At 37.7% G+C, this 57,353-nt stretch carries 59 protein-coding genes, 1 tRNA gene, 1 pseudogene and 1 other annotated feature (1 of these 62 only partly in view); of the genes and pseudogenes, 51 read left to right on the top strand and 10 right to left on the bottom strand.

Going from position 1 to position 57,353, the window contains the following annotated elements; translation table 11 throughout:
- Positions 1-9, bottom strand: partial view of a D-alanyl-D-alanine carboxypeptidase PBP3 gene (pbp3, locus tag HMPREF2728_RS08990; protein WP_075227694.1) — the 5' portion only. 1,233 nt of this gene lie to the left of the window's left edge; 9 of the gene's 1,242 nt are visible here — the first part of the coding sequence; it begins with the start codon at positions 7-9; its stop codon lies beyond the left edge, outside the window.
- A gap of 105 nt (positions 10-114) precedes the next feature.
- On the opposite strand from pbp3, the gene HMPREF2728_RS08985 reads away from it, so the two are divergent.
- From HMPREF2728_RS08985 to HMPREF2728_RS08915, 15 genes are all read left to right on the top strand, one after another.
- Positions 115-1,224 (top strand): AI-2E family transporter, encoded by a 1,110-nt coding sequence (locus HMPREF2728_RS08985; RefSeq protein WP_075227693.1) that lies wholly within the window; start codon positions 115-117, stop codon positions 1,222-1,224.
- Positions 1,225-1,636: 412 nt separating this feature from the next.
- The gene (gene tuf / locus HMPREF2728_RS08980; RefSeq protein ID WP_001040718.1) at positions 1,637-2,833 is read left to right on the top strand and encodes an elongation factor Tu; all 1,197 of its coding nucleotides are present in this window, start codon (positions 1,637-1,639) and stop codon (positions 2,831-2,833) included.
- A gap of 157 nt (positions 2,834-2,990) precedes the next feature.
- Positions 2,991-4,100, top strand: coding sequence for a glutamate 5-kinase (gene proB / locus HMPREF2728_RS08975; protein ID WP_075227692.1), 1,110 nt, complete (start codon positions 2,991-2,993; stop codon positions 4,098-4,100).
- 9 nt (positions 4,101-4,109) lie between these two features.
- On the top strand, positions 4,110-5,372 hold the full coding sequence (locus tag HMPREF2728_RS08970) for a glutamate-5-semialdehyde dehydrogenase (protein WP_075227691.1): 1,263 nt from the start codon (positions 4,110-4,112) through the stop codon (positions 5,370-5,372).
- A 4-nt stretch (positions 5,373-5,376) separates the two neighbouring features.
- A complete protein-coding gene (gene proC, locus HMPREF2728_RS08965; RefSeq protein ID WP_075227690.1) occupies positions 5,377-6,174 on the top strand; it encodes a pyrroline-5-carboxylate reductase in 798 nt (265 codons plus the stop codon).
- A 119-nt stretch (positions 6,175-6,293) separates the two neighbouring features.
- Positions 6,294-6,932 carry a dTMP kinase gene (gene tmk / locus HMPREF2728_RS08960; protein ID WP_075227689.1) on the top strand — a complete coding sequence of 213 codons (639 nt, stop codon included), beginning with the start codon at positions 6,294-6,296 and terminating at the stop codon, positions 6,930-6,932.
- Entirely contained in the window at positions 6,929-7,825 is an 897-nt protein-coding gene (locus tag HMPREF2728_RS08955) for a DNA polymerase III subunit delta' (RefSeq protein ID WP_075227688.1), read from the top strand. Before tmk ends, HMPREF2728_RS08955 begins: the two co-directional genes overlap by 4 nt.
- Before the next feature lie 24 nt (positions 7,826-7,849).
- Positions 7,850-8,167, top strand: a complete 318-nt coding sequence (yabA, locus tag HMPREF2728_RS08950) for a DNA replication initiation control protein YabA (RefSeq protein WP_001034369.1) — start codon at positions 7,850-7,852, stop codon at positions 8,165-8,167.
- Positions 8,168-8,169: 2 nt separating this feature from the next.
- Positions 8,170-9,048 (top strand): 16S rRNA (cytidine(1402)-2'-O)-methyltransferase, encoded by an 879-nt coding sequence (rsmI, locus tag HMPREF2728_RS08945; RefSeq protein WP_075227687.1) that lies wholly within the window; start codon positions 8,170-8,172, stop codon positions 9,046-9,048.
- 186 nt (positions 9,049-9,234) lie between these two features.
- Positions 9,235-10,569, top strand: a complete 1,335-nt coding sequence (gene trmFO, locus HMPREF2728_RS08940) for a methylenetetrahydrofolate--tRNA-(uracil(54)-C(5))-methyltransferase (FADH(2)-oxidizing) TrmFO (protein ID WP_075227686.1) — start codon at positions 9,235-9,237, stop codon at positions 10,567-10,569.
- An 86-nt stretch (positions 10,570-10,655) separates the two neighbouring features.
- Positions 10,656-11,390, top strand: coding sequence for a UMP kinase (pyrH, locus tag HMPREF2728_RS08935; RefSeq protein ID WP_075227685.1), 735 nt, complete (start codon positions 10,656-10,658; stop codon positions 11,388-11,390).
- A 9-nt stretch (positions 11,391-11,399) separates the two neighbouring features.
- The gene (gene frr / locus HMPREF2728_RS08930) at positions 11,400-11,957 is read left to right on the top strand and encodes a ribosome recycling factor (protein ID WP_001262232.1); all 558 of its coding nucleotides are present in this window, start codon (positions 11,400-11,402) and stop codon (positions 11,955-11,957) included.
- 60 nt (positions 11,958-12,017) lie between these two features.
- Positions 12,018-12,872, top strand: coding sequence for an RNA-binding virulence regulatory protein CvfB (gene cvfB, locus HMPREF2728_RS08925; protein WP_060955857.1), 855 nt, complete (start codon positions 12,018-12,020; stop codon positions 12,870-12,872).
- 8 nt (positions 12,873-12,880) lie between these two features.
- Positions 12,881-13,096: a YozE family protein gene (locus HMPREF2728_RS08920; RefSeq protein WP_060955856.1), complete on the top strand. Its 216-nt coding sequence runs from the start codon at positions 12,881-12,883 to the stop codon at positions 13,094-13,096.
- 209 nt (positions 13,097-13,305) lie between these two features.
- A complete protein-coding gene (locus HMPREF2728_RS08915) occupies positions 13,306-14,292 on the top strand; it encodes a PhoH family protein (RefSeq protein ID WP_060956387.1) in 987 nt (328 codons plus the stop codon).
- Here the strand turns inward: HMPREF2728_RS08915 and HMPREF2728_RS10450 are convergent.
- Positions 14,191-15,237 (bottom strand): annotated as a pseudogene (locus HMPREF2728_RS10450) (transposase). The gene HMPREF2728_RS08915 and the pseudogene HMPREF2728_RS10450 sit on opposite strands and share 102 nt — an antisense overlap.
- 270 nt (positions 15,238-15,507) lie before the next feature.
- Here HMPREF2728_RS10450 and HMPREF2728_RS08905 point away from each other — a divergent pair.
- Entirely contained in the window at positions 15,508-22,002 is a 6,495-nt protein-coding gene (locus HMPREF2728_RS08905; protein ID WP_075227684.1) for a S8 family peptidase, read from the top strand.
- A 313-nt stretch (positions 22,003-22,315) separates the two neighbouring features.
- Here the strand turns inward: HMPREF2728_RS08905 and ald are convergent, their stop codons facing one another.
- On the bottom strand, positions 22,316-23,428 hold the full coding sequence (gene ald / locus HMPREF2728_RS08900; protein WP_075227683.1) for an alanine dehydrogenase: 1,113 nt from the start codon (positions 23,426-23,428) through the stop codon (positions 22,316-22,318).
- Positions 23,429-23,596: 168 nt separating this feature from the next.
- Between ald and HMPREF2728_RS08895 the strand changes: the two genes are divergently transcribed.
- The 13 genes from HMPREF2728_RS08895 (at position 23,597) to HMPREF2728_RS08840 (ending at position 35,482) form a co-directional block, all read left to right on the top strand.
- Positions 23,597-24,166 (top strand): GNAT family N-acetyltransferase, encoded by a 570-nt coding sequence (locus HMPREF2728_RS08895; protein ID WP_075227682.1) that lies wholly within the window; start codon positions 23,597-23,599, stop codon positions 24,164-24,166.
- Between the two features lie 66 nt (positions 24,167-24,232).
- The gene (locus HMPREF2728_RS08890; protein WP_075227681.1) at positions 24,233-24,874 is read left to right on the top strand and encodes a helix-hairpin-helix domain-containing protein; all 642 of its coding nucleotides are present in this window, start codon (positions 24,233-24,235) and stop codon (positions 24,872-24,874) included.
- Positions 24,858-27,077: a ComEC/Rec2 family competence protein gene (locus HMPREF2728_RS08885; protein WP_075227680.1), complete on the top strand. Its 2,220-nt coding sequence runs from the start codon at positions 24,858-24,860 to the stop codon at positions 27,075-27,077. The genes HMPREF2728_RS08890 and HMPREF2728_RS08885 overlap by 17 nt, the downstream gene beginning before the upstream one ends.
- Before the next feature lie 125 nt (positions 27,078-27,202).
- Positions 27,203-28,489, top strand: a complete 1,287-nt coding sequence (locus HMPREF2728_RS08880) for a peptidase U32 family protein (protein ID WP_075227679.1) — start codon at positions 27,203-27,205, stop codon at positions 28,487-28,489.
- 13 nt (positions 28,490-28,502) lie between these two features.
- On the top strand, positions 28,503-28,814 hold the full coding sequence (locus HMPREF2728_RS10445; RefSeq protein ID WP_083280576.1) for a CHY zinc finger protein: 312 nt from the start codon (positions 28,503-28,505) through the stop codon (positions 28,812-28,814).
- Between the two features lie 229 nt (positions 28,815-29,043).
- Positions 29,044-29,244: a F0F1 ATP synthase subunit C gene (locus HMPREF2728_RS08875; RefSeq protein WP_001054551.1), complete on the top strand. Its 201-nt coding sequence runs from the start codon at positions 29,044-29,046 to the stop codon at positions 29,242-29,244.
- Positions 29,245-29,276: 32 nt separating this feature from the next.
- On the top strand, positions 29,277-29,993 hold the full coding sequence (gene atpB / locus HMPREF2728_RS08870) for a F0F1 ATP synthase subunit A (RefSeq protein WP_075227678.1): 717 nt from the start codon (positions 29,277-29,279) through the stop codon (positions 29,991-29,993).
- A gap of 18 nt (positions 29,994-30,011) precedes the next feature.
- Entirely contained in the window at positions 30,012-30,506 is a 495-nt protein-coding gene (gene atpF / locus HMPREF2728_RS08865; protein WP_070461027.1) for a F0F1 ATP synthase subunit B, read from the top strand.
- A complete protein-coding gene (locus HMPREF2728_RS08860) occupies positions 30,506-31,042 on the top strand; it encodes a F0F1 ATP synthase subunit delta (protein ID WP_060955847.1) in 537 nt (178 codons plus the stop codon). Before atpF ends, HMPREF2728_RS08860 begins: the two co-directional genes overlap by 1 nt.
- 14 nt (positions 31,043-31,056) lie before the next feature.
- Positions 31,057-32,562 (top strand): F0F1 ATP synthase subunit alpha, encoded by a 1,506-nt coding sequence (gene atpA / locus HMPREF2728_RS08855; RefSeq protein WP_016465716.1) that lies wholly within the window; start codon positions 31,057-31,059, stop codon positions 32,560-32,562.
- A 15-nt stretch (positions 32,563-32,577) separates the two neighbouring features.
- A complete protein-coding gene (locus HMPREF2728_RS08850; protein WP_075227677.1) occupies positions 32,578-33,456 on the top strand; it encodes a F0F1 ATP synthase subunit gamma in 879 nt (292 codons plus the stop codon).
- Positions 33,457-33,645: 189 nt separating this feature from the next.
- A complete protein-coding gene (atpD, locus tag HMPREF2728_RS08845; RefSeq protein ID WP_000094353.1) occupies positions 33,646-35,052 on the top strand; it encodes a F0F1 ATP synthase subunit beta in 1,407 nt (468 codons plus the stop codon).
- 10 nt (positions 35,053-35,062) lie between these two features.
- A complete protein-coding gene (locus HMPREF2728_RS08840) occupies positions 35,063-35,482 on the top strand; it encodes a F0F1 ATP synthase subunit epsilon (RefSeq protein ID WP_049503620.1) in 420 nt (139 codons plus the stop codon).
- A 189-nt stretch (positions 35,483-35,671) separates the two neighbouring features.
- Here the strand turns inward: HMPREF2728_RS08840 and HMPREF2728_RS08835 are convergent, their stop codons facing one another.
- Positions 35,672-36,679: a lactonase family protein gene (locus tag HMPREF2728_RS08835; RefSeq protein WP_049528181.1), complete on the bottom strand. Its 1,008-nt coding sequence runs from the start codon at positions 36,677-36,679 to the stop codon at positions 35,672-35,674.
- Between the two features lie 209 nt (positions 36,680-36,888).
- Here HMPREF2728_RS08835 and HMPREF2728_RS08830 point away from each other — a divergent pair, with 209 nt between their 5' ends.
- The 5 genes from HMPREF2728_RS08830 (at position 36,889) to HMPREF2728_RS08810 (ending at position 41,336) form a co-directional block, all read left to right on the top strand.
- Positions 36,889-38,052, top strand: coding sequence for an AI-2E family transporter (locus tag HMPREF2728_RS08830; RefSeq protein WP_049528185.1), 1,164 nt, complete (start codon positions 36,889-36,891; stop codon positions 38,050-38,052).
- Positions 38,042-39,271, top strand: a complete 1,230-nt coding sequence (locus tag HMPREF2728_RS08825; RefSeq protein WP_049528187.1) for a tetratricopeptide repeat protein — start codon at positions 38,042-38,044, stop codon at positions 39,269-39,271. The genes HMPREF2728_RS08830 and HMPREF2728_RS08825 overlap by 11 nt, the downstream gene beginning before the upstream one ends.
- 181 nt (positions 39,272-39,452) lie before the next feature.
- A complete protein-coding gene (locus HMPREF2728_RS08820) occupies positions 39,453-40,289 on the top strand; it encodes a DegV family protein (protein ID WP_049528190.1) in 837 nt (278 codons plus the stop codon).
- A gap of 106 nt (positions 40,290-40,395) precedes the next feature.
- Entirely contained in the window at positions 40,396-40,671 is a 276-nt protein-coding gene (locus HMPREF2728_RS08815) for an HU family DNA-binding protein (RefSeq protein ID WP_001284633.1), read from the top strand.
- Between the two features lie 344 nt (positions 40,672-41,015).
- Positions 41,016-41,336: a heavy metal-binding domain-containing protein gene (locus HMPREF2728_RS08810; protein ID WP_000587311.1), complete on the top strand. Its 321-nt coding sequence runs from the start codon at positions 41,016-41,018 to the stop codon at positions 41,334-41,336.
- A gap of 44 nt (positions 41,337-41,380) precedes the next feature.
- Here the strand turns inward: HMPREF2728_RS08810 and HMPREF2728_RS08805 are convergent, their stop codons facing one another.
- Positions 41,381-41,623: a type B 50S ribosomal protein L31 gene (locus HMPREF2728_RS08805; protein ID WP_000710764.1), complete on the bottom strand. Its 243-nt coding sequence runs from the start codon at positions 41,621-41,623 to the stop codon at positions 41,381-41,383.
- Between the two features lie 96 nt (positions 41,624-41,719).
- On the bottom strand, positions 41,720-42,655 hold the full coding sequence (locus HMPREF2728_RS08800; RefSeq protein WP_075227676.1) for a DHH family phosphoesterase: 936 nt from the start codon (positions 42,653-42,655) through the stop codon (positions 41,720-41,722).
- 103 nt (positions 42,656-42,758) lie between these two features.
- Here HMPREF2728_RS08800 and HMPREF2728_RS08795 point away from each other — a divergent pair, with 103 nt between their 5' ends.
- The 11 genes from HMPREF2728_RS08795 (at position 42,759) to HMPREF2728_RS08745 (ending at position 49,311) form a co-directional block, all read left to right on the top strand.
- Entirely contained in the window at positions 42,759-43,202 is a 444-nt protein-coding gene (locus HMPREF2728_RS08795; protein ID WP_001162134.1) for a flavodoxin, read from the top strand.
- Between the two features lie 115 nt (positions 43,203-43,317).
- A complete protein-coding gene (locus HMPREF2728_RS08790; protein ID WP_075227675.1) occupies positions 43,318-43,584 on the top strand; it encodes a chorismate mutase in 267 nt (88 codons plus the stop codon).
- Positions 43,581-43,955 (top strand): fluoride efflux transporter CrcB, encoded by a 375-nt coding sequence (crcB, locus tag HMPREF2728_RS08785; protein ID WP_060955841.1) that lies wholly within the window; start codon positions 43,581-43,583, stop codon positions 43,953-43,955. Before HMPREF2728_RS08790 ends, crcB (HMPREF2728_RS08785) begins: the two co-directional genes overlap by 4 nt.
- Positions 43,949-44,278: a fluoride efflux transporter CrcB gene (gene crcB / locus HMPREF2728_RS08780; RefSeq protein ID WP_045763448.1), complete on the top strand. Its 330-nt coding sequence runs from the start codon at positions 43,949-43,951 to the stop codon at positions 44,276-44,278. Before crcB (HMPREF2728_RS08785) ends, crcB (HMPREF2728_RS08780) begins: the two co-directional genes overlap by 7 nt.
- A 118-nt stretch (positions 44,279-44,396) precedes the next feature.
- On the top strand, positions 44,397-44,744 hold the full coding sequence (gene rplS, locus HMPREF2728_RS08775) for a 50S ribosomal protein L19 (protein WP_001068670.1): 348 nt from the start codon (positions 44,397-44,399) through the stop codon (positions 44,742-44,744).
- A gap of 42 nt (positions 44,745-44,786) precedes the next feature.
- Positions 44,787-44,858, top strand: a tRNA-Arg gene (locus HMPREF2728_RS08770).
- Positions 44,859-45,060: 202 nt separating this feature from the next.
- Positions 45,061-45,264 carry a DUF443 domain-containing protein gene (locus HMPREF2728_RS08765; RefSeq protein ID WP_075227674.1) on the top strand — a complete coding sequence of 68 codons (204 nt, stop codon included), beginning with the start codon at positions 45,061-45,063 and terminating at the stop codon, positions 45,262-45,264.
- 532 nt (positions 45,265-45,796) lie between these two features.
- Complete coding sequence (locus HMPREF2728_RS08760) at positions 45,797-46,783, top strand: ABC transporter ATP-binding protein (RefSeq protein WP_075227673.1); 987 nt, start codon at positions 45,797-45,799, stop codon at positions 46,781-46,783.
- Complete coding sequence (locus HMPREF2728_RS08755) at positions 46,780-47,574, top strand: ABC transporter permease (RefSeq protein ID WP_003013825.1); 795 nt, start codon at positions 46,780-46,782, stop codon at positions 47,572-47,574. The genes HMPREF2728_RS08760 and HMPREF2728_RS08755 overlap by 4 nt, the downstream gene beginning before the upstream one ends.
- Before the next feature lies 1 nt (position 47,575).
- A complete protein-coding gene (locus tag HMPREF2728_RS08750) occupies positions 47,576-48,361 on the top strand; it encodes an ABC transporter permease (RefSeq protein ID WP_003013947.1) in 786 nt (261 codons plus the stop codon).
- A gap of 347 nt (positions 48,362-48,708) precedes the next feature.
- Entirely contained in the window at positions 48,709-49,311 is a 603-nt protein-coding gene (locus HMPREF2728_RS08745) for an AbiV family abortive infection protein (RefSeq protein WP_075227672.1), read from the top strand.
- Between the two features lie 39 nt (positions 49,312-49,350).
- Here HMPREF2728_RS08745 and yidA read toward each other — a convergent pair whose 3' ends face one another.
- On the bottom strand, positions 49,351-50,157 hold the full coding sequence (gene yidA, locus HMPREF2728_RS08740) for a sugar-phosphatase (protein ID WP_060955827.1): 807 nt from the start codon (positions 50,155-50,157) through the stop codon (positions 49,351-49,353).
- Between the two features lie 12 nt (positions 50,158-50,169).
- Positions 50,170-51,474 (bottom strand): HD domain-containing protein, encoded by a 1,305-nt coding sequence (locus HMPREF2728_RS08735; RefSeq protein ID WP_060955826.1) that lies wholly within the window; start codon positions 51,472-51,474, stop codon positions 50,170-50,172.
- A gap of 71 nt (positions 51,475-51,545) precedes the next feature.
- Between HMPREF2728_RS08735 and HMPREF2728_RS08730 the strand changes: the two genes are divergently transcribed.
- Positions 51,546-51,923, top strand: coding sequence for a YwiB family protein (locus HMPREF2728_RS08730; protein ID WP_148130305.1), 378 nt, complete (start codon positions 51,546-51,548; stop codon positions 51,921-51,923).
- A gap of 111 nt (positions 51,924-52,034) precedes the next feature.
- On the opposite strand, the gene HMPREF2728_RS08725 is transcribed toward HMPREF2728_RS08730, so the two are convergent.
- Positions 52,035-53,117, bottom strand: coding sequence for a DEAD/DEAH box helicase (locus tag HMPREF2728_RS08725; RefSeq protein WP_060955825.1), 1,083 nt, complete (start codon positions 53,115-53,117; stop codon positions 52,035-52,037).
- The gene (locus HMPREF2728_RS08720) at positions 53,114-54,091 is read right to left on the bottom strand and encodes a Gfo/Idh/MocA family protein (RefSeq protein ID WP_045763443.1); all 978 of its coding nucleotides are present in this window, start codon (positions 54,089-54,091) and stop codon (positions 53,114-53,116) included. The genes HMPREF2728_RS08725 and HMPREF2728_RS08720 overlap by 4 nt, the downstream gene beginning before the upstream one ends.
- Positions 54,092-54,236: 145 nt before the next feature.
- Between HMPREF2728_RS08720 and HMPREF2728_RS08715 the strand changes: the two genes are divergently transcribed.
- From HMPREF2728_RS08715 to HMPREF2728_RS10995, 5 genes are all read left to right on the top strand, one after another.
- Positions 54,237-54,923 carry a YoaK family protein gene (locus HMPREF2728_RS08715; RefSeq protein WP_045763442.1) on the top strand — a complete coding sequence of 229 codons (687 nt, stop codon included), beginning with the start codon at positions 54,237-54,239 and terminating at the stop codon, positions 54,921-54,923.
- 64 nt (positions 54,924-54,987) lie between these two features.
- Positions 54,988-55,167: a sequence feature (ribosomal protein L21 leader region), on the top strand.
- 36 nt (positions 55,168-55,203) lie between these two features.
- A complete protein-coding gene (gene rplU, locus HMPREF2728_RS08710; RefSeq protein WP_000109137.1) occupies positions 55,204-55,518 on the top strand; it encodes a 50S ribosomal protein L21 in 315 nt (104 codons plus the stop codon).
- Between the two features lie 15 nt (positions 55,519-55,533).
- On the top strand, positions 55,534-55,878 hold the full coding sequence (locus tag HMPREF2728_RS08705; RefSeq protein ID WP_000613695.1) for a ribosomal-processing cysteine protease Prp: 345 nt from the start codon (positions 55,534-55,536) through the stop codon (positions 55,876-55,878).
- Positions 55,879-55,894: 16 nt separating this feature from the next.
- Positions 55,895-56,188, top strand: a complete 294-nt coding sequence (rpmA, locus tag HMPREF2728_RS08700) for a 50S ribosomal protein L27 (RefSeq protein ID WP_000916509.1) — start codon at positions 55,895-55,897, stop codon at positions 56,186-56,188.
- Positions 56,189-56,444: 256 nt separating this feature from the next.
- The coding region (locus tag HMPREF2728_RS10995; RefSeq protein WP_261674125.1) for a YSIRK-type signal peptide-containing protein at positions 56,445-57,353 on the top strand (909 nt) is incomplete at its 3' end.

Here is a 57,353-nt window from a genome sequence, read left to right as displayed (position 1 = left end):
TTTCTTCATAGTAACTTTATTCTATCACAAAGACAAAAGATATTCTTGTTTTTGTGATGAAAGTTATCAATCTTTTTTGAAATATGGTAAAATAGGGAAAAGAGGAGGTGGCCTATGTTTCGGAGAAACAAACTATTCTTCTGGACAACTGAAATCCTATTAATAACCTTAATTTTTTATCTCTGGAGAGAAATGGGTGCTATTATCACACCCTTTGTAAGCGTGCTGAATACAATTATGATCCCTTTTTTATTGGGAGGATTTTTGTATTACATTACAAATCCAATCGTTATTTTTCTTGAGAAGAAGTGCAAGATTAATCGAATTATTGGGATTTTGTTAACCCTTTGTGCCTTAATTTGTGCAATCGTACTTAGTTTTGTCTATCTGCTGCCGATTTTGATTAATCAGTTGAGTAGCCTAATCTACTCGAGTCAAAACATTTATGGTCGTCTTCAAGATTTAGTCATTGAGTTATCAAAACATCCAGCTCTGCAAAATTTAGATATCCAACAAACTATTCAGCAACTGAATCTCTCTTATGTTGATATTTTGCAAAATATCTTAAACAGTGTGACAAATAGTGTTGGAAGTGTTCTATCTGCACTCGTAAGTACTGTATTGATTATCATCATGACACCAGTTTTCTTGATTTACTTCCTACTTGATGGGCATAAATTTTTACCCATGCTAGAAAGAACTGTATTAAAACGAGATAAATTGAACATATCTGGTTTATTGACAAACCTAAATACAACTATTTCTCGTTACATTAGTGGAGTGTCTATAGATGCAGTTATTATTGGATGTTTAGCTTTTATCGGTTATAGTGTGATTGGCTTAAAATATGCATTAGTATTTGCTATTTTCTCAGGTTTAGCAAATTTGATTCCTTATATTGGACCGAGTATTGGACTAATTCCGATGATTATTTCAAATCTGTTTACGGATCCTCAAAAGATGATTATAGCAGTTATCTATATGCTGATTGTCCAACAAGTAGATGGGAATATCCTATACCCTCGTATTGTTGGTGGAGTCATGAAAGTTCATCCGATTACAATTCTCGTGCTATTATTGTTGTCAAGTAATATCTATGGTGTCGTAGGTATGATTGTTGCTGTTCCTACCTATTCCATTTTAAAAGAGATTGCTAAATTCTTAGCGCGACTGTATGAAAATCATAAGGAAGCACAAGAAGTTAAGAAACATCTATCAGAATAAAGATGTCGGGATAAAAGCTCCCGACCTTTTTTTGATTATAGTATCTTTGGTGCTGTATTTGATCAACTTTTTATTGGTTTTAAAACTTTCTAATCTCTTATGATGAAACTTTAATTTTTTCAATACACAACTCTTTACAAACAACTGAATGATTGAAGTCTTTCGGGGCTGGAAATAGGAATTTCAGACTTGGGTTATCGATTGATGGTCTATCGCCTTTTGCTGAAATAAGCCTATTTATAGATATTTTAAATAAATTGGTAGAGGAAGTAGAGCGAGAATAAGAATAATTCACAAAAACTTTGTAAAACACTTGCAATTTAGCTGAAATTTGATAAAATAGTAAGGAAAGTTAGACTGTATTGCCTACTGTCTATCTATAAAATATATTTTATTGGAGGCTTTTACTCAAATGGCAAAAGAAAAATACGATCGTAGTAAACCACACGTTAACATTGGTACTATCGGACACGTTGACCACGGTAAAACTACCCTAACTGCAGCTATCACAACTGTTTTGGCACGTCGCTTGCCTTCAGCAGTTAACCAACCTAAAGACTATGCGTCTATCGATGCTGCTCCAGAAGAACGCGAACGCGGTATCACAATCAACACTGCGCACGTTGAGTACGAAACTGAAAAACGTCACTACGCTCACATCGACGCTCCAGGACACGCGGACTACGTTAAAAACATGATCACCGGTGCCGCTCAAATGGACGGAGCTATCCTTGTAGTAGCTTCAACTGACGGACCAATGCCACAAACTCGTGAGCACATCCTTCTTTCACGTCAGGTTGGTGTTAAACACCTTATCGTCTTCATGAACAAGATCGACTTGGTTGACGACGAAGAATTGCTTGAATTGGTTGAAATGGAAATCCGTGACCTTCTTTCAGAATACGACTTCCCAGGTGACGATCTTCCAGTTATCCAAGGTTCAGCTCTTAAAGCTCTTGAAGGTGACTCTAAATACGAAGACATCATCATGGAATTGATGAACACTGTTGATGAGTACATTCCAGAACCAGAACGTGACACTGACAAACCATTGCTTCTTCCAGTCGAAGACGTATTCTCAATCACTGGACGTGGTACAGTTGCTTCAGGACGTATCGACCGTGGTACTGTTCGTGTCAACGACGAAATCGAAATCGTTGGTATCAAAGAAGAAACTAAAAAAGCAGTTGTTACTGGTGTTGAAATGTTCCGTAAACAACTTGACGAAGGTCTTGCAGGAGATAACGTAGGTGTCCTTCTTCGTGGTGTTCAACGTGACGAAATCGAACGTGGACAAGTTATCGCTAAACCAGGTTCAATCAACCCACACACTAAATTCAAAGGTGAAGTTTACATCCTTACTAAAGAAGAAGGTGGACGTCACACTCCATTCTTCAACAACTACCGTCCACAATTCTACTTCCGTACTACTGACGTTACAGGTTCAATCGAACTTCCAGCAGGTACTGAAATGGTAATGCCAGGTGATAACGTGACAATCGACGTTGAGTTGATCCACCCAATCGCCGTAGAACAAGGTACTACATTCTCTATCCGTGAGGGTGGACGTACTGTTGGTTCAGGTATGGTTACAGAAATCGAAGCTTAATTCGATTTAGTTCCCAGAAGAACAATTATTTAAGTCAGACACTAAAAGAATCTTGCTATGCAAGGTTCTTTTTTTGCGATCATAAGTGAGTGAGTTCCTTTTTTACAATTTCATAAAATCATGGTAAAATGGTTAAATATTAAATTTGGAGAAAAATATGAAGTACAAGCGTATCGTATTTAAAGTGGGAACTTCATCCCTGACACATAAGGATGGAAGTTTATCTCGCAGTAAAGTAAAAGCAATCACACAACAGCTTGCAATGCTGCATGAAGCAGGTCATGAGCTGATTTTGGTGTCTTCTGGGGCTGTTGCAGCAGGTTTTGGAGCCTTAGGATTTAAAAAACGACCGACCAAGATTGCGGATAAGCAAGCTTCAGCGGCGGTTGGTCAAGGATTGCTTCTGGAAGAATATACAACAAATTTGCTCTTAAGACAGATTGTTTCAGCGCAAATCTTGCTAACTCAGGATGATTTTGTCGATAAGCGACGTTATAAAAATGCCCATCAAGCTTTATCTGTTCTTCTCAATCGTGGCGCGATTCCTATTATCAATGAAAATGACAGTGTCGTTATTGATGAGCTCAAGGTCGGAGATAATGATACACTTAGTGCCCAGGTTGCAGCAATGGTGCAGGCAGATCTTTTGGTCCTCTTAACAGATGTAGACGGTCTTTATACTGGTAATCCTAACTCGGATCCAAGAGCTAAACGTCTGGAGAGAATTGAGACCATCAATCGAGAGATTATAGATATGGCTGGTGGTGCTGGATCTTCAAATGGAACAGGTGGTATGTTGACGAAAATAAAAGCTGCTACCATTGCAACTGAGTCAGGTGTTCCCGTATATATCTGTTCTTCCTTGAAACCTGATGCTCTAATTGAAGCAGCTGAAGAAACTCTTGATGGTTCTTTCTTTGTTGCACAGGAAAAGGGACTTCGTACCCAGAAACAATGGCTAGCCTTTTATGCCAAAAGTCAGGGAGCAATTTGGGTTGATAAAGGGGCGGCAGAAGCCCTCTCTCAACATGGAAAGAGTCTCCTTTTATCAGGGGTTGTAGATGTTGAGAGCAATTTTTCTTATGGTGATATTGTAGCGGTATTTGATAAGGAAACTGGAAAATCACTTGGAAAAGGTAGAGTGCAACTAGGTGCATCGGGGCTCAAAGATGTCCTTCGTTCTCAAAAAGCCAAGGGAGTCCTGATTCATCGTGATGACTGGATTTCTATCACTCCTGAAATCCAACTACTCTTTACAGAATTTTAGAGGTAAACTATGGTAAGTACACAAGAACAATTTGAACAGGTACAGGCAGTTAAAAAAACCATCAATACTGCTAGTGAGACAGTAAAAAATCAAGCCTTGCTAGCCATGGCTGATCACTTATTGGCAGCTACTGAGGAGATTTTAGCGGCTAATGTCCTTGATATGGTAGCGGCTAAGGGGAAAATCTCAGATGTTATGCTCGATCGTCTATATTTGGATGCAAGTCGTATCCAAGCGATGGCAACAGGCATTCGTGATGTGGTTGCTTTACCAGATCCAATCGGTGAAGTCCTAGAAACAAGTCAGCTTGAAAATGGTTTGGTCATTACTAAGAAGCGTGTGGCTATGGGTGTTATCGGTATTATCTATGAAAGTCGTCCAAATGTGACTTCTGATGTAGCTGCCCTTGCTCTCAAGAGTGGAAATGCGGTTGTTCTTCGGAGCGGTAAGGATGCCTACCAAACAGCTCATGCCATTGTCACAGCCCTGAAGAAGGGCTTGGAGACTACTACCATTCATCCAGACGTCATTCAATTAGTAGAAGATACCAGTCGTGAAAGTAGTTATGCCATGATGAAGGCTAAGGGTTATCTAGATCTTCTCATTCCTCGTGGGGGTGCTGGCTTGATCAATGCTGTCGTTGAGAATGCTATTGTGCCAGTTATCGAAACAGGTACAGGGATTGTTCATGTCTACGTTGACAAAGATGCGGATGAAGACAAGGCACTGTCTATTATCAATAACGCTAAAACTAGTCGTCCTTCAGTCTGCAATGCCATGGAAGTTCTGCTTGTTCATGAAGACAAGGCGGCAAGCTTTCTTCCTCGCTTGGAGCAGATGCTGGTTGCAGAGCGAAAAGAAGCTGGACTGGAACCGATTCAATTGCGTCTAGATGAGAAAGCTAGTCAATATATTTCTGGACAAGCAGCAGTGGCTCAAGACTTTGACACTGAGTTTTTAGACTATGTCTTAGCTGTTAAAGTAGTTTCTAGTCTTGAGGAAGCTGTAGAGCATATCGAAGTTCACAGCACCCATCATTCGGATGCGATTGTGACTGAAAATGCTGATGCTATAGCTTACTTTACAAATCAAGTGGACTCGGCAGTGGTTTATGTCAATGCTTCGACTCGTTTCACAGATGGTGGCCAATTCGGTCTAGGATGTGAAATGGGGATTTCTACTCAGAAATTACATGCGCGTGGTCCAATGGGCTTGAAGGAATTGACCAGCTACAAATATGTGGTTACTGGTGATGGACAGATAAGGGAGTAAAGAGATGAAGATTGGATTTATCGGCTTGGGGAATATGGGAGCTAGTTTGGCTAAGGCTGTTTTGCAGGCAAAAACGAGTCATCAGATTCTCCTTGCTAATCGTAGTCAAGCTAAGGTGGATGCTTTTATTGCCAATTATGGTGGTCTGGCTTCTAGTAATGACGAAATCTTTGCAGAAGCAGATGTGATTTTTCTAGGAGTAAAGCCAGCTCAATTCTCAGAACTGCTTACTCAATATCAGTCAATCCTTGAGAAACGAGAAAGTATTCTTTTGATTTCCATGGCAGCTGGTTTGACCTTGGAAAAACTCGCTAGTCTTCTTCCAAGTCACCATAGGATTATTCGCATCATGCCTAATACACCTGTTGCTATTGGGCAAGGAGTGATTAGCTATGCCTTGTCTGCAAATTGTCATCCCGAAGACAGTGAACTTTTTTGTCAACTATTAGCCAAGGCTGGCCAGTTGGTTGAAATAAGTGATGGTTTAATAGATGCAGCAACAGGACTTGCAGGCTGTGGACCAGCCTTTGTCTATCTATTTATCGAAGCTTTGGCAGATGCAGGAGTTCAAACAGGATTGCCAAGAGAAACGGCATTGAAAATGGCGGCTAAAACAGTAGTTGGTGCAGGTCAAATGGTCATAGAAAGTCAGCAACATCCTGGAGTCTTGAAAGACCAAGTTTGCAGTCCAGGTGGTTCAACCATTGCTGGTGTAGCAAGTCTAGAAGAACATGCTTTTAGAGGAACCGTTATGGATGCTGTCAATCAAGCCTACAAAAAAACTCAAGAATTAGGCAAATAAGAGGTGAGCATTAAAACTCACCCTCTTTTTTTCTTACAAAGTAGGAAATGAAAAAAGCTTTTCACAAATCCCTATTTTTTTGATAGAATAGAAGAGAGAAAAATAGAAATGAGTCAGACATGTCAAAAGGATTTTTAGTCTCTCTTGAGGGACCAGAGGGAGCAGGAAAAACAAGCGTTCTTGAAGCCTTAATCCCTATATTAGAGGATAGGGGAGTGGAAGTTTTAACAACCCGTGAACCAGGTGGGGTCTTAATTGGAGAAAAAATTCGCGAAGTTATCCTAGATCCTAGTCATACTGAAATGGATCCTAAGACTGAGCTTCTCCTCTATATTGCTAGTCGTCGACAACACTTGGTGGAAAAGGTCTTACCAGCACTTGCAGCTGGAAAACTGGTTATCATGGATCGCTTTATCGATAGTTCTGTTGCTTATCAGGGCTTTGGGCGTGGTTTAGATATCGATGCCATTGATTGGCTTAATGAGTTTGCGACAGATGGACTAAAACCTGATTTGACTCTTTATTTTGACATTGAAGTCGAAGAGGGGTTGGCACGTATTGCTGCCAACAGTGATCGGGAAGTCAATCGTTTGGACATGGAAGGCCTAGACCTACATCGAAAAGTTCGTCGGGGTTATTTATCTCTTTTGGAAAAGGAAACAGACCGCATCGAAAAAATCGATGCTAGCCTACCACTTGATCAAGTGATTGAAAATACGCAACAGCTACTTTTTGATAGGATGGGATTAAGGAGATGAAGCAAGAGCAATTAAGAGCTTGTCAGCCTCTACAATTTGAACGTTTTGTTCATATCTTAGAGCAAGGGCAGCTTAATCACGCCTATCTCTTTTCAGGTAATTTTGGAAGTTTAGAGATGGCCCTTTTCTTGTCTAAAAGTCTCTTTTGTAGTGAGAAAAATGGTATTTTTCCTTGTGAAAAATGTCGGAATTGTAAATTGATTGAGCAGGAAGAGTTTCCTGATGTGACCATAATTAAACCTCTAAATCAAGTTATTAAGACGGAGCGTATTCGAGAATTAGTTGGTCAATTTTCCCAGTCTGGTATTGAAAATCAACGTCAGGTCTTTATTATCGAGCAAGCGGAAAAAATGCATGTGAATGCTGCAAATTCACTCTTGAAGGTTATTGAAGAGCCACAAAGTGAGATTTATATTTTCTTTTTGACCGATGATGAGGAACAGATGTTACCAACGATTCGAAGTCGGACACAGATTTTCCAATTTAAGAAACAAGTCTCTACTTTAATGTCACAGCTTGAAGAGGCTGGTTTAGTAAAAAATAAAGCTAAGCTATTGGCTCAGTTTAGTCAATCGCAGGCAGAGGCTGATAAGCTTGTCCATCAAGCAGGATTTTGGACGCTAGTAGATGAAAGTGAACGACTCTTTTCGTGGCTTTTAGCCCATAAAAAAGAATCCTATTTGCAAGTTGCAAAATTAACGAGTTTGGCTGATGATAAAGAAAAGCAAGATTACGTGCTCAGGATTTTAGAGGTACTAGCTGGTCAAGAGATTCTCAATGTTTCAGCTCGGAATATTTTGCAAAATCTCGTCCAAACTCGTAAAATGTGGCGGGCCAATGTTAGCTTTCAAAACGCTTTGGAATACCTGGTTTTACAAAAAAATTTAAAGTAAAGATAGATTATAGAAAGGGCTGTAATGAATAAAAAAGAATTATTTGATGCTTTAGATGACTTTTCACAGCAATTGTTGGTAACCTTGGCAGACGTCGAAGCTATCAAGAAAAATCTCAAGAGTTTGGTAGAAGAAAATACAGCTCTTCGTTTAGAAAATGATAAACTGAGAGAACGTTTGGGAGAGGTTGAGGAGACAGCTCCAGCTAAGACTAAACATGTAAGGGAAAATGTCCGTCGCATTTATGAGGACGGTTTTCATGTTTGCCGTGACTTTTATGGCCAACGTCGAGAGCAAGATGCAGAATGTATGTTCTGTGATGAGTTGTTATTTAGGGAGTAAGTATGCAGATTCAAAAGAGTTTTAAGGGACAAACTCCCTACGGCAAGCTTTATCTAGTCGCAACGCCAATCGGTAATCTAGATGATATGACTTTTCGCGCTATTCAGACCTTGAAAGAGGTTGACTGGATCGCGGCAGAAGATACTCGTAATACGGGACTTTTGCTCAAGCATTTTGAGATTTCAACCAAGCAAATCAGTTTTCACGAACATAATGCCAAGGAAAAAATTCCTGATTTGATTGAGTTGTTGAAGCAAGGTCAAAATCTTGCCCAAGTATCTGATGCAGGGATGCCTAGTATTTCTGACCCGGGTCATGATTTGGTTAAGGCTGCCATTGAAGAAGATATCGCAGTTGTCACGGTTCCAGGAGCTAGTGCAGGAATTTCTGCCTTGATTGCTAGTGGCTTGACACCCCAACCTCACATTTTTTATGGTTTCTTACCACGAAAATCAGGTCAGCAAAAGCAGTTTTTCGAAGCGAAAAAAGCTTATCCTGAGACCCAGATTTTCTATGAATCACCTCACCGTGTGGCGGATACGCTAGAAAATATGCTAGAAGTCTATGGTGATCGCTCGGTGGTCTTGGTTAGAGAATTGACTAAAATCTTTGAAGAATACCAACGTGGAAAAATTTCAGAATTACTGGAAAGCATCGCTGAAACACCTCTTAAGGGCGAGTGTCTCCTCATTGTAGAGGGTGCTAGTCAAGAAGTAGAAGATAAGGATGAAGAGGACTTGTTTTTAGAAATCCAAGAACGAATCCAACAAGGAATCAAGAAAAATCAAGCCATTAAGGAAGTCGCTAAGATTTATCAGTGGAATAAAAGCCAGCTCTACGCTGCTTATCACGAATGGGAAGACAATCAATCCAATGACTAAACAGGGAAGTTTGCCTTCTTCCCTTTTTTTGTTATACTAGAAGAAGAAAAAATAGAAAGATTTGTGGGAGTGAAAAAGTCCGAGGGACTTTTTCAGCCTGAGCCTGAAAACTCGAAAGCGAGAAAAGTTCGGTTGGCTTTTTTTATGTGAATCTTTACTTCACACTCCCAAAGAGGTATTAGTGTCGTGTCTCAATCTTATATCAATGTTATCGGTGCGGGCTTGGCGGGTTCTGAAGCAGCCTACCAAATCGCAGAGCGTGGTATTCCAGTTAAGCTTTATGAAATGCGTGGTGTCAAGTCAACACCGCAACACAAAACTGACAATTTTGCAGAATTAGTGTGTTCTAATTCCTTGCGTGGGGATGCTCTTACAAATGCTGTCGGCCTCCTCAAAGAAGAAATGCGTCGCCTAGGTTCTCTTATCTTGGAATCTGCTGAAGCAACCCGTGTTCCTGCAGGTGGTGCTCTCGCGGTGGACCGTGACGGTTTTTCTCAAATGGTTACTGAAAAGATTGCCAACCATCCCTTGATTGAGGTCGTTCGTGACGAAATTACAGAATTGCCAACGGATGTTATTACAGTTGTGGCGACTGGTCCCTTGACTAGCGATGCACTTGCTGAGAAAATTCATGCTCTTAATGGTGGTGACGGTTTTTATTTCTACGATGCTGCAGCGCCTATTGTGGATGTTAATACGATTAATATGAATAAGGTTTATCTCAAATCTCGTTATGATAAGGGAGAAGCAGCCTATCTCAATGCTCCTATGACCAAGCAAGAGTTTATGGATTTCCATGAAGCCTTGGTCAATGCAGAAGAAGCTCCGCTCAATTCTTTCGAAAAAGAAAAATATTTTGAAGGATGCATGCCAATCGAAGTCATGGCTAAACGGGGTATCAAAACCATGCTCTATGGTCCTATGAAACCAGTTGGTTTGGAGTATCCAGACGATTACACAGGTCCTCGTGATGGAGACTTTAAAACTCCTTATGCGGTCGTTCAGCTTCGTCAGGACAATGCTGCAGGTAGTCTTTATAACATCGTTGGTTTCCAAACTCACCTTAAATGGGGAGAACAAAAGCGTGTCTTCCAAATGATTCCAGGTCTTGAAAATGCAGAGTTTGTCCGTTATGGAGTCATGCACCGCAATTCTTACATGGATTCACCAAATCTTCTTGAGCAGACATACCGTTCTAAGAAACAGCCAAATCTATTCTTCGCTGGTCAGATGACGGGTGTGGAAGGCTATGTTGAGTCAGCGGCATCAGGTCTAGTAGCTGGTATTAACGCAGCTCGTCTTTTCAAGGGAGAAAGTCCTGCTATTTTCCCAGAGACAACAGCAATTGGAAGTCTAGCTCATTACATCACCCATGCTGATAGTAAACACTTCCAACCAATGAACGTCAATTTCGGAATTATCAAGGAATTGGAAGGCGACCGCATTCGTGATAAGAAGGCTCGTTATGAAAAAATTGCAGAGCGTGCCTTGGCTGATTTGGAAAACTTTTTATCCGTTTAAAATTTTCAAAAGAATAACTCATGAGACTATAAAATTCTCAAAAAATGTGATAGAATAGTTTGAATAAAATAAAGGAGCGAAGTCAGGTGGAACCCAAATATAAACGTATTTTGATTAAGTTATCAGGTGAGGCCCTTGCTGGCGAACGTGGTGTCGGAATTGACATCAAAACAGTTCAAGCAATGGCTCAAGAAATTCAAGAAGTACATAACTTAGGTATTGAGATTGCCCTCGTTATTGGTGGAGGAAATCTCTGGCGTGGAGAACCTGCTGCAGAAGCTGGAATGGATCGTGTACAAGCAGATTATACAGGAATGCTTGGAACCGTTATGAATGCTCTTGTAATGGCAGATTCATTGCAACAAGTTGGTGTGGATACACGTGTTCAAACAGCCATTGCTATGCAACAAGTAGCAGAACCTTACGTTCGTGGTCGTGTTCTTCGTCATCTTGAAAAAGGACGCATAGTTATCTTTGGTGCGGGAATTGGTTCACCATACTTCTCAACAGATACAACAGCGGCTCTTCGTGCAGCTGAGATTGAAGCGGACGCTATCTTGATGGCTAAGAATGGGGTTGATGGTGTCTACAATGCTGATCCTAAAAAAGATAAGACAGCTGTTAAATTTGAAGAGTTGACTCACCGTGACGTGATCAATAAAGGTCTCCGTATCATGGACTCAACAGCTTCAACACTTTCAATGGACAATGATATTGACTTGGTAGTTTTCAACATGAACCAACCAGGAAATATTAAACGTGTTGTATTTGGTGAAAATATCGGAACTACAGTTTCAAATAATATCGAAGAAAAGGAATAAGAAAAGATTATGGCAAACGCAATCGTAGAAAAAGCAAAAGAGAGAATGACCCAATCTCACCACTCACTTGCTCGTGAGTTTGGAAGTATTCGTGCTGGCCGTGCTAATGCTAGCTTGCTTGACCGCATCCACGTTGAGTACTATGGTGTTGAAACACCACTTAACCAAATTGCTTCTATCACAATCCCAGAAGCGCGTGTCTTGTTGGTAACACCATTTGACAAATCATCTTTGAAAGATATCGAACGTGCTTTGAATGCTTCAGACCTAGGTATTACACCAGCTAACGATGGCTCTGTTATTCGCTTGGTAATCCCAGCTCTTACAGAAGAAACTCGTCGCGACCTTGCTAAAGAAGTGAAAAAAGTCGGTGAAAATGCTAAAGTTGCTATCCGTAATATCCGTCGTGATGCTATGGACGAGGCTAAGAAACAAGAAAAAGCAAAAGAAATCACTGAAGACGAATTGAAGACTCTTGAAAAAGATATTCAAAAAGCAACAGACGATGCTGTTAAACACATCGACGAAATGACTGCCAACAAAGAAAAAGAAATCTTGGAAGTCTAAGAAATAAACAGAAAAACTCAGTTGGCATTGCTGGCTGAGTTTTATTCGAAAGAAGGAAATATGAATACAAATCTTGCAAGTTTTATCGTTGGACTCATCATCGATGAAAATGACCGTTTTTACTTTGTTCAAAAGGATGGTCAAACATATGCCCTAGCTAAAGAAGAAGGTCAGCATACAGTTGGTGATACGGTCAAAGGTTTTGCTTACACAGATATGAAGCAAAAATTGCGCCTCACTACTACAGAAGTGACTGCAACTCAGGAACAATTTGGTTGGGGAACCGTAACAGAGGTTCGTAAGGACCTTGGGGCTTTTGTTGATACAGGATTACCAGACAAGGAAATCGTTGTGTCACTTGATATTCTCCCTGAACTTAAAGAACTCTGGCCAAAGAAAGGTGATCGACTTTATATTCGTCTAGAAGTGGATAAGAAGGACCGTATCTGGGGAATCTTAGCTTATCAGGAAGATTTCCAACGATTGGCACGTCCTGCCTACAATAACATGCAGAATCAAAATTGGCCTGCCATTGTTTACCGTCTCAAATTATCAGGAACTTTCGTCTATCTACCAGAGAACAACATGCTTGGATTTATCCATCCAAGTGAGCGCTATGCGGAACCTCGTTTGGGACAAGTTTTAGATGCGCGTGTCATTGGATTCCGTGAGATTGACCGAACGCTTAATCTCTCTTTAAAACCACGCTCTTTCGAGATGTTGGAAAATGATGCCCAGATGATCTTGACTTATTTGGAAAGCAATGGTGGCTTCATGACCTTGAATGATAAGTCATCACCAGATGATATCAAGGCTACTTTCGGTATTTCAAAAGGTCAGTTTAAAAAAGCACTCGGTGGTTTGATGAAGGCTGGCAAAATCAAGCAAGATCAGTTTGGTACCGAATTAATTTAGGGAGGCTTATGAGAAAATCATTTTATACTTGGCTCATGACAGAACGAAATCCTAAAAGTAATAGTCCTAAAGCTATTTTAGCGGATCTGGCTTTTGAGGAGCCCGCCTTTCCGAAACATACAGATGATTTTGATCAAGTCAGTCGTTTTTTAGAGGAACATGCTAGCTTTTCCTTTAATATGGGAGACTTCGATCGTATCTGGCAGGAATATTTAGAACATTAAGGCTACTAGATGAGGTTTGGGGTAGTAATTTCTCAGCCTCTTTGCTATAATATAGTCATTCAGTTATCTTTTATGAGGATTTTACTTATTTTGGCAAGTATCGTTTACCATTACGAATTGTCAAAGTGATAGGATTTTTGAAAGTTATTTCATACTTAAAAGAAAACAAAATGATAAAACGAAATAAGAGAATTAGAGAGGTTCTTTGTTTGAAGGAACATTCAATAGATATTCAACTGAGTCATCCAGATGACCTATTTCATCTTTTTGGGTCCAATGAGCGCCACCTTAGATTGATGGAGGATGAATTAGATGTCATCATCCATGCCCGTACAGAGATTGTACAAGTCTTGGGAGCAGAGAATGCTTGTGAGGAAGCCCGTCAAGTTATCCAAGCCTTAGTGGTCTTGGTTAATCGTGGAATGACTGTTGGAACTCCAGATGTGGTGACAGCCATTACCATGGTTAAGAATAATGAAATCGATAAGTTTGTCGCCCTCTATGAAGAAGAGATTATCAAGGATAATACAGGTAAGCCCATCCGTGTTAAAACCTTGGGTCAAAAGCTTTATGTGGATAGTGTCAAGCAACACGATGTGACCTTTGGGATTGGGCCAGCAGGAACAGGTAAGACCTTCTTAGCAGTGACTTTGGCCGTAACAGCTCTCAAGCGTGGACAAGTCAAGCGAATCATTTTGACACGTCCAGCAGTGGAAGCGGGAGAGAGCCTTGGATTTCTTCCAGGTGATCTCAAGGAAAAGGTAGATCCTTACCTTCGTCCTGTTTATGATGCCTTGTACCAGATTCTCGGAAAAGACCAAACAACTCGTCTCATGGAACGTGAAATCATTGAAATCGCTCCACTTGCCTATATGCGTGGACGTACATTGGATGATGCCTTTGTTATATTGGATGAAGCGCAAAATACAACCATCATGCAGATGAAGATGTTTTTGACTCGTTTAGGCTTTAATTCTAAGATGATTGTCAATGGAGATATCAGTCAGATTGACCTGCCACGTAATGTCAAGTCCGGTTTGATTGATGCTCAAGAAAAACTCAAGAACATCCATCAGATTGACTTTGTTCATTTCTCAGCCAAGGATGTGGTTCGCCACCCAGTTGTCGCTCAAATTATCAGAGCCTATGAACCTCGACCTGTCAAAGCTGAAGAAAACGAAGAAGAAAGAGAATAAGGAAAAAGGACCTAGGCAAAAACTAGCTTCTAAATAAAACCACACAGTGATTTCAGTCTTGAATACAATCAAGCTGAAAGAAACACTGTGTGGTTTTTGAATAGGTGAACGTTTTAGATGCTAGATTCTTTGCCAATTTGGTGAGATTCATGCTCATGAAGATGAATGCTATCTCTGTTGCGACAGCTTGTTTACCTCTGACATGCACTCTGCGCACGCCGAAAACTACCAAAAACGGGTTCAACATCAATTTTCCGTTTGGCATAAATTTGAGAGCTTTCTTCACTATGTAATGTTTGTGTAAGGAGTTCCTTAAAGTAATTCCAAGTTTGATTATAATGGATTTGTTTCTGATTCCCACTATCCGTTTTAGCCAAGTGTTCTAACTTAGGAGTATCTTGAATTTTATCCGCCTCATAAATCTTGAAATCACGTTGAAGCCCATACTTGTCAGTTCGACTAGAGTAGTTCTTAAAGGAATAAACTAGGCCGTCGGGCTTTATAAACTGGTCCGTGTCCTCAAGATATTCCCAGTTCATTGGGTTATCTGTGCTCGTTTAGTACTTTTTAGTCAATTTTGATTAGGTTGTTGGCATGTTTACTGGAGCGGAAATTATTAATCGTTTTATAGCTAACATAGGTATCTTGGCTCAACCATTTCATGAGAATGACTTCTTCGTTCATTTGAACGATTTTATGTCCAAAGAACACTTGACGACCATAAGCGAATATGGTCATCTTCATGAGTATGGTTGGACGAAAGGCAGGACGACCAGTGTGAGAGGTCTATTTCAGTAATACTTGACTAGGGATATTGTCAACAAATAGGCTAATCATTCTCGCTTCGTAACTTAGTGGAATATCGTAGGCAAGATTCACTTCCAAACTTAACTGAGTTTTTGATGGTTTTAGTAGTGGTTCAACTTCATTCCTACTATTCTTGATGGTGTGAATATGCTTATAATGTATTCCAGTTAAACACGAAAGCTTTGAACTTTATGAAATTAACATACGTTAATAAAAAAATTAACCCGTATTAATTTTTCTTGACTTAAATTTTTTTAATTGATATACTATTTTCAGAGAGTTAACAATTATATATAAATGCACTACTCTATTTCCTAGATAATACTTAGTAAAACTTTTTATAACAAAGGCTAGCAAAGTTAAAGTTTTCTATCTATTGGAAGTTAAATAAATATGTAAGGAATTAAAATGAAAAAAAGTACAGTATTGTCATTAACCACAGCTGCAGTTATTTTAGCAGCATATGTCCCTAATGAGGTAGTTTTAGCAGATACACCTAGTTCTGAAGATTCTTTAAAAATATCTGATAAAGAAACAGTAGTAGGTAAACAAAAAGAAAACAAAGAAAAACTTGAAGATATTCATAATGCTATAGAAACTTCAAAGGATACTGAAGAGAAGAAAACAACGGTTATTGAGGAAAAAGAAGTTGTTAGTAAAGAATCTGTGATAGATAACAAAACTAGCAATGAAGAAAAAATCAAAGAAGATTCCAATCAATCCCAAGAAGATAAAGCGGACTCGTCTGCAAGTAAAGACCCAGAAAGTCCCAAAAAAGAGGATAAACTTGTCTATATTGCTGAATTTAAAGATAAAGAATCTGGAGAAAAAGCAATCAAGGAATTATCCAATCTTAAGGATACAAAAGTTTTATATACTTATGATACGGTTTTTAATGGTGTTGCAATAGAAACAACTCCAGATAATCTGGACAAAATTAAACTAATAGAGGGTATCTCATCGGTTGAACGATCACAAAAAGTCCAGCCAATGATGAATCATGCTAGAAAGGAAATTGGAGTTGAAGAGGCAATTGATTACCTAAAGTCTATCAATGTTCCATTTGGTAAAAATTTTGATGGTAGAGGTATGGTCATTTCAAATATCGATACCGGGACAGATTATAGGCATAAGGCCATGAGGATTGATGATGATGCTAAAGGCTCAATGAGATTCAAAAAAGAAGACTTAAAAGGTACTGATAAAAATTTCTGGTTGAGTGATAAAATCCCTCATGCTTTCAATTATTATAATGGTGGTAAAATTACTGTAGAAAAAGCTGACGATGGAAGCGATTATTTTGATCCACATGGAATGCATATTGCAGGGATTCTTGCGGGAAATGATACTGAAAAAGATATTAAAAACTTTAACGGAATAGATGGAATTGCTCCTAATGCACAAATTTTCTCTTATAAAATGTACTCTGACGCAGGATCTGGCTTCGCAGGAGATGAAACAATGTTTCATGCTATTGAAGATTCGATCAAACACAATGTCGATGTTGTTTCGGTATCATCTGGCTTTACAGGAACAGGTCTTGTAGGTGAGAAATATTGGGAAGCTATTAGAGCGTTAAGAAAAGCAGGCATTCCAATGGTTGTAGCTACGGGTAACTATGCGACTTCTGCTTCAAGTTCTTCATGGGATTTAGTGGCAAATAATAATCTGAAAATGACCGACACTGGAAATGTAACACGAACTGCAGCACATGAAGATGCGATAGCAGTTGCTTCTGCTAAAAATCAAACAGTTGAGTTTGATAAAGTTAACATAGGTGGAGAAAGTTTTAAATACAGAAATATAGGGGCCTTTTTCGATAAGAATAAAATCACAACAAATGAAGATGGTTCAAAAGCTCCTGATAAATTGAAATTTGTATATATAGGCAAAGGTCAAGACCAAGATTTGATAGGATTGGATCTTAAGGGCAAAATTGCAGTAATGGATCGAATTTATACCAAGGATTTAAAAGATGCTTTTAAAAGAGCAACGGATAAGGGCGCACGTGGCATTATGGTTGTAAATACTGTCAATTACTACAATAGAGATAATTGGACAGAGCTTCCAGCCATGGGATATGAAGCAGATGAAGGGACTAAAAGTCAAGTATTTTCAATTTCAGGAGATGATGGTGTAAAGCTATGGAACATGATTAATCCTGATAAAAAAACTGAGGTTAAAAGAAATAGTAAGGAAGATTTCAAAGATAAATTGGAGCAATACTATCCAATTGATATGGCCAGCTATAATTCTAATAAACCGAATGTAGGTGACGAAAAAGAGATTGACTTTAAGTTTGCACCTGACACAGACAAAGAATTGTATAAAGAAGATGTCATCGTTCCAGCAGGATCCACATCTTGGGGACCGAGAACAGATTTACTTTTAAAGCCTGATGTCTCAGCACCAGGTAAAAATATTAAATCCACTCTCAATGTCATTAATGGGAAATCAACTTATGGTTATATGTCAGGGACTAGTATGGCAACTCCAATCGTGGCAGCTTCTACTGTTTTGATTAGACCAAAGTTAAAGGAAATGCTTGAAAGACCTGCCTTGAAAAATCTTAAGGGAGATGACAAAATAGACCTTACAAGTCTTACAAAAATAGCCCTACAAAATACTGCACGGCCTATGATGGATGCGACTTCTTGGAAAGAAAAAAGTCAATACTTTGCATCACCTAGACAACAGGGAGCAGGGCTAATTAATGTTGCCAATGCTTTGAGAAATGAAGTTGTAGCGACTTTCAAAAACACAGATTCTAAAGGTTTGGTAAACTCTTATGGTTCTATTTCTCTTAAAGAAATAAAAGGAGATAAAAAATACTTTACAATTAAGCTTCACAATACATCAAACAGACCTTTAACCTTTAAAGTTTCAGCCTCAGCGGTAACTACAGATGCTCTAACTGATAGACTAAAACTGGATGAAACATACAAAGATGAAAAATCTCCAGATGGTAAGCAAATTGTTCCAGAAATTCACCCAGAGAAAGTAAAAGATGCAAATATTACATTTGAGCATGACACTTTCACTATAGGCCCAAATTCTAGCTTTGATTTAAATGCGGTTATAAACGTTGGAGAGGCTAAAAATAAAAATAAATTTGTAGAATCATTTATTCATTTTGAGTCAGTGGAAGAAATGGAAGCTCTAAACTCCAATGGGAAGAAAACAAATTTCCAACCTTCTTTATCGATGCCTCTAATGGGATTTGCTGGGGATTGGAATAAGGAACCAATCCTTGATAAATGGGCCTGGGAAGAAGGTTCAAAATCAAAAACAATGGAAGGTTATGATGATGATGGTAAACCAAAAATTCCAGGAACCTTAAATAAGGGAATTGGTGGAGAACATGGTATAGATAAATTTAATCCAGCAGGAGTTATACAAAATAGAAAAGATAAAAATACAACATCCCTAGATCAAAATCCAGAATTATTTGCTTTCAATAACGAAGGGATCAACGCACCATCATCAAGTGGTTCTAATATTGCTAAAATTTATCCTTTAGATTCAAATGGAAATCCTCAAGATGCTCAACTTGAGAGAGGATTAACACCTTCTCCACTTGTATTAAGAAGTGCAGAAGAAGGAATGATTTCAATAGTAAATACAAATAAAGAGGGAGAAAATCAAAGAGACTTAAAAGTCATTTCGAGAGAACACTTTGTTAAAGGAATTTTAAACTCTAAAAGAAATGATGCAAAGGGAATCAAATCTTCTAAGCTAAAAGTTTGGGGCGACTTGAAATGGGATGGACTCATCTATAATCCTAGAGGGAAAGAAGAAAATGCACCAGAAAGCAAGGATACCAAAGATCCAGCTACTAGGATAAGAGGTCAATTTGAACCGATTGCAGAAGGTCAATATTTCTATAAATTTAAATATAGATTAACTAAAGATTACCCATGGCAGGTTTCCTACATTCCTGTAAAAATTGATAACACAGCTCCTAAAATTGTTTCGGTTGATTTTTCAAATCCTGAAAAAATTAAGTTGATCACAAAGGATACTTATCACAAGGTAAAAGATCAATACAAGAATGAAACCCTATTTGCGAGAGATCAAAAAGAACATCCTGAAAAATTTGACGAGATTGCAAACGAAGTTTGGTATGCTGGCGCCGCTCTTGTTAATGAAGATGGAGATGTTGAGAAAAATCTTGAAGTAACTTACGCAGGTGAGGGTCAAGGAAGAAATAGGAAACTTGACAAAGACGGAAATACCATTTATGAAATTAATGGTGCAGGAGATTTAAGAGGAAAAATCATTGAAGTCATTGCATTAGATGGCTCTAGCAATTTCACAAAGATTCATAGAATTAAATTTGCTGATCATGCTGATGAAAAGGGAATGATTTCCTATTATTTAGTAGATCCTGATCAAGATTCATCTAAATACCAAAAGCTTGGAGAGATTGCCGAATCTAAATTTAAAAATTTAGAAAATAGAAAAGAGGATAGTCTTAAAAAAGATACAACTGAGGTAGAACATCATCAAGGAAATGAAGAGGATACCGAAGAAAAATCTAGCTTGACTATTCATAAAACTATTTCAACAATTAGAGACTTTGAAAGCAAAGATTTAAAGAAACTTATTAAAAAGAAATTTAGAGAAGTTGATGACTTTACAAGTGAAACTGGTAAGAGAATAGAGGAATACGATTATAAATACGATGATAAGGGAAATATCATTGCTTATGACGATGGTAGTGCCTTAGAATATGAAACTGAAAAACTTGACGAAATCAAATCAAAAATTTATGGTGTTCTAAGCCCTTCTAAAGATGGACACTTTGAAATTCTTGGAAAGATAAGTAATGTTTCTAAAAATGCCAAGGTATATTATGGTAATAAATATAAATCGATAGAAATCAAAACGACCAAGTATGATTCCCACTCAAAAACGATGACATTTGATTTATACGCTAATATTAATGATATTGTGGATGGATTAGCTTTTGCAGGAGATATGAGATTCTTTGTTAAAGATGATAATCAGACAAAAGCTGAAACTAAAATTAGAATGCCTGAAAAAAATAAGGAAACTAAAGCAGAATATCCCTATGCATCAAGTTATGGGAATGTAATAGAATTAGGAGAAGGAGATCTTTCAAAAAACAAACCAAACAATTTAACTGAAATGGAATCTGGTAAAATCTATTCTGATTCAGAAAAACAACAATATCTATTAAAGGATAGTATCATTCTGAAAAAAGGCTATGCACTAAAAGTGACTACCTATAATCCTGGAAAAACGGATATGTTAGAAGGAAATGGAGTTTATAGCCAGGAAGATATAGCAAAAATCCAAAAGTCCAATCCTAATCTAAGAGTCTTATCAGAAAAAATAATTTATGCTGATAGTAGAAATGTTGAAGATGGAAGAAGTACTCAATCAGTATTAATGTCGGCTTTGGACGGTTTTAACATTGTAAAATATCAAGTGTTTACCTTTAAAATGAATGATAAAGGGGAAGCAATCGATAAAGATGGAAATCTTGTGACAGATTCTTCTAAACTGGTATTATTTGGTAAGGATGGTAAAGAGTACATAGGAGAGGATAAGTCTAATGTAGAAGCTATAAAAGAAGATGGCTCTACGTTATTTATTGATGCAAAACCAGTAAATCTTTCAATGGACAAGAACTACTTTAATCCATCTAAATCTAATAAAATTTATGTACGAAATCCAGAATTTTATTTAAGAGGTAAGATTTCTGATAAGGGTGGTTTTAACTGGGAATTGAGAGTGAATGAATCTGTTGTAGATAATTATTTAATCTACGGAGATTTACACATTGATAACACTAGAGATTTTAACATTAAGCTTAATGTTAAAGACGGTGACATCATGGACTGGGGAATGAAAGACTATAAAGCAAACGGATTCCCAGATAAGGTAACAGATATGGATGGAAATGTTTATCTTCAAACTGGCTATAGCGATTTGAATGCGAAAGCGGTTGGAGTACACTATCAATTTTTATATGATAATGTTAAACCAGAAGTAAACATTGATCCTAAGGGAAATACAAGTATCGAATATGCTGACGGAAAATCTGTAGTCTTTAACATCAATGATAAGAGAAATAATGGATTCGATGGTGAGATTCAAGACAAACATATTTATGTAAATGGAAAAGAATACAAATCATTTGATGATATTAAACAACTAACAGATAAGACACTAAACATTAAGATTGTTGTAAAAGATTTCGCAAGAAATACGACCGTAAAAGAATTCATTTTAAACAAAGATACGGGAGAGTTAAGCGAATTAAAACCTCATACGGTGACTGTGACCATTCAAAATGGAAAAGAAATGAGTTCAACGATAGTGTCGGAAGAAGATTTCATTTTACCTGTCTATAAGGGAGAATTAGAAAAAGGATATCAATTTGACGGCTGGGAAATTTCTGGTGTCGAAGGGAAAAAAGACGCTGGCTATGTTATTAATGTGTCAAAAGATACCCTTATAAAACCTGTATTCAAGAAAATAGAGGAGAAAAAGGAGGAGGAGAATAAACCTACTTTTGATTTATTGAAAAAGAAAGATAAGGTGCAAGCAAATCATAGTCAATTAGATGGAAATTACAAAAAGGAGGATATACAGAGAGAAAATCATTCACACAAATCTGACTCAACTAAGGATGTTAAAGCTACAGTTCCTGATAAAAATGATAAAAACTTTGAAAATAAGAAAGAAGTTTATCTTAATGAACCAGAGAATATAGCTAATAAACATACTAATATCGATAGTAAATCGGATACTAACAATTCTGATAGATTGCCAAAAACCGGAACAGTTAGAGAAGGTTTTACACCATTCATTGCTGGAATATTGTTTATAGTAGGAGCGCTTCTTGGATTGAAGAAAAAAGATCAAGATTAAGACAAAAACTATAGATAAAAAAATGGTTTATGTACTGAGATTAGCTAGTGTGATGATGAAGTTTACGTTGATATTTATACTCTTTTTAAATTTATAAATGGACTTAGTTTAGACAACTAATGAATTGATTGAAAGGGTTAATATTGACAAATAGTGATCACGTTGATTAGAAACTGGAGTCTATCAAAATTTAAATTATAAACCATGACATGAGAAAACGAGCATCTCCAAGAATGGAAATGCTCGTTTTTGAGATTTAGAAGCTAGTTTTTATGTAGCTTCTTATTTTTGTAGTTTAAATTTATAAATCATTTTAAACAAGTTCACTGATTGAAGTGAAGTCACGATCCAAGCCTTCTGCAACTGGTTGGCTAGTGAGGATACCTTGATAGGTTGTTACACCTTCAAGCAAGCCTGCGTCTTCAAGGATAGCTTTCTTAAATCCTTTTCCTGCCAAGGCTTCGATATATGGAAGAGTAACATTTGTAAGGGCAATCGTAGATGTGCGAGCAACTGCTCCAGGAATGTTAGCCACGGCATAGTGAAGAACACCGTGTTTTTCATAGACAGGTTCATCGTGAGTTGTTACACGGTCAGCTGTAGCGATAACGCCACCTTGGTCTACAGCAACGTCAACGATGACAGAACCAGGACGCATTTGTTGAACCATATCATCTGTTACCAATTTTGGAGCTTTGGCACCAGGAATCAATACTGCACCGATAACAACGTCTGCTTCACGTACACTTGCTTCGATATTAAATGGGTTAGACATCAGGGTTTGGATTTGGTGACCAAAGACATCTTCTAGGACAGAGAGACGTTTAGCACTGATGTCAAGAATGGTTACTTGAGCTCCCAAACCAAGAGCGATGCGAGCTGCGTGTGTACCAACGACACCACCACCGATAATGGTTACTTTTCCTTTTGGAACACCAGGAACACCACCGAGTAGAACTCCTGAACCACCAGCTTGTTTCGTCAAGAAGTGGGCTCCGATTTGGACAGCCATACGACCTGCAACCTCACTCATTGGAACCAATAGAGGAAGTTGTCCTTGAGTATCACGGACTGTCTCATAAGCAACACCCGTTGTTTTAGCTGCAAGCATAGCATCAGCCAATTCTGGAGCAGCCGCCATGTGCAAGTAGGTGAAGAGAAGTAAATCCTCACGCAAGAATTGATATTCACTAGCAAGTGGCTCTTTTACTTTAACAACCAATTCTGCAGCCCAGGCTTCAGCCGCAGTTGCGACAATTTCTGCTCCTTGCTTTTCATAGTCAGCATCAGTAAAACCAGATCCAAGTCCAGCATTTGTTTCGATGAGGACACGGTGGCCACGACTAACGAGACTTTGTACACCAGCTGGTGTCAAAGCAACACGATTTTCATTATTTTTAATTTCCTTTGGAATTCCAATTAACATAGGATAACTCACTTTCTATTAAGCTGTTTCAATTTATGTATCACATCATTCTTCAGAGTTTTTGTGATGACTTTATTGTATATGAAACCGCTTTAAATTGCAAGAAAAACTTGTAAACCTATTTCTTTTATGTTATTCTTTTAGCAATCTATTTTGAGAGGTGCAATCATGGAATCACTATTTATCAAACTAGCGAAGTATCCAATTATCGAAACAGAACGCTTAGTACTTAGACCTGTAACACTTGATGATGCAGAAACCATGTTTGAATATGCTTCAAACCAGGAAAATACGCGATTTACTTTTCCAACCAATCAAAGCCTAGAGGAAACTAAGAACAATATTGCCCAGTTTTATCTAGCCAATCCATTGGGCCGATGGGGAATTGAACTAAAAAGTACTGGAGAGTTTATCGGAACTATTGACCTGCACAAGATGGATACTGTTCTTAAGAAGGCAGCCATTGGTTACATTATCAATCAAAAATATTGGAATCAAGGTTTGACAACTGAAGCCAATCGAGCCGTGATTGAACTAGCTTTTGAAAAGATTGGAATGAATAAGTTAGATGCCTTTCATGATAAGGATAATCCTGCATCAGGAAAGGTCATGGAGAAATCAGGAATGCGCTTCTCTCACGAAGAACCATATGCTAGAATGGATAAAAATGAACCTGGAAGATTCGTAACAGATGTCCATTATGTCTTAACCAAGGAAGATTATTTTGCAAATAAGTAAGCAGTTGAAAAGATTTTTCAGCTGTTTTTTTCTTTCTCTTACGAATTAGCTAAGAGAGGAGAAAATATGGAAGAACTTATTGAGAAAATCAAAGAATATAAAATTATCGTTATCTGTGTTAGTTTGGGTTTGGTCTTGGGTGGATTTTTCCTCCTAAAACCAGTCGCTCAAACACCTGCTAAGGAAAGTAATTTGCAGTCTGAAGTTATAGCTGTTCCAAAGGATTCGACGGATGAAAAGGAAGATGGAAATCAGAAGGAAGAAGTGGTGGAGCAAGATCTGATTACTGTCGATGTCAAAGGGGCTGTCAAAACACCAGGGATTTATGATTTGCCAGTTGGAAGTCGTATCAATGATGCTGTTCAAAAAGCTGGTGGACTGACAGATAATGCAGACAGTAAATCTATCAATCTTGCTCAGAAAATTAGTGACGAAGCACTTGTCTATGTTCCAACTAAGGAAGAAGCTACCAGTCAAGCAACACAATCAAATGCTTCTAACAGCAAGGAAAATAAGAAAGTCAATCTCAATAAAGCCAGTTTAGAGGAACTGAAACAAGTCAAAGGCTTAGGTGCTAAACGTGCTCAAGATATTATTGACCATCGTGATTCCAACGGTAAGTTTAAGTCAGTTGATGAGCTCAAAAAGGTTTCTGGTATCGGTGCAAAAACGATAGAAAAGTTAAAAGAGTATGTTACAGTGGATTAGTCGCTTTCCAATTCCAAAAATCTATCTCAGTTTTCTTTTGCTATGGCTCTACTATGCTATCTTTTCAGCGAGTGTCTTAGCACTTTTGGGCTTTGTCTTTTTACTAGTCTGCCTCTTTTTCCAATTTCCATGGAAAACTGTGACCAAGGTCCTCTTGATTTGCAGCATATTTGGGAGTTGGTTTATTTTTCAAAAATGGCAGCAAGAAGAAGTCAGTCGGAATCTTGTAGACACGGTTGATACATTGAGAATATTACCGGATACCATCAAGGTAAATGGTGATAGCTTATCTTTTCGTGGCAAGGCTGACGGTAGACTCTTTCAGGTCTATTATAAACTTCAGTCAGAAGCTGAAAAGGAAAAATTTCAAGACTTATCTGAACTACATGAAATGGTTGTGAAAGGCAAGTTAGCTAGTCCTCAAGGAGCCAGTAATTTTGCGGGTTTCGATTATCGAAATTATCTCAAAACACAAGGAATTTATCAGACCTTGACTATATCCGAAATTGTGGAATTAAAGCAAATTTTCAGTTGGGGTATTGGAGAAAATCTATCAAGTTTGAGGAGAAAAGCAGTTGTCTGGATTAAAAGGAATTTTCCCGATTCCATGCGCAATTATATGACAGGTCTTTTATTGGGGCATTTGGACACAGACTTTGAGGAAATGAATGAACTTTATTCCAGCCTAGGGATTATTCATCTTTTTGCTTTGTCTGGAATGCAGGTCGGATTTTTCATGAATGCTTTTAAAAAGTCACTCTTGCGATTGGGCTTGACACAAGAGAAGTTCAAATGGCTAGCTTATCCCTTTTCTTTGTTTTATGCAGGCTTGACAGGATTTTCAGCTTCAGTTATTCGTAGTCTTCTACAAAAGTTATTGGCTCAGCATGGCTTTAAGTCACTGGATAATTTTGCTTTGACGATTCTTATTCTATTTTTAATCATGCCGAACTTTTTCTTAACTGCTGGGGGAGTTCTTTCCTGTGCTTATGCCTTTATCCTGACCATGACTGGTGAGGAAGTAGCAGGGATAAAAGGTCTGGTGAGAGAAAGTTTTATTATTTCCTTGGGAATTCTACCAATTTTATCTTTTTACTTTTCTGAATTCCAACCGTTGTCCATTCTCTTGACATTTGTCTTTTCATTCTTGTTTGACATGGTCCTATTGCCACTTTTATCGATTCTCTTCTGTCTGTCATTTATATATCCCATCACCCAGTTCAACTTTCTCTTTGAATGGCTAGAAAACATCATACGCTATATTTCTCAGCTATCTACGAGGCCTCTTGTTTTTGGTCAGCCGAGTCTTTGGATTTTAATCCTTCTTTTGATTACTTTAGCTCTCATCTACGACTATCGAAAGAATGTGAAAAAACTATCTATGCTTGTCATAGTTGCCATCTCATTCTTTTTAGTAACCAAGCATCCACTAGAAAATGAAATCACAGTCCTAGATATGGAACAGGGACGAAGTATTTTCCTAAGAGACATGACAGGAAAGACCATACTACTGGATGTCGGAGAAAAATCTGAACGTGACAAGAAAGAAGTCTGGCAGGAGAAAGTTATTACCAGTAATGCCAAACGTAGTTTAATTCCTTATCTGAAAAGTCGAGGAGTGGCCAAGATTGATCAGTTGGTTCTGACGACTAGTGATACTAAGCAGTTAGATCATGTGTTAGAAATCAGTAAAGTCTTCGAGCTTGGAGAGATTCTAGTAACTGAAGAAACTTTATCTAAGAGAGAATTTATGGATAAGCTGAAGGAAAGCAAGGTCAAGGTAGTTGCCATCAAAACTGGACAGCAGTTGTTTATTTTTTGGAGTAGTTTGGAAGTAATCGCAAGTCAAAATAAAGATGGTAGAGACTCAATAGCAATGTTTGGAAAGTTACTAAATCAAACATTTCTAGTTACTGGAAATATAGAGGAGAAGTTTTTAACGAGTCATTATCCAAAACTCCAAGCAGATGTAGTGATAACTCATCAGCAAGCATCGAAGAAAAAGACAGATGGTGAGGTCTTCAAAACTGTACACCCTAAAATCACGGTCATTTCAATAGACAAGAAAAAATCATTTAAACTTAAAAATGGGGAAAATAACCAAGAAGATAAAGAACTTGAGAATTTGGTATTAAAAACTGACAAAAAGGGTGCTATACGTTTTAAAGGCTGGACTACTTGGAATGTTGAAACTGTTCAATAACGTTTTCAGAGAAAACTAAACATTAAAATTGTCTAAACAATCGATCAAAACTTGATTTTAGAACCTTTTTGCTATAAAATGGTAAAGATTAGTGTCAAACTTTTATATTGCAAATAGGAGAAAACATGACAAAAACTTTGAAACGTCCTGAGGTTCTATCACCTGCAGGAACACTAGAAAAACTTAAAGTAGCTGTTCAATATGGAGCAGATGCAGTCTTTATCGGTGGTCAGGCCTATGGTCTACGTAGCCGTGCAGGTAACTTCACTTTCGAACAGATGGAAGAAGGAGTCCAGTTTGCGGCCAAGTACGGTGCTAAGGTCTATGTAGCTGCCAACATGGTTATGCACGAAGGAAACGAAGAAGGTGCCGGAGAATGGTTCCGTAAGCTACGTGACATTGGTATTGCAGCGGTTATCGTATCAGATCCAGCCTTGATCATGATTGCGGCGACAGAAGCACCAGGACTTGAAATCCACCTTTCAACCCAGGCTAGTGCGACTAACTACGAAACCCTAGAATTCTGGAAAGAACTTGGATTGACTCGTGTCGTTTTGGCGCGTGAGGTTTCTATGGAAGAATTGGCAGAGATTCGCAAACGTACAGATGTTGAGATTGAAGCCTTCGTTCATGGAGCTATGTGTATCTCGTACTCTGGTCGTTGTACTCTTTCTAACCATATGAGTATGCGTGACGCCAACCGTGGTGGATGTTCACAATCTTGCCGTTGGAAATATGACCTTTACGATATGCCTTTTGGGAAAGAGCGTAAGAGTCTTAAGGGAGAAATTCCTGAAGAATTCTCCATGTCAGCTGTTGATATGTCTATGATTGACCATATCCCAGATATGATTGAAAATGGAGTGGACAGTCTTAAGATTGAGGGCCGTATGAAGTCTATCCACTATGTTTCAACAGTAACAAACTGCTACAAGGCTGCTGTTGATGCCTATCTTGAGAGCCCTGAAAAGTTTGAAGCTATTAAGCAAGACTTGATTGATGAAATGTGGAAGGTTGCCCAACGTGAGTTGGCTACAGGTTTCTACTACGGAACACCATCTGAAAATGAGCAACTTTTCGGAGCTCGTCGTAAGATTCCAGAATACAAGTTTGTTGCTGAAGTAGTAGCTTATGACGCTGTAACTCAAACAGCAACCATCCGCCAACGTAACGTTATCAACGAAGGTGACCAAGTTGAGTTTTATGGCCCAGGTTTCCGCCATTTTGAAACTTATATCGAAGACCTTCATGATGCTAAAGGTAATAAAATTGACCGTGCACCAAATCCAATGGAACTTTTAACCATCAAGGTTCCTCAACCAGTAGAAGCTGGTGACATGGTACGTGCTTTGAAAGAAGGCCTGATCAATCTTTACAAAGAAGATGGAACAAGCGTCACAGTTCGTGCCTAGATAAGGAAAAATCATGGTTCAAGCTCAGGGCTTACTAGTAGATGATGAAAGCAGATGTGTTCATTACCATAGTGATAAAGATATCGTAGCGCTCCAGTGTTATCAGTGTAAGAAATACTATGCCTGTTATCAGTGTCACAATAAACTAGAGTCGCACACATTTTCTCCTTACCCTTTGAATCTAAGACAGGATAAACCTATCTTATGTGGTTCCTGTAAGAACACCCTAACTTATGAGGAGTATCGAGAAAAGGGGAGCTGTCCTTATTGTGTAGCACTCTTTAATCCAGCTTGCCAGAGTCATCACTCGTATTATTTCAAATAAGCAATTGTCAATCCAGGTTTTGAAACTTGGATTTTTCTTTTCAGAAAAATAGGAAAGATAAGGAAAATAATCTGAAAAGACATTAAAATTTTCTATATAATTGTCTTGAAAATCGTAAAAATAGAAATAAATGATTAGAAACGCTTTCAATGCTAGTAAAAAGTTGACAAAAGCAAATTTTAGGACTAAACTAGGGAAGTAAATTTAATTTAAAAAAGGAGAATTCGTCATGAATTTAACATTTTTCGGTCTATGTCTTGCCTGTATGGGTGTATCTCTTGCAGAAGGATTTTTGATGAACGGTTTGTTCAAATCTGCAGCACGCCAACCAGATATCATCCCACAATTGCGTAGTTTGATGATCATGGGGATTGCCTTTATCGAAGGAACATTCTTTGTAACCTTGGCGATGTCATTTGTCATTAAATAGACAACTCTATTTAGAAATGGAGGTGTCAAACCATGGAAGAAAGTTTGAATCCAACCGTTAATATTGGACCAATATCCTTTGATTTGACCCTGCTTGCCATGTCTCTTGTAACTGTTTTGATGGTTTTTGCCTTTGTCTACTGGGCAAGTCGTAAAATGACCATCCGTCCAAAGGGTAAACAAAATGCTCTTGAGATGATTTATGACTTTGTGATTGGTTTTACCAAACCAAACATTGGAGAATCATACATCAAGGATTATTCCTTGTTTCTGTTTTCTCTATTTCTGTTTATCTTAGTTGCCAATAATATCGGCTTAATGGCAAAAGTACAAACAACAAACGGTTATAACTTGTGGACTTCCCCAACAGCCAACCTTGGATACGATTTATCCCTCTCATTATTGATCACTTTGATCGCCCATGTAGAAGGAGTTCGTCGTAGAGGTGTTAAAGAATATTTGAGTGCATTTGTTACACCTGGCTTCATGACTCCGATGAACATTTTAGAAGAGTTCACCAATTTTGCTTCCTTGGCGATTCGGATCTACGGAAATATTTTTGCCGGTGAGGTCTTAGCTGGATTGCTATTAGCCTTGTCACAAAATGCTTTGTATTGGTATCCTTTTGCCTTTATCGCAAACATGTTATGGACAGCCTTTTCGATTTTCATTTCATGTATTCAAGCTTATGTATTTACCATGTTGTCATCTATGTACATTGGTAAAAAAATAAATGATGGGGAAGAGTAAGTAGAGGAGGATTAGAAGATGGATTTAACTATTAGTACCATTATTGGTGACTTTATTCTGATCGCTGGTTCCTTCCTTTTATTGATCTTTTTAGTGAAGAAATATGCTTGGGGAAATATTTCCAGCATCTTAGATGAACGTGCTGAAAAGATTTCTTCAGATATTGATGGTGCCGAGGAAGCCCGTAAAAAGGCTGAGGAACTGGCTAACAAACGTGAAGCTGAGTTAGCGGGTAGCCGTACCGAAGCTAAAACGATTATCGAGAATGCAAAGGAAACTGCAGAGAAAAGTAGAGCCGATATTTTAGCCGAAGCTAAACTTGAAGCAGGCCGCTTAAAAGAAAAAGCCAACCAAGAAATTGCGCAAAACAAAGCTGAGGCTTTACAAAGCGTTAAAGGTGAGGTAGCAGATTTGACAGTTAGTTTAGCTGGAAAAATCATCTCACAAAACCTTGACGGTCATGCCCATAAAGAACTCATTGATCAGTATATCGATCAGCTAGGAGAAGCTTAATGGACAAAAAGACAGTAAAGGTAATTGAAAAATACAGCATGCCTTTTGTCCAATTGGTGATTGAAAAAGGAGAAGAAGACCGTATCTTTTCAGACTTGACTCAAATTAAGCAAGTCGCTGAAGAAACAGACTTGCCTTCTTTTTTGACTCAGGTAGATGTTGATGAGTCTGACAAGGAAAAAACAGTCAGTTATTTCCAAGACTCTGCATCGCCATTATTACAAAACTTTATTCAAGTTCTGTTGTACAACCATCGATCAAATCTTTTTTATGATGTGATTGTAGATTGTTTAAACCGTCTTGAGAAAGAAACGAATCGTTTTGAAGTAACGATTATGTCTGCTCATCCTCTAACCGATGAACAGAAAGAACGTCTACTTCCTATTATAGAGAAAAAGATGTCTTTAAAAGTGCGTAGCATTAAAGAAGAAATCGACGATAGTTTAATCGGTGGTTTTGTTATTATCGCCAATCACAAGACAATTAATGTTAGTATTAAACAACAACTTAAAGTTGTTAAGGAAAATTTGAAATAGAAAGTGGTGTTCTTTTGGCAATTAACGCACAAGAAATCAGCGCTTTAATTAAGCAACAAATTGAAAATTTCAAACCCAATTTTGATGTTACTGAAACTGGTGTTGTAACCTACATTGGTGACGGAATTGCGCGTGCTCATGGCCTTGAAAATGCCATGAGTGGAGAGTTGTTGATTTTTGAAAACGGCTCTTATGGTATGGCGCAAAACTTAGAATCAACAGATGTTGGTATTATCATCCTTGGAGACTTTACAGATATCCGCGAAGGCGACACCATTCGTCGTACTGGGAAAATCATGGAAGTTCCAGTTGGTGATAGCTTGATTGGACGTGTCGTGGATCCACTTGGTCGCCCAGTAGATGGGCTTGGTCCAATCGACACAAACAAGACTCGTCCAGTTGAAGCACCAGCACCTGGGGTAATGCAACGTAAATCAGTATCAGAACCATTGCAAACAGGTTTGAAAGCTATTGATGCCCTTGTTCCAATCGGACGTGGTCAACGTGAGTTGATTATCGGTGACCGTCAAACAGGGAAAACAACGATCGCAATTGACGCTATCTTGAACCAAAAAGGTCAAGATATGATCTGTATCTATGTTGCGATTGGACAAAAAGAATCTACAGTTCGTACGCAAGTAGAAACACTTCGTCAGTACGGAGCCTTAGACTATACAATCGTTGTGACAGCGTCGGCTTCACAACCTTCTCCATTGCTCTTCCTTGCACCTTATGCAGGGGTTGCTATGGCAGAAGAGTTCATGTACCAAGGTAAGCATGTCTTGATCGTTTATGATGACTTATCTAAACAAGCGGTAGCTTATCGTGAACTTTCTCTCTTACTCCGTCGTCCACCAGGTCGTGAAGCCTTCCCAGGGGATGTTTTCTATCTTCACAGCCGTTTGCTTGAGCGCTCAGCTAAAGTTTCGGATGAACTTGGTGGTGGATCTATCACGGCTCTTCCATTTATCGAGACCCAAGCTGGAGATATCTCAGCTTATATCGCTACAAACGTAATCTCTATTACGGATGGACAAATCTTCCTAAGTGATAGTCTCTTTAATGCGGGTATTCGTCCAGCTATTGATGCGGGTTCTTCCGTATCTCGTGTTGGTGGTTCTGCTCAGATTAAGGCCATGAAGAAAGTTGCTGGTACACTCCGTATTGACCTCGCTTCATACCGTGAGCTGGAAGCCTTCACTAAATTTGGTTCTGACTTGGATGCAGCTACTCAGGCTAAATTGAATCGTGGTCGTCGTACTGTAGAAGTATTGAAACAACCTGTTCACAAACCATTACCTGTTGAGAAACAAGTTACTATTCTCTATGCTTTGACACATGGTTTCTTGGATACAATTCCTGTAGACGATATCGTTCGTTTCGAAGAAGAGTTCCATATGTTCTTCGATGCTCAGCATCCTGAGATTTTGGAAACCATTCGTGAAACAAAAGACTTGCCAGATGAAGCAGTCTTGGATGCTGCGATTACTGAGTTTCTCAATCAATCAAGCTTCCAATAAGAATAGAGGTGTCAGATGGCAGTATCTCTAAATGATATTAAAACAAAAATCGCCTCAACAAAAAATACTAGTCAAATCACTAACGCGATGCAGATGGTTTCTGCAGCTAAGTTAGGTCGTTCTGAAGAAGCAGCTCGTAACTTCCAAGTTTATGCACAAAAAGTGCGTAAGTTGGTTACAGATATCCTTCACGGAGATGGTGCTGGCGGATCAACAAATCCAATGTTGATTAGCCGCCCGGTCAAAAAAACAGGCTATATCGTTATTACTTCTGACCGAGGTCTAGTCGGTGGCTATAACTCTTCAATCTTGAAGGCCGTCATGGAAATTCAGAAGGAATACCATCCATCAGGTGATGATTTTGAAGTTATCTGTATCGGTGGTATGGGAGCAGATTTCTTCAAATCACGAGGTATTCAACCAATCTATGAATTGCGTGGACTTGCGAGTCAACCGAGCTTTGATGAAGTTCGTAAGATTATCTCTAAAACGATTGAAATGTATCAAAATGAACTTTTTGATGAGCTCTACGTTTGTTACAACCACCATGTTAATACACTGACAAGTCAAATGCGTGTAGAACAGATGCTTCCAATCGTGGACTTGGATCCAAATGAAGCAGATGATAACTATAGCTTGACTTTTGACCTTGAAACAAGTCGTGAAGAAATCTTGGATCAATTGCTGCCACAGTTTGCAGAAAGTATGATTTATGGTGCTATTATTGATGCCAAGACAGCTGAAAATGCTGCTGGTATGACAGCCATGCAAACAGCGACAGATAATGCCAAAAAAGTGATTAATGATTTGACAATTCAGTATAACCGTGCCAGACAGGCGGCGATTACACAAGAAATTACAGAAATCGTAGCAGGAGCTAGTGCCTTAGAATAGGCTCTAGTCCAGCTTGTATGAAAATGAACTTATACTCTGAAAATCAAAGAGCAAACTAGGAAGCTAGCCGTAGGTTGTGCTTGAGTACGGTAAGGCGACGCTGACGTGGTTTGAATTTGATTTTCGAAGAGTATTAGGACCTAGTTGAGCTAGGAACCGACAGTATCTTATATAGAATAGGAGAAGGAGATGAGTTCAGGTAAAATTGCTCAGGTTATCGGACCCGTTGTAGACGTTTTGTTTGCAGCTGGAGAAAAACTACCTGAGATTAACAATGCACTTGTCGTCTACAAAAATGACGAAAAGAAAACAAAAATCGTCCTTGAAGTAGCCTTAGAGTTGGGGGATGGTATGATTCGTACCATCGCCATGGAATCAACAGATGGTTTGACTCGTGGAATGGAAGTATTGGACACAGGTCGTCCAATCTCTGTACCAGTAGGTAAAGAAACCTTGGGACGTGTCTTCAACGTTTTGGGAGACACTATTGACTTGGAAGCTCCTTTTGGAGAAGATGCAGAGCGTCAGCCAATTCATAAAAAAGCACCTACTTTTGATGAGTTATCTACCTCTTCAGAAATTTTAGAAACAGGGATTAAGGTTATCGACCTTCTTGCCCCATATCTTAAAGGTGGTAAGGTCGGGCTCTTCGGTGGTGCCGGAGTTGGTAAGACTGTCTTGATTCAAGAGTTGATTCACAACATTGCCCAAGAACACGGTGGGATCTCAGTATTTACTGGTGTTGGGGAACGTACTCGTGAAGGGAATGACCTTTACTGGGAAATGAAAGAATCAGGCGTTATCGAGAAAACAGCCATGGTATTTGGTCAGATGAATGAACCACCAGGAGCACGTATGCGTGTTGCCCTTACTGGTTTGACAATCGCTGAATACTTCCGTGATGTAGAAGGTCAAGACGTTCTTCTCTTTATTGACAACATTTTCCGTTTCACACAAGCTGGTTCAGAAGTATCTGCCCTTTTAGGTCGTATGCCATCAGCCGTTGGTTACCAACCAACCCTCGCAACAGAAATGGGTCAATTGCAAGAACGTATCACTTCAACTAAGAAAGGTTCTGTAACCTCTATCCAGGCTATCTACGTGCCAGCGGATGACTATACTGACCCAGCGCCAGCAACAGCTTTCGCCCACTTGGATTCTACAACCAACTTGGAACGTAAATTGGTTCAATTGGGTATCTACCCAGCCGTTGATCCACTTGCTTCGAGCTCTCGTGCTTTAGCGCCTGAAATCGTTGGAGAAGAGCATTATGCAGTAGCTGCTGAAGTTAAACGTGTCCTTCAACGTTACCATGAATTGCAAGATATCATTGCGATCCTTGGTATGGATGAACTTTCTGATGAAGAAAAAACTTTGGTTGCTCGTGCCCGTCGTATTCAGTTCTTCCTTTCACAAAACTTCAACGTTGCGGAACAATTTACTGGTCAACCAGGTTCTTATGTTCCAGTTGCGGAAACAGTTCGTGGATTTAAGGAAATTCTTGATGGAAAACACGATCATCTCCCAGAAGATGCCTTCCGTGGAGTAGGTTCAATCGAAGATGTTATTGCTAAGGCTGAAAAAATGGGATTTTAAGAGGTGATCTATGGCTCAGTTAACTGTCCAGATCGTGACACCAGATGGCCTCGTCTATGATCACCATGCCAGCTTTGTATCAGTTCGAACTCTGGATGGTGAGATGGGGATCTTGCCACGACATCAAAATATGATTGCGGTATTAGCAGTTGATGAAGTTAAAGTCAAACGTATTGATGATGATTCTCATGTCAACTGGATAGCAGTAAATGGAGGAATCATCGAGATTGCAAATGATGTGATTACTATCATTGCAGACTCAGCTGAGCGTGCTCGTGATATCGATATTAGCCGTGCAGAACGTGCCAAACTTCGTGCCGAACGTGAAATTGAAGAAGCACAAGACAAACACTTGATTGACCAAGAGCGTCGTGCTAAGATTGCATTACAACGTGCTATTAACCGAATCAATGTCGGAAATAAACTATAAAAAAATGAGGTTGGGACAAAAAGATCCCGACCTCACTTTTTATTAGCAATCAAACTTTGACGCGGTAGCTGAATGAACTTTTTGTTCGTCTTTTAGATTCCAAAAAGCTCCTAATCATCCTCGCGGGGTTGGGACTACAAAATCTAGACTTTGTCTATCGATTTCTGTCTCACCGCCATTTTTCTATGTTTAAAAAGTGACGCAAACCGCTTCAGGAACGTGAAAGTCATTGGAAAGTTCTGCAAGACGACCAGTTTCTGGATTGCGTTTAAATACTGTTGCATTATCAGAATCCTGATGAACAGCGATGAGAAATTCTTGGTCTGGTGAGAGAATAAAATCTCGAGGAGTTTTTCCGTTTGTAGGAACGAATTCCAACAATTCTAAACTGCCATCAGCTAGAATTGTGTAGACTACAATAGAATCGTGACCACGGTTTGATGCGTAAAGATATTTTCCATCTTCTGAGAGACGAATTGCAGCAGTTCCATTAAAGTCATTAAATCCTTCAGGGAGTGTAGAAATAACTTGCATTTTTTCAAATGCACCAACACCATCATAAATCAAAACTTCAATTGTACTATTGAGTTCACAGATGAGATAAGCAATTTTGTAGTGGTTATGAAAAACAAGGTGACGTGCACCAGCACCAGGGCTGCAGTTGTAAGTAGCTAGCTTATTTAGTTTTCCTTCTGGATTGACATCATAAGTAGTAACCTCATCAGTACCCAAGTCGCAAGTCACTAAATACTGATCTGGTGTTAAATCTGTAAAGTGTACATGTGGAGTAGTTTGATTTTCATGAGGACCATGACCTCTATGTTGAACTGTATCAGCCAATTCAAGACTACCATCTTTTTTTCGTTTATAGACCAGAACTTGTCCCTTATGATAGTTAGCACCGTATACTAGACCACGTTTTTCATCGACAGCAACATAACAGTGAGGGGCACCTTCTGTTACAACATGGTTAAGCAAAGTACCATCAGTTTGATAGGCAGCAATTCCCCCTTGTCCGTCTTTGCTACCGACAGTGTAGAGGTGATTTTCTTGATCAAATGCAAGATAGGTAGGACTTGGTTCAGTAGTAAATAGTTTAAGATTTGATAATTGCCCAGTCTCTGTATCAAAATCAGCTTGATAAATCCCTTGGGATAAGCGACGAGTGTAGGTTCCGAAATAAATTGTTTCAATCATATCTATACCTCTAAATAAAGATGTTTCTATTATATCATAAATTGGGATAACTGAAGATAATGGTAGGGAAAAGAATGAAACTTCTAAGTATAAAATTAGTAAAATGCAAGATGGATTTTTAGAGTTTTCAATCGTCACCTCAACACTTTAAAAACAGTTTATTCTCTGTAAAAATGGTATAATGAAAAGACAAAGGAAAGGAAGTAGATATGGAACAAAAAGAGAAACATTTTAATTTATCTTGGTTTTTTAAATGGTTTTTAGATAATAAGGCTGTTACTGTATTTTTGGTAGCCTTGTTACTAGGTCTCAATATTTTTATTTTAAGTAAGATTAGTTTTTTATTTATCCCTGTCGTTGATTTTTTATCAGTGGTCATGTTACCTGTTATTTTATCAGGATTGCTTTTTTATCTCTTAAACCCACTGGTGGATTTGATGGAGAAGTACAAGATAAATCGTGTCTTAGCCATTAGTATTATCTTTGTCATTATTGCTGTACTTCTGATTATTGGTCTGGCTGTCGCGATTCCAAATCTTCAACGTCAAGTAGTTATTTTTGCGCAAAATGTACCAAATTATCTCGAAGATGCTGATAGAGTTATTGATGATCTTGTAACTAAGCGTTTGCCAGATGACTTTAGACCTCAACTGGAACAGGTTCTGGCTCAGTTTTCAACACAAGCAACTGCTTGGGCAAGTAATATATCTTCTAAGGCTGTGAACTGGGTGAGTGCTCTTATCAGTGGAACGTCTCAAGTCATTGTCGCTCTAATTATCATGCCGTTTATGCTCTTTTATCTCCTTAGAGATGGGAAAGGTTTGAGAGATCATATCACTCAATTCTTACCAAATAAATTGAGAGAACCAGTAGGTAAGGTTCTAACGGATGTGAACCAACAACTTTCTAACTATGTTAGAGGACAAATTACTGTTGCTATTATCGTGGCAATTATGTTTATCATCTTCTTTAAAATTATTGGTTTGAGATATGCGGTGACTCTTGGTATTACTGCTGGGGTCTTAAATCTTATCCCTTATCTTGGAAGTTTCCTTGCTATGATACCAGCTCTGGTCTTAGGGTTAATTGCTGGACCAGTTATGCTCTTGAAAGTTATTATCGTTTTTATCGTAGAGCAGACAATTGAAGGTCGTTTTGTGTCTCCATTGATTTTAGGTAGTCAGCTAAACATCCATCCAATCACTATTCTATTCGTTTTGTTGACGTCTGGTTCTATGTTTGGTGTTTGGGGAGTCCTATTGGGAATTCCTGTTTATGCTTCAGCCAAAGTTGTTATTTCAGCTATTTTTGAATGGTATAAAAAAGTTAGTGGTCTGTATGAGTTAGAAGAGGAGGTTGAAGGTGAGCAATAGTCAAGAAATGCTTGAAGCTTTGGATCAGCAAGATTTAACAAGAGCTGATCACTATTTTCAAAAAGCATTGCTAGAAGACTCTGATGATCTTCTTCTGGAACTGGCTTATTATCTAGAGGGTATTGGTTTTTATCCACAAGCTCGTCAAATCTATGAAAAAATAGCTCCATTATTTCCAGAAGTAAATCTCAATCTAGCTAGTATCGCAAGTGAAGACGGACAAATTGAAGAAGCATTTGCCTATCTGGAAGAAATTCAACCCAATAGCGATTCTTATGTATCTGCTCTTGTTTTAAAGGCTGATTTCTATCAAATGGAAGGATTGACGGATGTAGCTCGCGACAAGCTATTAGAAGCTCTTAATTATTCTGATGATCTTTTATTGATTTTTGGGCTAGCAGAGTTAGATAGTGAACTTGGAAATGATTTAGAAGCGATTAAGGGCTATGCTCAACTGGATAATCGTGAAATATATGAGCAGACAGGGATTTCGACCTATCAACGAATTGGAACTGCCTATGCTCGACTTGGAAAGTTTGAATCAGCCATAGAGTTTTTAGAAAAAGCTTTAGAGTTAGAGTATGAAGATCAGACTGCATTTGAATTAGCAAGTCTTTATTTTGATCAAGAGGAATATCAAAAGGCAGTTTTATATTTTAAACAACTGGATACTATTTCTCCAGATTTTGAAGGGTATGAGTATGGTTATAGTCAGGCTCTACATAAGGAACACCAGACTGAGCAAGCCTTACTGATAGCTCAACAAGGTTTGGAAAAAAATCCATTCGAAACACGTTTACTACTCCTTGCTTCACAATTATCTTACGAATTGCATCAACCTGAGCAGGCGGAAACTTATCTTCTTCAAGCTCAAGAAGATGCGGAAGACCAAGAAGAAATCCTCTTGCGACTAGCAACCATGTATCAGGAGCAAGAACGATATGAGGATATTCTAGCCTTAGAAGTATATGAGCCAGAAAATCTCTTGACTAAGTGGATGATTGCACGGAGTTACCAAGAAACTGAAGATTTGGATGTTGCCTATGAATCTTATCAGGCATTGGTTTCAGAACTCAAGGAAAATCCTGAGTTTTTAGAGCAATACATTCATCTATTACGCGAACTTGGAAGGTTTGAAGAAGCAAAAGAACAGATCCAACACTATCTCAAGTTGGTTCCTGATGACATACAGATGCAAGATTTGTATGAACGTTTATGATGATACCAAAATAGTCGTCTTAGCAGGCGACTATTTTTATAAAATGAAAGATTTAAAAATCTATAAATTCCATCATAAAAATGAATAGATACAGTATGAATTTTTAGCATTTTTTTGATATAATTGTTATAGTTAAATTGAAAAAACTCACTCAAAAAGTGAAAATAGAAAGATTTGAATTATGACACAAGTAAAAATCGTAACAGATTCTTCTGTTACCATTGAACCAGAAGTGGTCAAAGAATTAAATATTACCGTCGTTCCGCTCTCTGTAATGATTGATAGTGTTCTTTATTCGGATGCTGATCTTGAAGAAGGGGAATTTCTTCGCTTGATGAAAGAGAGTAAAAATCTGCCTAAAACAAGTCAACCTCCAGTTGGACTCTTTGCTGAGATTTTTGATGAGTTAAGTAAAGACGGTAGTCAAATTTTAGCCATTCATATGTCTCATGCCTTATCAGGAACTGTCGAAGCAGCTCGTCAGGGTGCAAGTTTGTCAACGGCTAATGTGACCGTATTGGATAGTTCTTTTACAGATCAAGCCCTAAAATTTCAAGTGGTTGAAGCAGCTAAGTTAGCTCAAGAAGGACAAAACATAGAAACAATTGTGGCTCATGTTGAAGAAGTCAAGAAAAATACAGAGCTCTACATCGGTGTTTCTACCTTAGAAAACCTTGTTAAAGGTGGTCGTATTGGCCGAGTGACAGGTCTTTTAAGCTCTCTATTAAATATCCGAGTTGTCATGCAGATGAAGGATGACGAATTACAACCAATCGTGAAAGGACGTGGAGCAAAAACCTTTAAGAAATGGTTGGATGAACTAGTTTCAAAACTGTCAGAGCGTTCTGTTTCTGAGATTGGTATTTCCTATTCTGGAACTAGGGACTGGGCAGAAGAGATGAAAGAAATCCTACAACCATTCGTAGAAAAACCAATCTCTGTACTTGAAACAGGTTCGATTATTCAGACACATACAGGTGAAAATGCTTGGGCTATTTTAGTCAGATATGAGTCCTAAAAAAATAAAGAAAATAGCAAGAAATAGCGTTTTTGACTTGACCTACAAGAGAATTTAGGATATGATTGTAATTGTTAATTAGAAAATATTTGGAGGAATTATTAACATGGCAAACAAACAAGATTTGATCGCTAAAGTAGCAGAAGCTACAGAATTGACAAAGAAAGACTCAGCAGCAGCAGTTGATGCTGTATTTGCAGCAGTAGCTGATTACCTTGCAGCTGGTGAAAAAGTTCAATTGATTGGTTTTGGTAATTTCGAAGTTCGTGAGCGTGCAGCACGTAAAGGTCGCAACCCACAAACTGGTAAAGAAATCACTATCGCAGCTTCAAAAGTTCCAGCATTCAAAGCTGGTAAAGCTCTTAAAGACGCTGTTAAATAATGAATTTAGAAAAAGCCTATTGTATCAAGCTTTCTAGCTTGGTCGGTAGGCTTTTTTTGTAGTTTTGGGGCAAAAAGGGGGCAGGAGAGAACAGTTTCTTTTATACCAGTTATGAATTCCAAGCTATACCCATTGGTAAGATTGATGAAGCTGAGAAAGCTATCTCAAGTTAGGCTTGCAAAGAAAAGATTTAGGCCACCATCCATACAATTGGCACTAAATGGATAGCAAACAAGGATGGTGAGAAGATTTTCCTTTCAAGTATTGAGCCCCCTTATAGTATTTCTTGACAGAGTTAGTGAAAGGGTTTACAATTATATAAAAGAAGTAAGGAGGAAAGGAAGATGATTATTTCAACTACGGGAATTGAAGGGAAAAAAATCCTAGCCTACAAAGGAATTGTCTTTGGTGAAGTAGTTGCTGGAGTTAATATGTTCAAAGATATGGCTGCTGGCTTCCGTAATGTTTTTGGAGGTCGAGCTAGTAGTTATGAAGGTGAATTGACTCAAGCAAGAGAAGAAGCTATAGCAGAAATGATGGAGCGTGCAAGTGAACGTGGAGCAAATGCTATTATAGGTATAAAAATGGACTATGAAACTTTAGGTGCTGAAAATGGTATGCTGATGGTCACTTGTAGTGGAACAGCAGTAGTCGTTGACTCTTGATTTGAAGAAACAAAAAAGAACAGCTAGAGCTGTTCTTTTTATGATTATTTGAGACCGTATTTTTTGTTGAAACGATCCACGCGTCCATCTGCTTGAGTGAACTTTTGACGTCCAGTGTAGAATGGGTGTGAGTCTGATGAAATTTCCACACGGATCAATGGGTAAGTTTCGCCTTCGAACTCAACAGTTTCGTTAGAGCGTTTTGTTGAACCGCTAAGGAATTGGTAACCAGTAGTTGTGTCCATGAAGACAACTGGGCGATATTCTGGATGGATATCTTTTTTCATTTTGCAATATTTCCTTTCTGCCATGGTCTCTTTGCGAGCCATAGATTGTTACCATACTAGTCTAACAGATTATGCTAAGTTTGGCAAGCTTTTTATCTATTTTTTCAGTAAGTTTTTTAATTTTTGGTAGATAACTTCATTTTCCTCTAGGCTATAGGAGTTAGCACCACTTGCAAGTGGGTGACCTCCACCATCATGTTCTTTTGCAACACTATTGATTGGAACGAATTTACTGCGAAGTCGAACGCGATAGTGGCCATCTGCTTGTTCCACAAATATTCCCCAAAGGTTAACAGTATCAATACGACCTGGAGCACCAACAATGGCTGCTGTTTCTGCGTCTGTTACTTGATATGTTTTTAGAATTTCTTGAGTCAGAATGACACGCGCAACACCGTTTTCATCAACTTCTAAGTGATCATAGACATAACCTTGAAGTTTAGCAATTTTAAAGCTCATGGTGTCCATTTTACGTGCTAATTCAGCATAGTTAAAGTTATGTTCTCTTAGTTTACTAGCAATTCGAAGGGTACGAGCAGAAGTAGACGGATAAAGGAAACGGCCGGTATCGCCAATAATTCCAGCGCATAGCATTTTAGCTGCATAGTCAGATAATTCAAGATTAGTTGCTTCAGCAAAGAGAGCAATCATCTCACTGGCACTGCTCGAGTTGGTATCTACCCAAACAAGATCTCCGTATACTTCATCATTTGGATGGTGGTCAATTTTAATAATGGTTTCAGCATTGATATAACGTTTATCATCGATACGAGCAGTATTTGCTGTATCACAAATGATAGCAAGCGCCCCTTGATAATCTTTGTCTTCTACCTGATCCATCTTTGTAAGCCATGTTAGGGTCGGTTCATCATAACCGACTACCTTGATTTTTTTTTCTGGGAAATGGTGTTCCAGAAGTGCTTTGAGTCCAACCTGACTTCCTAAGGCATCAGGATCTGGTTTCATGTGACGGTGAATGATGATGGTATCGTATGCTTTAATTTTTTCTAAAATTTGATGGCAAATTTCCATAAGTGACCTCAATTCTTTCTTATTTCATTGTAGCACAAGAGTTTTTATTTTTAAAATGAAAAAGATGTGATATAATGGAGAAAGATAAATGGAGGAGGACGATATGGCATTAGCAAAAATTGTATTTGCCAGTATGACCGGTAATACCGAAGAGATTGCAGATATTGTAGCAGATAAATTGCGTGAGTTGGGCTTAGAGGTGGATGTTGATGAGTGTACAACTGTTGACGCATCTGACTTTCTTGAAGCAGATATCGCAATCGTTGCAACCTACACATACGGTGATGGAGAGTTACCAGATGAGATGATGGACTTCTACGAAGACCTAGCAGATCTTAACTTGAGTGGCAAAATCTACGGTGTGGTAGGATCAGGAGATACTTTCTACGATGAGTTCTGTAAGGCTGTTGATGACTTTGATCGTGTATTTGTAGCAACAGGAGCTGAAAAGGGATCAGAGTGCGTCAAAGTGGATCTCTCTGCAGAAGAAGAAGATATCGAACGCTTGGAACAATTTGCAGAAGAATTGGCTGCTAAAGTAGGATAAGCATGAAGTTGCACTGATGAAAGTTGTCAGTGCAGTTTTTGTTAGTTGTCCCTAGGAATGAACTAGCCCATTTAGAAGCTTTTTATAAATTGATTCAAATTAAAAAGGAGACTCTATGGATTTAGATATTATTAGACAAGAAATCGATCAAATTGATGATCAAATCGTGAAGCTCTTGGAAGAAAGAATGCATCTTGTGGAAGGCGTAGTTGCTTATAAAAAGGTTTCAGGAAAACCGATTTTGGACACTAAAAGAGAAGAAGCTATCTTTGAAAAAGTCAGAAGTCGTGTCAGCAATAAAAAATACGAAGAGACAATTGTCGCGACTTTTTCAGACATTCTCAAACGTTCGCGCGATTATCAGGATAAAAACATCAAATGAAAAAAGAACAATTTTACCCACTTGGAATCTTTCTAGCTGCCATGCTAGGAGGCCTTGTCCGTTATTTGATTTCCAAATGGTTGCCAACTAGTCCAGCTTTTCCATGGGGGACACTAGTCGTCAACTATCTAGGAATTTTCTGTTTAGTCTATCTTGTCAAAGGTTATTTGGTTTATAAGGGGAGCAGTAAGGGTCTGATTTTAGCACTTGGTACTGGCTTTTGTGGCGGTTTGACGACTTTTTCTAGCCTCATGTTAGATGCCGTAAAATTGCTGGATACAGGTTCTTATCCAAGCCTGATAATCTATCTAGTTCTGAGCATTGGTGGAGGGCTTTTATTGGCTTATTGTTTAGGGAGGAAGAAATGGTAATCATGTATTTAGCACTTGCTTGTGGCGTTGGAGCGCTTGTTCGTTATTTCCTTTCTACCCTCAATCAAGAGAGAGTTTTACCATTAGGAACACTTCTAGCAAATCTTTTAGGTTGTTTTTTAATTGGTTTATTTTACAATTATGTAGAAGATAAAGAGCTCTATGCTATCCTTGCTACAGGCTTCTGTGGAGGTCTAACCACTTTTTCAACCTTGAATGATGAACTCCAAAAACTCTTAACTGATAAGAAGATCTTTTACAGATATTTTCTCTTAACCTACTTAGGTGGTTTAGTAGCAATTTTTTTAGGAATTTTACTGTAAATTTCTTTACTTTTTCTAAGAAATTTGGTAAACTGTATCTTGTGTGTAATGGACGCACAAAAATACAGTTTATCCGCTGAGGAAGCTTCCTCAAGATTGACAAAGATAGGAGAATAAAATGAATCCATTAATCCAAAGCTTGACTGAAGGTCAACTTCGTACTGATATCCCATCATTCCGTCCTGGTGACACTGTTCGTGTACACGCGAAAGTTGTCGAAGGTAACCGTGAACGTGTTCAGATCTTTGAAGGTGTTGTTATTGCACGTAAAGGTGCTGGTATCTCAGAAAACTACACAGTTCGTAAAATCTCTAACGGTGTAGGTGTTGAACGTATCTTCCCAATCCACACTCCACGTGTTGAAAAGATCGAAGTTGTTCGTTACGGTAAAGTACGTCGTGCGAAATTGTACTACTTGCGTGCTCTTCAAGGTAAAGCAGCTCGTATCAAAGAAATCCGTCGTTAATTCGACCAAAAAACTCTGCTCATTAGGCAGAGTTTTTCTCTAGCTCCCTTAGTTCAATGGATATAACAACTCCCTCCTAAGGAGTAGTTGCAGGTTCGATCCCTGCAGGGAGCGAAACTAGCCACAAAAACACTGGATAACCAGTGTTTTTTCTTTGACCAAATTTTGAACGATTCATAAGATATCCATGGTGTGGTATAATGGACATAGAATGTTTAGGAGAAAGAAATGAAAAAAGGCTTATTTTGGCTTGTTAGTGAAACGCTAATGTTTTCGATACTTTTTGCGCTGAATAGATTTAGTTTGGGTGGTAAATGTGGAATTAAAATTTAAATATTCGAATATAGCAGTTTTTAGAATCGTTGAGTTTAAAAATAAAAAATATATCTTAGATTCTACTACTATAAAAGGTAAGTCCTATTTTTTCGGTTTACTTCCTAAAGAGGTTTCTGCTGAAATGGTTGAGTTATCTCCATCTAATGATAACTTAGTATTTTTGGAATTTTTGACCAAAGTGTGACCAAAATTTGACTAAATATTTGTTTTGATTTTGATGATTATGAGGTTAAGTAGATCATAGGAGTAAGTCTTTATAGGTATAAGTTATTTATGCTCGCTATGTTAGTTAAATAATTAATTTTTGACTGATTTATCTCTGTTTAATGTAAATTAGTTATGAGGAATATTGTCTTATTTATATACGAATATATAAAATAATGATACAATAATATTATATATAAAATTGTAGATATTAGACTGACTATAAAAAATGGAGGTAATTTATGAATAGCAAGGAATGGATTATGGAATTTGAATCTTTAAATGTATGATTACTATAACCGTTATAAAATCAATAAGAAACGTTGTGGTCGGAATTTTTGATATCTTCTAAGAGTAGTCAGAGGATTATTGATTTAATAACAGAAGTACACGAAGACATATATTTAACATCTATTATTTTACCCATCCCGAAGATTTTAGCTCAATCTTTAGCATTTTGGTAAAGTATGGAAAAAGTACAAGTAAATATATTTTATCGAAAGGAGAGATATATGAGTGAAATAGTTATTAATGCTCAGAATTTATCTAAAAATTTTTATAATTTTGATTCAAGACTCCCATTTATCAAGAGATTTTTGAAACGTAATCAAATAACGATTCGAGCTGTTCAAGATATTAGTTTTACGATTAAGAGAGGGAGTATAGTTGGCTTTATTGGGAGTAATGGAGCTGGTAAATCCACAACGATTAAAATGTTGACTGGGACTCTTTATCCTAGTTCCGGAAAATTAGAAGTGAATGGAGAAATTCCATTTAAAAGAAGTATAAATTTTAGAAAAAAAATTTCAATAGTAGTAGGAAATAAATTACAGTTATTTCAAGATGTTTCGGCTATGGATTATTTTCAATTGATTGGTACTTTATATGAGGTAGAACCGGCGATTTTACAAGAACAAATTCAGGAATTAAGCAATTTGTTGAATGTAAAAGATCAGCTTTACCAGCAGGTCCGGACCCTCTCTCTTGGACAAAAAATGAAAATGGAGTTTATCGCGGCATCTTTAACAAGTCCGGAAATATTATTTTTAGACGAGCCTACTATAGGGTTAGATATACAATCTAAAAAAGATATCAGAACATTTTTAAAGAAAATGAATGAAGAATGTCATACTACTATTATTTTAACGAGTCATGATATGGATGATATTTCGTCTGTTTGTGACGAATTAATCGTCATTGACAAAGGAAAAATTATTTTGCAGGAGTCAATGGATGTTATTTTATCTAAATTTTCTGATTTTAAATATTTAAAGATAAAAATGACATTAGATTTGGTACCAGAGTTATGCTCTGTTAAAGGAGTAGTAGTCATTTCTCAAACAAAATCGGAATGTATACTAAAAATACCTAGAGATTTTGTCTTTGAGACATTAGAATCAATCAATAAGCTTGTAGATATAGAAGATTTTGAAATATCAAATCTTTCTTTAGAAGAAATTATTTTACAAAACTATTTTACAAAAAAGGAGCACAATTGAAAAAAGAAATGTCTATTATTCTGATATCATTTCGATCTATTTTGAACTATAAATCAAGTGTACTATTGTTAATGTTACAGGCAAGTATACAAATTATGATATCAGTATTTTTATGGACGTATATATATCAGAGTAACCAGATAAATATAGCAGGATATGATTTTACCTCAATGGTTCAATACTATTTGGGGACTATAATTTTTTCATATTTTGTTTTTTATCCAGTTGATTGGGAAATCAATGACGATGTTCATTCAGGAAATTTTTTTAGCATATTAATAAAACCTGTTACTTTTTATAAGTATTATTTTTGTAAAATGCTTGGAGATAGGCTTGCTCATTTATTATTTATCATCATTCCTGTCATTTTATTCTCCAGTGTTTATTACAAGAATGAGTTATTAACCATTGAAATTCTTATTTTAGGAAGTATTGCAATTATTCTATCTATGGTTCTATGGTTTTTAATATCATGTTGTGTAGGTATGCTTTCTTTTTGGTTAGAAAATATATTTTTTGTCCTTACTGTTAAAGAAATAGTAATTCAGTTTTTATCAGGAATATTATTGCCTTTAAGTTTTTTTTCAAATAATTTTCGTCTGTTTTTAGATGTATTACCTTTTAAATACTTAGTATATGAACCGCTTCAGATGTTTAGTAATGATACATATAAATTAATAGACTATTTGAGAATTATTTGTATTCAATTGATTTGGTGCATCATTTTTTATATTATATCAAGATTCATATTGAGAAAAGGAGTGGAGCACTTCTCAAATGTGGGAGGATAAAATGTTTAGAATAAAAGTAATTTTTAGGCTACTTCATTTTGGTTTTAAATCTGATATGAATTTTCATTTTGACTTCTTTTGTGGTCTATTTTCGTCGATACTGTGGATTGGTTTACCTATTGTATTTTTTAGATTGATTTTCTTAAACATAGACTCTTTTAATGGTTGGGACTATTATCAAATTTTATTTTTGGTAGGTTCCTACACTATTGTAGATGGAGTTATGATGGGATTGTTAATTAGAAGTATGGGAATTTTAGAATCAGATATTTTGAGTGGTAACTTGGATCAAATTTTATTGAGGCCGTTTGATACTCAGTTGTTCTATATTTTTAGATCATTTAATTTAGTTCAATTCGTGAATACTTTTTTTGGTCTTGCGATCATTTTTATAAGTTATGGAAATTTAAATGTACATTTAAATTCATTAAAAATATTATTTTATATCCTTTCTTTAATGTGTGGTTGTATTATATATTATTCAATTTGGTTTCTAATAACGATTAGTTCATTTTGGTTCCCAACTAAATTTTCAAAAGTAGATGTATTTTTGAATTATATTGGAATTTCTAAGTATCCATATAATATTTTTACAGGTATTAACAGATTGATCACTATGTTATTTGTTCCCAATTTATTAATTGCCAATCCTGCAGTATTAATATTTTTAGGGAAAGATACATTGAACCTATTTTTCTATCAAATAGTTTTTACAGTTTTTTTGATTATTATCAGTCGTACAATTTTTAGAAAAGGATTGAAAAAATATGAAAGTGCAGGAAGATAAACAATGTTGTTCAGTTATATGTTTGACTAAAGGAAGTGATTCGCTGTACTTTCGGATATGAGCTTGAAGGTGGAATTGCCGGAGTGAGTTTGAAAAAAAGTAAGCGAAATTTTTGACCAAAAATTGACCAAGTAAGTTAGAAAAGCCTTTAAATCAAGGGTTTGAGTCCTGTTTTTCGATTCCTGCAGGGGGCATAGAAACTATTGATTTTGCTGGGTGTTTGAGGTGTTTCGTCCCAAATTCACCCCTAAATTACAAGAATTATATAAAGTGTTGACATAGGTTTGATAAGCAACCCCTAGAATTACTTTGGCAAATTATCATGAATTATAAAATTTGGAGTACTAATGGTCGATAAAGATTTTTCTTTTGATAAGATAGAATCTATCTTAAACGGAACTAGCAATTTTTATATTTCTTCAAATGAAGAATTGAATAAATGCTTAGATCATGTTGTTCAGTTGATTTCGGATTCATATGTTTTATATATAAATAATTCATATACCTCCTCCTCTTTTTTAGCTATTAGTGTGCTAGAAGAGGTTGGAAAAATTCAAATGGGAATATTTATTAAAGGTTCAGATTCCTATGTGAGAAAAGATAAATTAAGAGATCATAAGTCTAAACAAATTGTTGGAGCGAGCTACACTATTTGTATGGGCGAAAGGATTAAAAATGCAATTTCTAATGAAAATTTGGAAAAAATTTTTAAATTTATTTATTCTGGGGAATTGAAAGATTTAAGAGAAAAAGTAATTTATTGTGATAGAAAAAATAACAGTATTGTGACACCAAAAGATTTAATTACTCAAGAATTTGCAAGAAATCTACTTTTATTTGCGATAGAATCATTTGATGATAATCTGGTGGGATGGACAAATTACTCAATCGAGTTATCAAAGAAAACTGATTTGTTTTTTGAAATTATTGCTAATTCTAAAATGAAATAGACAAAAACCGCTCAGCAGAGCGGTTTTTGTCTATTTTTTCTACAACACCCAAGTTCGAATGGCATGAGCAACGCCTGATTCGTCATTAGATTTAGTGATGTATTTGGCAATTTTTTTGAGTTCTGGGTTTCCGTTTTCCATAACAACCGGGTTACCTACGACTTCGAGCATAGCACGGTCATTTTCTTCGTCTCCGATAGCCATGGTTTCATCCTTGCTTAGTCCAAGTTTCTCAGCTAGGTGAGTGATAGCTGAGCCTTTGTCTACATTCTTTTTAAGGAGCTCAAGGTAGAAAGGAGCAGATTTGTTGATGGAGTAGCGCTCATAAAATTCTGCAGGAATCTTTTCAATAGCGGCATCCAGAATTTCAGGCTCATCGATAAACATACATTTGACGATTTCCTTGTCAGCCATTTCTTCAGGTGTACGGTAAAAAATCGGCATGCTGACGAGGGTTGATTCGTGAACGGTATATTTTCCGATATTGCGATTGGCAGTATAGATGCCGTCCTTGGTAATAGCGTGCATATGGACGCCAAGTTTGCGGCTGAGGAATTCCATATCTAGATAATCCTCAAAAGTCAAGGATTCGCTGATAATCTCATGCCCTGTAGCTGTTTCTTGGACAAGGGCACCGTTGAAGGTCACTACATAGTCACCTTCATCTCTTAATTTCAAGTCATCTAGAAGTTTGGCAACGCCAGCGATAGGACGTCCAGTTGCAATCATAACTTTGACACCAGCTTTTTTGGCATCTTGAATAGCGGCAAATACTTCAGGAGTGATTTCCTTTTTGCTGTTGACAAGGGTTCCGTCGATATCGACAGCGATTAGTTTAATACTCATATAGTTCCTCTTTTAGTTTTTATTTGGTGTAAAATGATCGTTCTCAATTAAGTGTAAAAATTGCTGGGTGATGCTTGCAAAGATGCTGTTTTGGTCTAACATTTCTTTTGGAAAATAGAAACGATTATCTCCGTGGCGACTGCCAGCAAGGGATTGGACGATAGGAGACAGGCTAGAGAGTTCTGCTAGTTCTCCATTTTTTTGGATAATCTCAATCTGTGTCCGTGGGTTTTCTGATTCAGGGCGATAGATATCATAAGGAAGGTCAAAGTTCTTATGAATAGCTGTGTAATAGTCAGGATCAAAGCCGATATCTTCTACAAGTTTTCTCATAGATGCAAGCTGTTCTTGATCTTCTTGTGAAAAGGTGATAGATTTAAAAACCTTGCGATTGACAAAGCGTTGCGACAAGTCTGCGAGAATCTTGTCAGGACTGGTCATCCAGATCTGGAAGTAGGTATTCATCACACCATCATCCAGAGCCAGATAATCAGACAAGGTCACATTTTTTTCAAAGAAAGGCAGGAGATGTGGAGAAGTTCGTGCAAAGAAGTCCTTGTCTTCAGGATAGAGTTCCTTAGCGCGTTTGAGAAGATTTTTTAGGAGAACTTCCATGGCCCGTGTTGCTGGGTGGAAATAAACCTGCATGTACATCTGGTAGCGACTGAGGACGTAGTCTTCGATGGCGTGCATGCCATTGCGCTGAAAGGCGATACCATTTTCGACAGGGCGAATGACTCGGAGGATTCGAGTCAGGTCAAATTCTCCATAGGATGCTCCAGTAAAATAGGAGTCACGCAAGAGATAGTCCATGCGGTCTGCATCAATCTGACTAGAAATGAGTTGCACGACCTGCTTGTTAGAATAGGTGTGGTCGATGACACTGGCAACTTTTTCTGGAAAGTCTGGCGCGACTTGTAGTAGGACTTGGTGAATCTCTGTCTCAGGGCTTTGGATAATCTCTTGAGTAATGGCTTCATGGTCTGTATCAAAGAGATTTTCAAAGGTATGCGAGTAGGCACCATGTCCTAGGTCATGAAGTAGGGCTGCAGTCATGGTTAAGAGGGACTCGGAAGGATCCCATTCTTTAGGATACTTTTCCTCAAAAATCTCTGTGATACGGCGTGCAATCTCGTAAACACCTAGACAGTGAGAAAAGCGACTATGCTCTCCACCATGAAAGGTATAACTGGATGTACCCAACTGCTTGATTCGACGAAGCCGTTGAAATTCTTTGGTATTGATTAAGTCATAGATAATCTGATTATCAACATGGATATAATTGTGAACAGGGTCACGAAATACTTTTTCATTCATAAAACCATTATAGCAAAAAGCTACAGTTTTTGGTAAAATAGTAGGATAAGAGTGTAGAAAGAGGACTTGAAGTGAAGATTCGAATGAGAAATACCATCCAATTTGATGAACAATTGGAAGTGATCGACCAACTTTATGACGTTGAGTTACGTGAGAAAGGTGATTTTTCCTATCTCCTTTTTTACAATGAAGAGAAGGAAAAAGTGGTACTCAAGTTTAATGATACAGAGTTGGTGATGTCTCGATTTTCCAACCCTAAGACCATCATGCGTTTTCTGAAGGAAGCTGATAGTTTAGCCTATGTTCCTACACCAATGGGGATACAGGAGTTTATCATCCAAACAAGCCATTATCAAGTTGATCAGCAAAAGATTGAACTAGCCTATCAACTACAAAACAAAGAAGGAACTCCATTTGCGAACTATCGCTTAGAAATTACCTGGGGGTAAAAAGTGGAGGAGAAATCGGAAGTCAAAGTTTCGATTTCGAAGTTCCAAATCAACTAGCAGGTCAAAGTTTTTTGCTAATAAAAAATGAGGTTGGGATTTTTGTCCCAGCCTCTATTTGATATACAGTTCTTGATTTTTCAAGACAATTTCACGTACACTTGCAAATTTCTTCAGCTTTTTGATGTCTTCGGGATGTGTTACAAGCGTGATTACATAACCCTCTTTGCCCATACGTCCAGTACGGCCAGCGCGGTGAGTGTAGGTTTCCATATCTCTAGGAACGTCAAAGTTAACCACGCATTCCAAGCTATCAATGTCGATACCACGAGCTAGAAGGTCTGTTGCAAGAAGCAGTGTTAGTTGCTTGTCTTTGAATTTTTCTAGAATAACTTTTCTGAATTTAACGTTGACATCGCTAGCTAGTGAAACAGCTAAAACATCGCGATACTGCAATTTTTCCTCAGCGCTTCCGAGGTCTGATAAACTATTAAAGAAGACTAGGCCACGGAAATCCTCGACATGTGCCAGTTTTCTAAGCATATCTACTCGATGACGTTGGTCTACTTGCATGTAGAAGTGTTGAATGTTGTCCAACTTTTGATCAGAGAGGTCGATGGTGCGAGTGTTAGGTGCAATCTTATCTTGGTCAAATTTGGTAGTGGCACTCATGTAAATAAGTTGATGGTCACGAGGTGCGTAGTGGGTAATCTTTTCTACAAAGTGGATTTGAGAATCATCTAGCAACTGGTCAAACTCATCAAGTATAATAGTCTCCACATTCATCATCTTGATTTTTTTCAATTTGATCAGTTCAAAGATACGCCCAGGAGTTCCAATCAGAATTTCTGGGCCTTTTTTCAGTCGTTCGATTTGACGTTTCTGACTCGAACCTGACAGGAAGAGCTGAGCAGTCAAGCCGATAGCTTCACCCCAAGTTTTAGTTACCTCAAAAATCTGACCAGCCAGTTCAGTATTTGGTGCTAAAATCAATAGTTGCTGCGCTTTTTTCTTTTGGAGACGAAGAAGACTTGGTAGGAGATAAGCTAAAGTCTTACCTGTACCAGTTGGACTAACTCCAAGAAGGGTTTGACCGTCTAAAATTGGATCAAAAAGCTGAGTTTGAATGGGTGTGAATTCTTGAAAGCCGAGTTTTTCGGTTAGCTCTAGCCATTCTGTAGGTAGTTTGGTTTTCATTTTTCTGCCTCAAATCTAATGCCAGCAGTCTGGCGCATAGTGTATATTAGGTTATGGACGTGTGACGCATCCTCTAACCAAGCTTGGTAAAGTTCTAGGTTTGGCTGCTTGATCATGTTAGCAAAAGCAGCGACCTCCTCAGTCATGGTATGAGGTGCCTGCTGAATAGGTAGATATGTTTCATTACCTTGATGATCTGTAAAAATAGCTGATCGAACATGTTCAATAGTGTTGAGTGTCAAGGTTCCATCTGTTGTATATATTTCACAAGGCAGATTAGAAGTAATGTTTTTACCAGCCTTGATATGGACTTGATAACCGGGATAAGATAAGATACCATCTCCATTTAAATCAATGGTGTTGTCAAGTTGCTGAGTTTGATAGGTCGCATTAAGTGCCTTTCCAAACAAGCGAACCGCAGCATAGATCGGATAAATTCCCAAGTCCATGAGAGCCCCACCAGCAAAACGGTCTGAAAATACATTCGGAGTGTTTCCAGAAAGAAGGTCAGACATCTTAGAAGAATACTTGGCATAGTTAAAATCTGCACCTAAAACTTGCTTATCTGCTAAAAAGTTTTTAATAACGGTGAAGGCTTCCTCATGATAGTTTCTTGCTGCTTCAAAGATGAAACGGTGATTCTCCTGAGCTATTTCAACTAAATCCTGCCATTCTTGGGGTTGAGTCACCGCTGGTTTTTCAAGGATAACATGTTTGCCAGCAGATAAAGCGGCCTTGGCTTGAGTAAAGTGCAGAGAATTTGGACTTGCGATATAGATAACATCAAATTCAGATTGGAAGAAATCCTCTAAATTATCAAATAGACTAACATCTGAATAGGAACTAGCAAATTGCTGAGCAGTCGTGAGCTTTCTTGAATAAACAGCCACTAACTGGAATTCCTGACTAGCATGAGCAGCTTCTATAAAGTGGTGACTGATTGCACCAGTGCCGATAATACCAAGTTTAAGCATGAAATCTCCTTTTCTACAAGTAATGACTGCTTTCATTATATCACAGATAGACTAAACTAGCCAAAGGGAGACAATTCTTTTATTTGACACTTCGAATTTTCCTCAAAAAATGGTACAATAGATTCAGAAAAAATAGGAGTGTAGTATGAGATTATTACCTATGAGAAAAATTTCTCGTCATTCAAAAAGATTGGCGCTTTTTTTGACTTTTTGTGCGGGTTATGTAGATGCCTATACCTTTATCATACGTGGGAATACTCTAGTTGCAGGCCAAACGGGGAATGTCGTTTTCCTTTCCGTTGGTCTCATTCAGGACAATGTTTCAGATGCCAGCGCCAAGGTAATGACCTTGATTTCCTTCATGGTGGGTGTCTTCCTCTTGACAGTCTATAAAGAAAAGTTGAGGATTGTAAGAAAACCAATTTTATCCCTTGTTCCACTAGCAATTTTATCTTTGATTATAGGATTTGTTCCCTTGACGGTTGATAATATATACATAGTACCACCGTTAGCATTTTGTATGGGTCTGGTTACAACAGCATTCGGTGAAGTTTCAGGAATTGCATACAACAATGCTTTTATGACTGGAAATATCAAACGAACCATGTTAGCATTTGGTGAATATGTTCGCACAAAACATACACCTTTTTTAAGAGAAGGTCTCATCTTTGTTAGCTTGCTGTCGAGTTTTGTACTTGGGGTTGTTGTATCAGCTTATCTGAGTATTTTTTATGAAGAAAAAACAATTTTAGGGATTCCAATCATGATGAGTATTTTTTATTTAAGTATGCTTTTTGCATCTTGGAGGAAAAAAATAAGAGAAAAAGTTTAAATTCGATGATAAATACTTGTCAAGAACTAGGAATCATGCTATACTTGAAGAGTTGACTATGCACGATCCTGTGCAACCGCACGAACATCGTTGCTCGTCGTATAACAAATTTAAACTTCGTCATTATCGCCTTGCCTAACATAAGTTATGTCTTCGGCTCAATTCCTAGTTTATTCTTTGTTATACTTAGAGCTCTTCTTTTAAGTGGTTCGTCCCACGATGCTAGGCGAGTCTTCACAAAAAATATGGGGAAACCCCAAAAAATCATAGGAGGTGCATAATGAGCACATACGCAATTATCAAAACTGGCGGAAAACAAGTTAAAGTTGAAGTTGGTCAAGCAATCTACGTTGAAAAATTGAACGTTGAAGCTGGTCAAGAAGTTACTTTTAACGAAGTTGTTCTTGTTGGTGGTGAAAACACTGTTGTCGGAACTCCACTTGTTGCTGGAGCTACTGTAGTTGGAACTGTTGAAAAACAAGGAAAACAAAAGAAAGTTGTTACTTACAAGTACAAACCTAAAAAAGGTAGCCACCGTAAACAAGGTCACCGTCAACCATATACAAAAGTTGTCATCAACGCAATCAACGCTTAATTTTAAGGAGAACACATGATACAAGCAGTCTTTGAGAGAGCCGAAGATGGCGAGCTGAGGAGTGCGGAAATTACTGGACACGCCGAGAGTGGCGAATACGGCTTTGATGTCGTGTGTGCATCGGTTTCTACGCTTGCCATTAACTTTATCAATTCGATTGAGAAATTTGCAGGCTATGAACCAATCTTAGAATTAAACGAAGATGAAGGTGGCTATCTGATGGTTGAAATTCCTAGAGACCTTCCTTCACACCAGAGAGAAATGACGCAGTTATTTTTTGAATCATTTTTCTTAGGTATGGCAACCTTATCGGAGGACTCTTCTGAGTTCGTCCAAACCAGAGTTATCACAGAAAACTAACACGGAGGAAAACATTATGTTAAAAATGACTCTTAACAACTTGCAACTTTTCGCCCACAAAAAAGGTGGAGGTTCTACATCAAACGGACGCGATTCACAAGCAAAACGTCTTGGAGCTAAAGCAGCTGACGGACAAACTGTAACAGGTGGATCAATCCTTTACCGTCAACGTGGTACACACATCTATCCAGGTGTAAACGTTGGACGTGGTGGAGACGATACTTTGTTCGCTAAAGTTGAAGGCGTAGTACGCTTTGAACGTAAAGGTCGCGATAAAAAACAAGTTTCTGTTTACCCAATCGCAAAATAATCGCTCTAAGTAGCATTAAATAAGGCTTTCCGAGTTTTCGGAGAGCCTATTTTTTTATCCAAAAAGAATATAAGAAATTAAAACCCTGTTCATTCGTATTTTATATATAAAACAAAGTATGAAAGCGCATCTCAATTTTAAGACTTTTTGGTAAATTAAGAGTATAATCAAAGTGTGTTACCTTTTTATAAGATAACAAGCTAATATAATAAAGTTTAGCTTGCATATTTTTAAAATTTTATTTCAAGGAGGAATAATGGAAAAGTATTTTGGTGAAAAACAGCAGCGTTTTTCATTTAGAAAATTATCAGTAGGACTTGTATCTGCAACGATTTCAAGTTTATTTTTTATGTCTGTATTAGCTAGCTCATCTGTAGAGGCTCAAGAGACTAAAGGTGTTCACTATAAATATGTGACAGAGTCAGAGCTATCATCAGAAGAAAAGAAGCATCTTGTCTATGACATTCCGACATACATGGAGAATGATGATGAGACTTATTATCTTGTTTATAAATTAAATTCCCAAAATCAACTGGGAGACTTACCAAATACTGGAAGTAAGAATGATATGCAAACCCTAGTTGCTGGTGCTAGCTTAGCGGCTCTGGGGATTTTAATTTTTGCCGTTTCTAAGAAAAAAGTTAAGAATAAAACAGTATTACATTTAGTATTGGTTGCAGGGATAGGAAATGGTGTCTTAGTTTCAGCTCATGCTTTAGAAAATAATCTTTTGCTAAATTACAATACTGACTATGAATTAACCTCAGGAGAAAAATTACCTCTTCCTAAAGACATTTCTGGTTACACATATATCGGATATATCAAAGAGGAAAACATAACTTCTGAGTCTATAGTAAATAATCAAGAAAAATCAGCAGCCACTCCTACAAAACAACAAAAGGTGGATTATAATGTTACACCGAATTTTGTAGAGAATCCATCAACAGTACAAGCTATTCAGGAACAAACACCTGTTTCTTCAACTAAGCCGACAGAAGTTCAAGTAGTTGAAAAACCTCTTTCTACAGAATTAACCAATCCAACAAAAAAAGAGAAACAATCTTCAGATTCTCAAGAACAATTAGCCAAACATAAGGATGTACAAGCTGGAACTCTGGTAACCGACAAGGGGGAGCCAGCGATCCAGCCAGAGTTACCAGAAGCA

Source organism: Streptococcus sp. HMSC061D10 (assembly GCF_001808865.1).
GTDB lineage: Bacteria > Bacillota > Bacilli > Lactobacillales > Streptococcaceae > Streptococcus.
This window is presented reverse-complemented; position numbering and strand designations above follow the sequence as displayed.

What these genes read in the sequence shown, in the direction of transcription:
- HMPREF2728_RS08985 (WP_075227693.1), top strand. Translation starts at nt 115, where the DNA reads ATGTTTCGGAGAAACAAACTATTCTTCTGGACAACTGAAATCCTATTA.
- tuf (WP_001040718.1), top strand. Translation starts at nt 1,637, where the DNA reads ATGGCAAAAGAAAAATACGATCGTAGTAAACCACACGTTAACATTGGT.
- proB (WP_075227692.1), top strand. Translation starts at nt 2,991, where the DNA reads ATGAAGTACAAGCGTATCGTATTTAAAGTGGGAACTTCATCCCTGACA.
- HMPREF2728_RS08970 (WP_075227691.1), top strand. Translation starts at nt 4,110, where the DNA reads ATGGTAAGTACACAAGAACAATTTGAACAGGTACAGGCAGTTAAAAAA.
- proC (WP_075227690.1), top strand. Translation starts at nt 5,377, where the DNA reads ATGAAGATTGGATTTATCGGCTTGGGGAATATGGGAGCTAGTTTGGCT.
- tmk (WP_075227689.1), top strand. Translation starts at nt 6,294, where the DNA reads ATGTCAAAAGGATTTTTAGTCTCTCTTGAGGGACCAGAGGGAGCAGGA.
- HMPREF2728_RS08955 (WP_075227688.1), top strand. Translation starts at nt 6,929, where the DNA reads ATGAAGCAAGAGCAATTAAGAGCTTGTCAGCCTCTACAATTTGAACGT.
- yabA (WP_001034369.1), top strand. Translation starts at nt 7,850, where the DNA reads ATGAATAAAAAAGAATTATTTGATGCTTTAGATGACTTTTCACAGCAA.
- rsmI (WP_075227687.1), top strand. Translation starts at nt 8,170, where the DNA reads ATGCAGATTCAAAAGAGTTTTAAGGGACAAACTCCCTACGGCAAGCTT.
- frr (WP_001262232.1), top strand. Translation starts at nt 11,400, where the DNA reads ATGGCAAACGCAATCGTAGAAAAAGCAAAAGAGAGAATGACCCAATCT.
- cvfB (WP_060955857.1), top strand. Translation starts at nt 12,018, where the DNA reads ATGAATACAAATCTTGCAAGTTTTATCGTTGGACTCATCATCGATGAA.
- HMPREF2728_RS08920 (WP_060955856.1), top strand. Translation starts at nt 12,881, where the DNA reads ATGAGAAAATCATTTTATACTTGGCTCATGACAGAACGAAATCCTAAA.
- HMPREF2728_RS08905 (WP_075227684.1), top strand. Translation starts at nt 15,508, where the DNA reads ATGAAAAAAAGTACAGTATTGTCATTAACCACAGCTGCAGTTATTTTA.
- ald (WP_075227683.1), bottom strand. Translation starts at nt 23,428, where the DNA reads ATGTTAATTGGAATTCCAAAGGAAATTAAAAATAATGAAAATCGTGTT.
- HMPREF2728_RS08895 (WP_075227682.1), top strand. Translation starts at nt 23,597, where the DNA reads ATGGAATCACTATTTATCAAACTAGCGAAGTATCCAATTATCGAAACA.
- HMPREF2728_RS08890 (WP_075227681.1), top strand. Translation starts at nt 24,233, where the DNA reads ATGGAAGAACTTATTGAGAAAATCAAAGAATATAAAATTATCGTTATC.
- HMPREF2728_RS08885 (WP_075227680.1), top strand. Translation starts at nt 24,858, where the DNA reads ATGTTACAGTGGATTAGTCGCTTTCCAATTCCAAAAATCTATCTCAGT.
- HMPREF2728_RS08880 (WP_075227679.1), top strand. Translation starts at nt 27,203, where the DNA reads ATGACAAAAACTTTGAAACGTCCTGAGGTTCTATCACCTGCAGGAACA.
- HMPREF2728_RS10445 (WP_083280576.1), top strand. Translation starts at nt 28,503, where the DNA reads ATGGTTCAAGCTCAGGGCTTACTAGTAGATGATGAAAGCAGATGTGTT.
- HMPREF2728_RS08875 (WP_001054551.1), top strand. Translation starts at nt 29,044, where the DNA reads ATGAATTTAACATTTTTCGGTCTATGTCTTGCCTGTATGGGTGTATCT.
- atpB (WP_075227678.1), top strand. Translation starts at nt 29,277, where the DNA reads ATGGAAGAAAGTTTGAATCCAACCGTTAATATTGGACCAATATCCTTT.
- atpF (WP_070461027.1), top strand. Translation starts at nt 30,012, where the DNA reads ATGGATTTAACTATTAGTACCATTATTGGTGACTTTATTCTGATCGCT.
- HMPREF2728_RS08860 (WP_060955847.1), top strand. Translation starts at nt 30,506, where the DNA reads ATGGACAAAAAGACAGTAAAGGTAATTGAAAAATACAGCATGCCTTTT.
- HMPREF2728_RS08850 (WP_075227677.1), top strand. Translation starts at nt 32,578, where the DNA reads ATGGCAGTATCTCTAAATGATATTAAAACAAAAATCGCCTCAACAAAA.
- atpD (WP_000094353.1), top strand. Translation starts at nt 33,646, where the DNA reads ATGAGTTCAGGTAAAATTGCTCAGGTTATCGGACCCGTTGTAGACGTT.
- HMPREF2728_RS08840 (WP_049503620.1), top strand. Translation starts at nt 35,063, where the DNA reads ATGGCTCAGTTAACTGTCCAGATCGTGACACCAGATGGCCTCGTCTAT.
- HMPREF2728_RS08835 (WP_049528181.1), bottom strand. Translation starts at nt 36,679, where the DNA reads ATGATTGAAACAATTTATTTCGGAACCTACACTCGTCGCTTATCCCAA.
- HMPREF2728_RS08830 (WP_049528185.1), top strand. Translation starts at nt 36,889, where the DNA reads ATGGAACAAAAAGAGAAACATTTTAATTTATCTTGGTTTTTTAAATGG.
- HMPREF2728_RS08820 (WP_049528190.1), top strand. Translation starts at nt 39,453, where the DNA reads ATGACACAAGTAAAAATCGTAACAGATTCTTCTGTTACCATTGAACCA.
- HMPREF2728_RS08815 (WP_001284633.1), top strand. Translation starts at nt 40,396, where the DNA reads ATGGCAAACAAACAAGATTTGATCGCTAAAGTAGCAGAAGCTACAGAA.
- HMPREF2728_RS08810 (WP_000587311.1), top strand. Translation starts at nt 41,016, where the DNA reads ATGATTATTTCAACTACGGGAATTGAAGGGAAAAAAATCCTAGCCTAC.
- HMPREF2728_RS08805 (WP_000710764.1), bottom strand. Translation starts at nt 41,623, where the DNA reads ATGAAAAAAGATATCCATCCAGAATATCGCCCAGTTGTCTTCATGGAC.
- HMPREF2728_RS08800 (WP_075227676.1), bottom strand. Translation starts at nt 42,655, where the DNA reads ATGGAAATTTGCCATCAAATTTTAGAAAAAATTAAAGCATACGATACC.
- HMPREF2728_RS08795 (WP_001162134.1), top strand. Translation starts at nt 42,759, where the DNA reads ATGGCATTAGCAAAAATTGTATTTGCCAGTATGACCGGTAATACCGAA.
- HMPREF2728_RS08790 (WP_075227675.1), top strand. Translation starts at nt 43,318, where the DNA reads ATGGATTTAGATATTATTAGACAAGAAATCGATCAAATTGATGATCAA.
- crcB (WP_060955841.1), top strand. Translation starts at nt 43,581, where the DNA reads ATGAAAAAAGAACAATTTTACCCACTTGGAATCTTTCTAGCTGCCATG.
- crcB (WP_045763448.1), top strand. Translation starts at nt 43,949, where the DNA reads ATGGTAATCATGTATTTAGCACTTGCTTGTGGCGTTGGAGCGCTTGTT.
- rplS (WP_001068670.1), top strand. Translation starts at nt 44,397, where the DNA reads ATGAATCCATTAATCCAAAGCTTGACTGAAGGTCAACTTCGTACTGAT.
- HMPREF2728_RS08760 (WP_075227673.1), top strand. Translation starts at nt 45,797, where the DNA reads ATGAGTGAAATAGTTATTAATGCTCAGAATTTATCTAAAAATTTTTAT.
- HMPREF2728_RS08750 (WP_003013947.1), top strand. Translation starts at nt 47,576, where the DNA reads ATGTTTAGAATAAAAGTAATTTTTAGGCTACTTCATTTTGGTTTTAAA.
- HMPREF2728_RS08745 (WP_075227672.1), top strand. Translation starts at nt 48,709, where the DNA reads ATGGTCGATAAAGATTTTTCTTTTGATAAGATAGAATCTATCTTAAAC.
- yidA (WP_060955827.1), bottom strand. Translation starts at nt 50,157, where the DNA reads ATGAGTATTAAACTAATCGCTGTCGATATCGACGGAACCCTTGTCAAC.
- HMPREF2728_RS08735 (WP_060955826.1), bottom strand. Translation starts at nt 51,474, where the DNA reads ATGAATGAAAAAGTATTTCGTGACCCTGTTCACAATTATATCCATGTT.
- HMPREF2728_RS08725 (WP_060955825.1), bottom strand. Translation starts at nt 53,117, where the DNA reads ATGAAAACCAAACTACCTACAGAATGGCTAGAGCTAACCGAAAAACTC.
- HMPREF2728_RS08720 (WP_045763443.1), bottom strand. Translation starts at nt 54,091, where the DNA reads ATGCTTAAACTTGGTATTATCGGCACTGGTGCAATCAGTCACCACTTT.
- HMPREF2728_RS08715 (WP_045763442.1), top strand. Translation starts at nt 54,237, where the DNA reads ATGAGATTATTACCTATGAGAAAAATTTCTCGTCATTCAAAAAGATTG.
- rplU (WP_000109137.1), top strand. Translation starts at nt 55,204, where the DNA reads ATGAGCACATACGCAATTATCAAAACTGGCGGAAAACAAGTTAAAGTT.
- HMPREF2728_RS08705 (WP_000613695.1), top strand. Translation starts at nt 55,534, where the DNA reads ATGATACAAGCAGTCTTTGAGAGAGCCGAAGATGGCGAGCTGAGGAGT.
- rpmA (WP_000916509.1), top strand. Translation starts at nt 55,895, where the DNA reads ATGTTAAAAATGACTCTTAACAACTTGCAACTTTTCGCCCACAAAAAA.